Genomic DNA, 57,671 nt, shown 5'->3' with positions numbered 1-57,671 from the left:
TGTCTGCGTCTTCAACGTCCGGCATTAATAATTCACGTTTTATAAATGCCGATTATTCACCCACTGCTAACTTTGAGCTTTTTATGAAGGCGGCCCTTTATGCTAAAGATAAAAACATTCCTATTAAAGCAGGGAATGTACTCTCTGCAGATGAATTTTATGAGGACGATTTCGACTCTTATAAAAAATGGGCAGACTTTGGTGTGCTGTGTGTTGAAATGGAAGCAGCAGGACTCTATACCATTGCGGCTAAATTTGATGTTAAAGCATTAGCTATTTTAACCATTTCAGACTCACTAGTTACTAAGCAAAAGACGTCTTCAGAGGAACGCGAGAGTACCTTTAATCAAATGGTAGAGATTGCCTTAGCGACCTTGTAATAGTTTTTTTTCATTGTTTACATGACTAATATCATTTTATAATACTGAGATTCAGGATACTTTTAGTGTCAGTATTATAATTCGTTATTATTATGAAAAAAGTAGTCCTTTTGCTAATAGCATTAATATTAATTCCGCTTTTTAGCCTATCGCAAAACCTTGAAAAGCTAGATTATATTTCACCTGTTCATAATGGTTTAGTAGCCATTAAAAAAGATGGTCAATGGGCATTTATTGATACTCAAGGTGATTTAGTCGTTGACTTTAGAACAGATCTTGTGCTTACCACATTTGGAAAAATCAATTACCCCATATTTGAGAGTAACAGATGCTTGATTACCCAAAATAAAGACGGTATTCCGTATTATGGTTACATTGATAAAACAGGTAAAACAGTTATTGCCCCTCAATTCTTAAACGCCATGCCTTTTAATAATAATACTGCCATTGCATTAGAATTGGTAAAAGTAGATTTGGGAGAAAATGAAATACTAAATAAGAAGGTATACAGGTATAAGTACTTCGAGGTTACCATAGATCCAACAGGACAAATAAAAACCTATTTAACAGATGCTGTTTATATTGGATTAACACCTTCAAACCTTCTTAAAGCCCCGTAAATCACTTCAAAATTTATTTCAGAACGCTTAATTGGGACCATAGGGAAGGATAAAAAATGGAACCTCAAAAAACTAAAATAATAATAAATAGGTCATTACTAATTAAATACCTACCGACTAAGTATAAGCAAAATGAAAAATACCAAATTGAAAGTGGTTACCAAACAAGAAGCCGTTTCTTATGTTACCTCCGGAAGCAGAGTTTTTATTCAAGGGGCGGCCATGACCCCTAATACCTTAATAGATGCATTATGCGAACGTTATAACGCCTTGGAAAATGTTGAAATTATTCAATTGCACACCGAAGGGAAAGCCTTACATGCAGACTACCCTTATAATAAAGCATTTAAAGTCAATAGTTGTTTTGTAGGGCGTAATGTAAGAGGCGCCGTGAATTCTATGAATGGCGATTATATTCCCATATTTTTAAGTGAGGTCCATTTGCTTTTTAAAAGACAAATATTACCCATAGATGTCGCATTCATTCAAGTGTCACCCCAGGACCAACACGGTTTTTGCTCCTTGGGAACTTCGGTAGATGTTACACTGTCTGCTGTGGAGGCAGCTAAAATTGTAATCGCACAAATTAATCCTCAGGTACCAAAAACCCATGGTGATGGTATTATTCACATGAGTAACATTCATTATGCTATTGAAGTCAATAGCCCAATACATGCTACTGGATCTGGAGACTTATCGCCAATGGAAGAAGCTATTGGTCAATATGTCGCTTCCTTAGTAGAAGACGGAGCAACTCTTCAAATGGGTATTGGCAATATCCCTAACGCCGTATTAGCAAATTTGAATCATCACAAACGTTTAGGGATACATACTGAAATGTTTTCTGATGGCATTTTACCTTTAATAGAAAAGGGCATTATTACAGGAGAAGATAAAAAAGTAAAACAAGGTAAAATTGTGACTTGTTTTGCTATGGGATCACAAAAATTATATGATTTTGTAGACGATAATCCTATGGTGTATTTTAAGGAAGCCTCTTATACGAATGATACCAAGTTAATTAGAAAAAACCCGAAAGTCACGGCTATAAATAGTGCCATAGAAATTGATCTCACAGGGCAGGTTTGTGCCGATACTATTGGTAAGTACCAGTATTCCGGAGTAGGGGGGCAAATGGATTTTATACGCGGCGCCTCGCTTTCCGAAGGGGGAAAGCCATTATTGCTATGCCTTCTATAACAGCAAAAGGCTTCACTAAAATAGTGTCTTTTTTAAAGGAGGGGGCGGGTGTCACCACGACTAGAGCACATGTTCATTACGTTGTAACAGAAAATGGTATTGTAGATCTCTTTGGAAAAAATTTAAAACAGCGTGCTAAGGCGCTAATAGAAATTGCCCATCCTGATTATCAAGAAACTTTAGAAAAAGAAGCGTTTAAACGCTTTGAAAATTTGGTTTAAAACGAATGGTAATAAAAAAATGAAAGGAAACTTAACTATAGGTCGTGTTCTAGGAATTGAAATTAGTATTCATTGGACCTTTTTCTTTTTGTTATTGTGGATTGCTTTAGAGCAGATTCGCAACGAGGCATCCAATGAAGGGGTCGTGTTTAATTTGGCATTCGTAGGTATTGTTTTTTTTTGTGTGCTATTGCATGAGTTAGGTCACGCCAGTGTTGCTAAGCGTTTTGGGATACAAACTAAAAAAATAACATTGTACCCCATAGGAGGTGTAGCAAGCTTGGAGCGCATTCCGGAAGAACCAAAACAAGAATTTTTAGTAGCTATTGCGGGTCCATTGGTTAATTTAGTACTGGCCATGCTGCTTTATGTTGTTATACCCATAAGCAGTTTTACGAGTCAAAGCTTCAGTGAGCTTTTGATATCGCTTAATACTTTTACCTTTCAAAATTTACTACTCTACACTTTTGTCGCTAACCTAAGTTTGTTTTTGTTTAATCTCATACCTGCATTTCCAATGGATGGTGGACGCGTGTTCAGAGCTTTATTAGCCCTATTTGTGGATCGTGTTAAAGCCACACGCGTAGCTGTTGTTGTAGGGCAATTTATAGCTGTGCTGCTCTTACTTATAGGCTTACTTTATAATCCGGTGTTAATTTTTATTGCGCTGTTTATTTTTATAAGTGCCTATGGTGAACATAAATTCGTGAAGCACAATGCGCTCCTTAAAGATCATACGGTGAGAGAATCGATGCTTACAGATATTACAACGTTTACCCCTAATGATACCATTCAAGACGTTATTGACGTGTTATTAACCGGAAGTGAAACCAATTTTGTGATTGTCAATAGTGATCATTCGGTTGCTGGAATATTATATAGAGCAGATGTTATAAAACACTCAAAAAACAGATTAAAAAGCATTAGTGAAGTCATGACAAAAACACACCAACCTATTAGTGTTCATAGTGGTTTAAAAGAGGCTTACAGTCAGCTTGTTAAAGAGAAAAAGCCTTTTTTCGCTGTAACAGAGGATAACAAATTAGTAGGTGCTATTGATTTTTCGAACCTCAATGAATTTATTATTCTTGAGTCTAAGCTACACTATTAAAATAATGAACCCTTAAGATGAGAATTTCAGTTTTAATGTTTTTTTTTATCGTATCGATTTCCTGTTCTAAAAAACAAGATAAAATACGTCCTGAGTTAAGAGATATTACAGAATCGGTTTATTCTTCAGTGACTATTCAGCCTGATAGTTTGTATAACGTTTATGCGAATGTGGGTGGTATTTTAGATAAGAATTTGGTAACGGAAGGCGACCTGGTTACAAAGGGTGATCCTTTAATGCAAATTATTAATAGTACACCAGAGCTTAATACCCAAAATGCCGGATTATCATTAGAATTAGCCAAAGAAAATTATACAGGAAGTGCTACTATTTTAGCAAGTATTCAAGATGAAATTAATGCCGCATGGCTTAAACTTAAAAATGATTCCATCAATTTTTTCAGACAGAAAACCCTTTGGGAGCAAAGCATAGGATCAAAAGTCGAGTATGATACCAAATTGTTGAACTATAAATTAGCTCAAAATAATCTGAAGCTTTTAAAAGGGAGATACAACAATACCAAGCATGAATTAGAGACGACGGTAAAACAAGCAAATAATAACTACCAAACCGCTTTAATTAACACAAAGGATTTTACTGTAAAAAGCAAAATCAAAGGCAAAGTATATGCACTTTATAATGAACCAGGAGAGATTGTATCCACCATGCAATCTTTAGCTTTAATAGGAAGTGAATCGAATTTTGTAGTAGAACTTTTAGTCGATGAGGTGGATATTGTAAAAATCTCTAAAGATCAAAAGGTCATCATTACGTTAGATGCCTACAATGGTGATATTTTTACTGGAAGAATCTCAAAAATTTATCCTAAAAAGGACGAACGAAATCAGACTTTTAAATTAGAAGCTTTATTCGATGTGTCTCCTGAAATAGTCTATCCTGGATTATCCGGAGAAGCAAATATTATTATTTCAAAAAAGGAAAACGTATTAACCATCCCAAAAAGTTATGTGATACATTCCGATAAAGTTAAAACCGAAAACGGTTTAGTAACTATAACAAAAGGCTTAGAAAATTTAGAATATGTTGAAATTTTAAGTGGGATTACAGAAGCCACATACATTTATAAACCGAATAATGCTTAACTGGAAAATTATTTTGAACATTGCCAAAACGCATTTGCTGACGAAGTTTAAGCAAACGGCGATTGCTGCTTTAGGGGTTACTTTTGGTATTGGCGCTTACATTACTTTAGTCAGTTTTATGACTGGTTTAAATGCCATGTTAGACAACTTAATTTTAAATCAAACCCCTCATATTCATATTTATAATGAAATAGAACCCTCGAAAAAACAACCCGTTGATGTGTACGACGCTTTTAAAAATAGCTTTAATGTTGTACATTCTATCAAACCAAAACAAAGTCAGAAAAAAATACACAATGCCTTACCCATCATACATTTATTAAATGAGAATGCAGATGTAAAAGGTGCCATTCCACAAATTAAAACACAAATTTTTTATATAGCTGGCTCTATTGAATTAGGCGGTAATTTAACGGGAATCATTCCTGTAGAAGAAGCGAGGTTATTCAATTTTAAAGATTATATCGTGGAGGGTTCTGCAGAGACACTTCAAAATACAGACAACGGGATTTTATTAGGTGCGGGCGTCGCCAAAAAAATGTCTTTATCTCTTGGAGATCGGGTACAAATAAGCACTATAAAAGGTGATGTGTTTCCCTTAAAAATTGTTGGTATTTACCAAAGTGGTGTTGCCGATTTGGATGCCATTCAAAGTTTTGTAAACTTAAAAACAGTGCAACGTATTTTAGGAGAAACAGAAAACTATATAACAGATATTAATGTTAAACTTTATACTATTGATAAGGCCTTATCATTATCTAAAACAATAGAGAAACAATTTAATTTAAAAGCCATAGATATCAATACGGCAAATGCACAATTTGAAACGGGCACAACCATTAGAAATCTCATTACTTACGCTGTATCTATCACCTTGTTAATCGTTGCTGGTTTTGGTATTTACAATATTTTAAACATGCTTATTTATGAAAAAATGAATGATATTGCTATTTTAAAAGCGATTGGTTTTTCTCGGAAAAGATGTGCAATATATTTTCATGAGTCAAGCGATCATTATAGGTCTAGTTGGGGGGCTCTTAGGACTGCTCATTGGTTTGGTGTTTACCAATATAATTAACACTATCCCATTTAAAACAGAGGCACTACCCACTGTAAAAACGTATCCTATAAATTTTAATGGTTGGTTTTATATTATAGGAATTGTTTTTGCTATGGTTTCTACTTTTTTTGCGGGGTATCTACCTTCTAGGAAAGCTAAAAATATAGATCCTGTTAAAATAATTAGAGGTCAGTAATATGAATATAGTATTAGAAGCTAGAAACATAAATAAATACTTTAGAAAGCCTGTGCTTTTTCATGTTTTAAAAGATATTAATTTTAAGATTGATCAGGGGGAGTTCGTTTCAATTATGGGAAAATCGGGCTGTGGCAAATCAACACTTCTTTATATTTTATCTACCATGGATACAGAATATGAAGGGGAGTTGTTTCTCAATAATACTTTAATTACGGGTCAGACTAGGAATCAATTATCGTACATACGCAATAAGCATATCGGTTTTGTGTTTCAGTTTCACTATTTACTTTCAGAATTTTCTGTATTAGAAAATGTGATGTTACCGGCGAAAAAGTTAGCCGACAAATCCTTAAAAGAAATCGAGCAAGATGCCTTTCAAAAACTAAAAATATTAAACATCGCACATTTAGCACATAAACGCGCGTCTCAAATATCAGGAGGAGAAAAACAACGTGTGGCTATTGCTAGAGCCTTAATAAATAGTCCTTCTATTATCATGGGCGATGAACCCACAGGGAATTTAGATAGTCATAATTCAGACAATGTGTTTAATATTTTTAAAAAGTTAAGTGTAGAACAAAACTTAGCCTTGCTCATTGTTACTCATGACGAAGATTTTGCAAAACGTACAGATAGAATCATCACTATGGAAGATGGTCGTGTACTTCCCTAAAAAGGCTCTTGATTCAACTGATATTTATCATTTTAACAATCAGAGCAAGCGCCTATATTTATAAAAATATAAATATTATGAAAAAGAATATGGGAAAGGCAGATCGCGTGATTCGTTTTATAGTCGCTGTCATCGTCATTGTTTTGTTTGCAACAGAAGTGATCTCTCGGAACTTTAGGTATCTTATTATTGGTCTTTGCGGGCATATTTTTGCTTACCAGTGTTGTTAGTTTTTGTCCACTGTATGTGCCATTTGGTATTCGCACCTGCCCAACGAAAGCACGCTAATGGGCGTCGAGTTTTCTTGTCGTTTATTGAAGATTCTCATTATTTTTTAATACATTCATATACATAAAGTTGTGCTGATTTAAATACGTAGTCTCAGTATTTATTACTGACCTAATTCATGCGATTAAAAGTGGTTTTTGTAATAATTAGAAAGACATTTAGTAATAAAGACATGATAAATCAACCTTTAATTAAGAAATACAATGAAAAATTTACATGACACCCTTATTGAAATCACTAAGCTAACGACTCGTATAGAAACGAATTATCCTGAATTATACCTGTATTTAGATGAAACGCCAATGACTATTCCAGCAAATAATCATCCAGATATTGGTATTAAAGCGATGAAGGACTATTTAGAGACTTTAAAACAGCTGCTAAAACATCATATAGAAACGTATAAAAATAAAGGGTAATTTAGTTATGGGGGAGATTGCGACATCAAATAGACAAATAACACTATATTATAATTCTAATTCTGTACGCGCTAAGCAAACCTTGGCCTATGCTAGAGCTGAAGGCATTCCTGTCTTGCCTATAGATCTTTTAAAGCAAAAACTCACGGGAACACAAATTGCAGAGTTGGCCGAGCGTCTTAAAATTAAAATCGAAGATTTTGTAAATCAAGAACACCCCAGCTATAATAGTAAATTTGAACACCACCAATTGTCTAGCGATGATTGGATAAAAATGATACAACATAATCCGGACATTATGAAGCAACCTATTGCTTTAAGAGGGGATAAGACTATTCTTATAGAGACACCGACAGATATAATAAAAATATAAGATTAGGATTTAACAACAAACAATACAATGGCATTTATAGATTACTATAAGGTTTTAGGTATAACAAAAAAGGCGACGGATAAGGATATAAAAAAAGCATACCGAAAGTTAGCACGTAAATACCATCCGATTTAAATCCAAATGATAAAGAAGCTGAAAAGCAATTTAAAGCCATAAATGAGGCCAATGAGGTCTTGAGCAACCCGTGAAAACAGAAAAAAGTATGATGCCTATGGTGAGCATTGGCAAAATGCCGAAGCTTACGAACAGGCAAAACAGCAGCAGGAGTATCAAAGACGCGCACAAACAGCATCGGGTGGGGGGTATGAGCAAGATTTTTCAGATATTTTTGGAAGTATGTTTGGAGGCGGCTCCTCGAGAAATAGGAGTGTAAAGTATCGGGGTCACGACTTAAATGCTGAAATGCAGTTGGACCTAAAAGATGTTTATACTTCTCATAAACGCACCATTACTGTAAATGATAAAAATATTCGTATAACCATACCTGCAGGAGTAGAAAACGGCCAAATAATAAAAATTGCAGGACATGGTGGCAAAGGTTTTAATGGGGGACCCAATGGCGATTTATATATTCAGTTCTCAATTGTTAACCATTCAAAATTTAAACGCGATAAGGATAATCTATATACAACAGTTCATGTAGATTTATATACAGCCTTATTAGGGGGCGATATTATGGTAGACACTTTTACTGGAAGAGTTAAATTAACCATTAAACCGGAAACCCGAATGGAAGCAAGGTTAAACTCAAAGGGAAAGGGTTTCCGAAATATAAAAAGGAAGGACAGTTTGGTGATTTATTTATTACCTACGAAATAAAGATTCCAACCAAATTAACTTCAAAAGAAAAAGAGCTTATAAAAGAACTGCAAAAACTAAGGTAATGGAGACAGACGATTTAATATCAATACAGCAATTTTGTTTATATCATAATGTACCAAACACATTTATTGATAGTCTACATAATTATGAACTTATTGAAATCATTGATGCAAACAATGAACGCTATATTAAAATTACCCAGATTAATGATTTAGAAAGAATGATGCGCTTACACTTTGAACTCGATTTAAATTTCGAGAGCTTAGATGTTGTAGATAATCTTCTCAAACAAGTAGTCACATTACAAAATCAAATTAAAGATTTAAAAAACAGATTGCGTTTATATGAGGACGAGTAAAACAACTTAACAATGGAGACGATAAAACAATGGTTGAGTGAAAACCCAACGTTCTACAGTGTTATAAAATATCTATTCATAGTAGCACTTATCCTTTTAGGCATTCAATTTATTAGAAAGTTTCTTAAACATAATATAGAAAACACGGTCGTACGATATAAATCCCAAAAAGGAATTGAAATTATTGGCTATGTGGTGCTAATCATGCTTTCTTTTTTTATTTCTCGGGGGCTATTAAAGACTTTACACTTGCCATTGGATTATTTACCGCGGGAATTGCTTTTACGTTACAAGAATTAATATTAAGTGTTGTTGGATCGGTTTATATTTTTGTGGTGAAAGTATATAAGCCTGGTGATAGAATAGAAATCAACGGGATTAAAGGAGATGTCATTGATGTGGATAGCATTTATACCACAATGATGGAAATTGGCCAATGGGTGAGTAGCGATAATTATAGTGGTAGAATAGTAAAATTGAGTAATGCTTTTGTGTTTAAAGGGCCTATTTATAATTATTCGCAAGACTTTCCTTTCATCTGGGACGAATTTAATTTGCCTATCAAATATGAATCTGACGTCGAGATGGCCAAGACCATAGTTATTAAAATGGCTTCCAAAACACTTTCAGAATATACGGCAAATTCTAAAGCACAATGGAGTAATATTGTTAATAAATATTACATTGAAGACGCACAACTAGATCCCACTTTAGCCATTAAATTAACAGACAATTGGATTGAATTCAATTTGCGTTATATTGTTGATTATAAAAAAAGACGAATGACTAAAAATATTTTAAATGATAGTATAAGAAAAGGATTTAAAGCTACTAAGGGTAAAGTTATTTTAGCATCTTCTACTTTAGAACTCATAAAAATACCAGAATTAAAAATTGATTTAAAGCAAACTAAGATTTAAATATGTTCACTTTTAAAAACTTCAATATTGCCGATTGGTTTTCATTTTATAGAATATTTGCAGCCCCTTTTTTGTTGGTCTTGATTTGGCTGGATTGTCGTTTAATGTTTACATGGTTTTTATTAATTAGCTATGTCACAGATGCTATAGATGGCTTTTTAGCACGAAAATTAAAAATCACGAGCTCTCGAGGCTCACAATTAGATTCCTTTGGAGATCAAATTACCCTAGTCATTGGACTCATTGGGTTACTTTATTTTGAAACGGCGTTTATTACAACAAATCTCATTTTAATTGGTATCGTATTGACTCCCTATTTGTTTCAAATGATTATTGCGTATTTAAAATATGGTAAAGCTACTGCTTTTCACACCTATTTCGCAAAATTGTCTGCCGTGGTTCAAAGTGTATTTATTTTGTATTCCTTATTCTTTAGTCCCAATTATACGCTATTCTATATCATGATTGGTGTTGGTCTTATTGAAACCATTGAAGAAATAACACTTATTTTTATTTATGATCATTGGGTATCAGACGTGAAAGGGATCTATTGGGCCTTAAACGATAAAAGGAGGCTTAAAAAAAACTGTAAAAAAGAGCAGGATGCGTAGTTTTTCTATCTATACCATTTTACTGCTTTGCCTTGCAATCTTGGTTGTAGATGCAGCTGCTTATTATTGGTTAGGCTCCATTACTGCATTGGTATCTGCAACGTTACAACAAGTGATTAATATTTTATTTTGGATATTTTCTATCGGTTTAATGGCCGCAATTATAGTTTTAAAAATTAGGCTAGATGATATCGATCCAAAACGCAAGCAGATATTAATAAACTCATTATATGGATTAACAGTGTCTTCTTTCATCCCTAAGTTGCTTTTTATTATCGTTATTAGCATTCTATATTCGGTAAACTATGTTATTTCAGAAGAATCCTCGTTATTCATTGTGCCGCTTGTGGGTTTGTTTTCCGGATTCCTTCCGTTTTTTGTAATTTTATATGGGGTAGTCAGAACAGTATATCTTTTTGAAGTGTATCACATCAAAATAAAATTTAAAAACTTACCAAAAGCATTTCATGGATTACGAATTGTGCACATATCAGATAGTCACTTAGGCAGTTTTAATGCGCGTTACCATATTTTTGATAAAGCAATTACTAAAATAAATCAATTAAAGCCGAGACTACATATTTTTCACAGGCGATTTAGTAAATAACTATGCCTGGGAATTAAAAGGATGGAAAAAGACCTTTAATGGTTTATTTGCAGAAAAAGGGAAATATGCCGTTTTGGGAAATCACGATTATGGGGATTATAGCGAATGGAATACGGTCGAAGAAAAGAAAGCAAATTTTGAAACCATAAAAGCGTTTTACAAAGCCATTGGATTTAAATTGCTATTAAATGAGGCTGAAATTATTGAAAAATCAGGCGAATACTTGGCACTAATTGGTGTTGAGAATTGGGGAAGCCCACCCTTTAAGCAATATGGAGATCTTAAAAAAGCAATGGCTGAGGTGTCCCGGATCCCTTTTAAAATTCTATTATCTCATGATCCATCACATTGGAAAGAAGAAGTGATAAACACCACTAATATATCCCTTACGTTATCGGGTCATACCCATGGGATGCAGGCTGGTTTTGAATACAAAAAGCTACAATGGAGTCCCATAAAATACAAATACAAGGAATGGGCAGGTTTGTATAAAGAAAATAACCAATACTTATATGTTAATCGGGGGTTAGGTTGGCTTGGTTTTCCAGGTAGATTAGGGATGCGTCCAGAGATTACTTGTATTGAATTAAAAAGTACTGTTTAGGTCCTACCTAATGACATATATCATATTTTATTCTTTCATAAATATTTAATTTTAAACATATTAATTTTAAAATTAAAAATCATGAAAAAAATAATCATTGGTTTATTTGTTTTTGGTTTAACCAGCCAACTTTTTGCACAAGATCCCGTGGAGCAATTAGAAGAAGTCGTTCTAGTCAATACTAACTACAAATATCTACGTAGCACAGATGCAGACGATTTGCCTATAGAGGTGGACCAGCTTCAGATAAAAGCGGCTAATTTCGACATAAAAACATTGGATATTTATCAGGATGAATACGATTTATACGATGTATATTTTATTATTCCGGATGGAAGAATTACGGCAACTTACGACAATGATGGAAATATTCTAAGAACAGCTGAAAAATATAAGGATCTTGAGTTGCCTCAACCTGTTTTATTTTCTGTAGCTAAAAGATTTCCTAATTGGGCGATTACTAAAGATGTGTATTTGGTTAACTATAAAGAGTCTGAAAAATCAAAAAAAATGTATAAAATCACGTTACAGAATGGTGAAAAACGCATTAAGGTAAAGCTTGATGATAAGGGAAACTTTTTATAATCGTTACGGTTATAATTGGCATTGCAATAAATCAAGTTAAGATTTGAGATCATGAAAGGGTATAAAAAAACACTTCTTTGGATACTTTCTATTATCTTAATATTTCTTTTGTTTATTACATGGTATCAATATGAATTCTCAATGGATCCAGTGACTTCTTTTTATGTTAATTCAGGACACTTATCGACAAAGTTACTTATTGCCACTCAAGGAAGTGATTTCAAGAATGCTGTTACTGCTGAGATTATTGATCATTACAAACAAGATTCTGTATATATGGAAATCATTGATGTTTCAGAGTTAAATCATATCAATCCTGAAGACTATACGGCTTTAGTTATCATTCACACTTGGGAAAAGTGGAAGCCACCATTAGAGGTCAAGACATTTGTGGAGCGTACGAGCTCACAATTAGATAAAATAATTGTGTTAACAACTTCAGGATCTGGTGACTCTAAAATGAAGACAGTAGATGCCATTACAGGAGAATCTAGATTAGAAAATGTGACTTCTTACAGCAGTGAAATTATCACACGCTTAGAACCCATACTAAAAATCAGAGTAAAATAATTATGATAAAAAATTTAGTTAACAAAGAAAGTTTATTCATTCTGAATCATAACTATATAGGTCATTTAGGTTATATATACCATGACAGACCGTATGTTGTTCCCATTACGTATTATTTTGATGAAAAAGAGGGGGTTATTGTTGGATATTCAGGAGAAGGACATAAGATAAATGCCATGCGAAAACATAATTTTGTTTCTCTTGAGGTAGCAGAAATAAAATCTGTTAATCATTGGCAATCCGTACTGGTTGAGGGGGCCTATGAAGAGTTGGAAGGGAGCTTTGCAAAAGCAAAATTACATGAATTCTCCTTGGGCGTTAAAGATGTTATTCTAAATACAGAACAACGTGATGTAGACTATATTAATGAGTTTTCTGCAAAAATATATAAAGACGATGTACCTATTGTTTTTATTATACGAATAGCCGAAATAACGGGTAAAAAACGACGATTTTAGACGTGATGTTTTAAAACATATAAAAGTCAAACGTTCCTTTGCATAGTAGGCTTTTGGTTGCATCTAAATCAATATTTTCAATTCAAGGAATGGGTTTTTAAACAGAGGTTTAATAGAAAAAATGAAGACATGGGTCTAGCAAGTATATGGGTTTTAATAAGACATAGCCTTGGAATAACGAGAGAATGACTCTTTGCGCTCGTTTAGAATTGGAGAATAGCTCGACTCGTTAGTTTTTGTGTCTTTTTTCTTTGAAATCTACAATTAAATCTTATGGATAACGCATACCTTACCAATTATTCTCATGTATTAAAATAAATGAAGACACTCGTTTTGTTAAATAAAAGCATTAAATTCAAAATAAATTCAATGAAATATCTGTACCTCATAGTAATAGCAATACTACTTTTTAATTGTAGAAATGAAAATCCTGAAGAAGCTAGCGATGCTATTGAGGACAGCCAAGCACGTAAACCGTTAGTATCAGATAGCTTAAAAAACGACAGCCTAAAAATAACAGACCTCGATATTAAGCCATCCAATAAGTCGGTCTCTATAGAATTAAAGCAAAAAAAGTTAATAGAAAAAAAGGATGAAAGAGAAGAGCTTCAAAAACTGATTATTGATAAAAAGTATAAAATAGATAATAAAGACTATGCTATCGATTTCAAATATCCTCTCCTCAATGAATCATTTAAACCTACCCATAGAAATTTTAATGAATTTATTAAAGAGTATTATGTCAATATCTCTAAAACTGAGGCCGAAATACTAAAAAACAAGTTGCTTTGTGATAGTATTGAATCTCAAAATTTTAGAGAAGAGCGATTTATAGATTATAAAATTTATAATGTAAATGATCAGCTTGTTAGTTTGCTTTTTTATAAAGAGAACTTCTATTCCGGAGCGATGCATCCCAGTTATTCTTTTGACTGCTTTAACTTCGATTTAAACAGAGGTGTTTTTATGACCTATGAAGACTTCTTTATTTTAGGGTCTGAAGCCGAATTACTGACTATAATCAACGAAAAAATCAACAAAAAAATACAGAGTGGGGCGTTGTATTATGATTGTTGGGAGCTGTCTTCATCCGATTTTTTTGAACATAAAAACAACTTCGTGCTTAACGACACCTATGTAGAGTTTTATTTTGACGATTGTATCATTTGTCCATCTTACACGGGCACTTATTCTATAGATCTCCCCTTGGTAGACTTACTGTCTGTTTTAAAGAAATACGAATTCAATCCGTTAGTCTTTTAGTTGATAAATATCATGTTATTAGACTATTAGATGGCTTATTTTTAAATAGTAAATTTAAATAATCCATTATGAAAAACGTTTCTATGGAATGCGCTATACTTAAGAGGCTGACTCCATGGAAGTAACATGTGGGCCATTATACAAAATGATACACACATGAAACATTTAAAAACAATAGCATTTGTAATAATAGTAGCCTTCTTTTTTAATACGTTAACGGCACAAAATCGGTGGTCTGCAGAGTTTAGACCAGGCATATATTTTCCAACAAAATCGGTTGGAATGGTTAAACTGAAAACAGGATTTGGTTTCGAAGTGGCGTTATCGTACAAAGTTATGCAACATTTAAACACCTATGTGGGTTGGGGATTTAATACGTTCCAAACTGCTGATGATACCTTAAAGATCGAATTTGATTTAACTGGGTATACATTCGGGTTTCATTTTATACATCCTATTAGTAAAGATTCAAAACTGTCTTACCTTATGAGAGCCGGTGTTATCTATAGTCATATTAAAATTGAAAATATTAATGGTAATATAATTCAAGACACCAATCACGGAATAGGCTATGAGTTTGGTACCGGATTGGATTTTATTCTAGGAAGTAATGGTTGGAGTTTAAGACCACAGGTTGGTTATCGTGCGCTATCAAGAGATTTGGAGCTTTTAAATACGAAGACCAAGGTGGATCTTAATTATATTGTCTTTGCTTTGGGTGTTTCAAAACAATTTTAAAGAATGTACCGAACCGCTGACACATGTTATCATTTACCTCTTAAAACGAAAAACCATAATATTAAGAACGTATGTTTGTTAAAAAAATTAATCTTTCTCATACTCCTCGTTTGATTTTAAACCACTCTTCTTAGATTCAATACACCAAGGCTTGCAGGGCGTATAAACTAAAGGTTAGATTTCTTCATTGTACAAGCATCATAAAAACATATATAAAACAGCAATATGTTAAAAGTAATATGTATTTTCGGTTTTATATTACGTTTACCCATAACCTAGATAACTACCGCAGTTATTCCTTAACCTAACAAACCTACCATGAATAGAAGACATTTTATTACATCCGGCACGCTCTGTGCGGGTGCATTATCCTTAGTTCCTAACACTGCTTTTTCTAGTACTTCAGCAATTTCAATATACAGTGTTGGCCAAGGATTTAACGCGCTATCCAATCAAATTCGCCCTATTTCATTAGGGGCATTATCAAACATTCTACAGGCAGCACATAAAGAATTGTCTAGAATATTAGATATAAAAGGCTATAATTACGACGGCTCTGAAGTGGTTAAATTTAGTAATAACTGTTTTGCTGTTCCTTTAAGTAAAGATCCTTTACTAGGTTTTAAATCTAAAACACTTGCTTTGCTTATCGAACATAATGGAGACTATAAACATTATATACTTAATGAGAAAACCACTAAAGTATTCAGTTCATTAGTCGAAAACTATACCTTGAATTCTAGTACTAATGGTTTAAACTTAGATGCGGTAGACTTTATTACACCAATAGAAGTCATCAAGGAGTCTATTGGTAGAACCCATTTGTTCGTCTATAAAAATAAGTCGGGGAATACCATTACATTAAGAAGTTCTAATAAACATCAAGTCATTTTGGTCAATTAGTACTTTTCGGTTTAAAACTGAGATGGATTTACGACTCGAAACTATCAAGTCATTTTTAAAGAAATTATAGTGCCATTTATTAATCGGGTTTCTATAATTTATTCACGCTTTTTAAGCGCCTTTTTCTCTTGTCTTTCTAGTTTCTTAAAATAACCTCGGGTTAAAAAATTGTGTTTTAAGGCTTCCATGTTTTGATTAAATTTATCGGTGCCTTCAGTGATGTTTTTTATAGTAGTTTTTAAATCACGGACCAAAATGGTATCATTTACAATGTAATTTAAAGTCCCTTTATTAGAATCTAAATCAGTTACAATAGTATTAATATGACTAACAACGGTTTCAATTTCGGTACTTGAGGTTTCTAAATGAGTTACAATAGTCTTTAATTTTTCACCAGTAAGCGTGTCATGTAATAAGACACCTAGTAGAGATTCATCATTGGTTTGTATAAATTTGAGAATATTATTTATTTCGTTAATAGTTGTTGAAGTGCTATAGCTTGCCTGTTTTAAATTTTTAATAGAAAATCTTAGATCATTTGCCATAATAGTATCATTTAACAATACGCCTAAGGTGCCTTTTCCTTCGGCTAAAGCATCGGTAATTTTAAGTAGCTTCGCAGTTAAAATAGCCGTGTTTTCTCCAGTAACGCTCAGGGTACTTAAAATGTCATCTGCTCCAATTTTACTATAAGTTTTTATAATATCTCCATTATTTATGGCTTTTGCGCCACCTTTTCCTGGTACTATATTTATAATCATATTACCAACTAAACCATCAGAGCCAATAGTAGCAATCGCATCTTTTTTTATGTGATTCACTATCTTTTCTTCAATCACCATGTCTACTTTTATAGTAGAATCATTAACCATAGTAATCCCCTTTACCGTTCCTATATTTATTCCGAATAGCGTACGTTGTTTCCTTTCAATAATCCATTTACATTTTGAAAATAGGCACTAATACGAAATGTTTTTTTAAACATATTTTCTTTTTGCCCTATAAAATAAACACTCACCACGAATAGGATTGTGCCGATAGTGACAAAGAGGCCTAAATTAAATTTTTGTGCGTTTGTAGTTTTCATGGTGTTCGTGTTAGTGTTTAAAAAAAGCTTTGACTTTTGGATCTTTTGAGGAGGATAATTCTGAAAACGTACCAACCGCGTAATTAATACCATCTATAAGTAGTATCATGCGTTCTGAAATCACGCGTGCACAATCTACATCGTGTGTAATTATAAGAGAAGAGGTGCCATATTTTTTTTGGATGTCTTGCATTAATAGAATAATTTCCTTTGCTGTAATGGGATCTAAACCACTAGTAGGTTCGTCGTACAAAATAATTTTAGGTTGCAATATAAGTGTACGAGCTAAGGCTATACGCCGTTTCATACCTCCGAGACAATTCTGAAGGCATTAAGTCTATGGCGTGAGCTAAGCCCACATTTTCTAATGCTTCAATGACACGAGCAGCGGTGTCTTTTTCAATGCCCATTTTTTTTGCATGGTGTCGCAATGGGAATTCTAAATTCTCTCTTACCGTCATAGAATCATACAAAGCGCTGCCCTGAAATAAAAACCCAATATCTGCACGGAGGATGTCTAAAGCTGCTTGGTCTAATTTGGTGATGTCCTTATGCATTACAGAAATGGTACCGCTATCGGGTTCCATTAAACCGACAAGGCATTTAATCATTACCGATTTTCCGAACCCGATTTTCCCATAATAACCAAACTTTCACCTTGATATAGTTTCATATTGAAACCATAAAGGACATTATTAGTTCCAAAACTTTTATATAAATCTTTAATTTCTAAAACAATGTCACGGGTTACTATAGTGTCATCTAAACTGGGTATGTTTTTATTTAGTGTCATAAATCATAAAAAATATCAGTTAGAAAAACGGCTATAAAGTCAATAATAAAGAGGAGTAACGAAGTAAAAACAACAGCAGAATTTGCAGCTTTACCAACACCCGCCGTTCCTTTTTCACAATAATAGCCTTTAAAGCATCCCACGAGACCAATGGCAAGACCAAAAAAGAAGGTTTTAATAGTTGCAGGTAGGAGGTCCCCAAATTCTAAAGACTCAAAAACTTGATTAAAATACAAGTAAAATGAGGTATTGCCTTTTACATTTTCAACGAGATATGAACCATATAAGGCAACAGCATCCCCAATAATAACTAATAAGGGAAGCATTAAAGTAATGGCGAGAACTCGAGTAACTACGAGATATTTAAAAGGATTTGTACCTGAAACCTCCATGGCATCTATTTGTTCTGTGACACGCATGGACCCCAGTTCGGCACCAATACCTGAGCCAATTTTTCCTGCACAGACTAAAGCGGTAATTATGGGGCCTACTTCCCTAACAATTGAAATACCTACCATAGAAGGCATCCAGGAAACGGCTCCAAATCCCATTAATGTAGGTCTCGTTTGTAGAGTTAGAACCAAACCTATTATAAATCCTGTAATACTAACCAATAAGAGCGATTGATTGCCCATATTATAGGCTTGTCTCACGAGTTCTTTGAGCTCGAAGGGCCGTTTGTATGCTTCCTTAAAAAACCGCCATGTAAAATAGGAGAGAGCACCTATCTCTACAAAAAAAACCTTTAGTTTAATGGCGATGTTGTTTGTATTCAGCATAATAGCGACGTAAATAGTCAAATGTATAGTAATAGAATGGTGTTTTAAATGATAATAATCATATCGCAAGGCTGATGAATATCATTTTTATTTGCCCTATCTCAGCTTACTTTTAGACTTTAATATTAAATTCAAAGTATAATGAAAATAGGTTTAGCGCTTTCTCGGAGGAGGCATAAGAGGCGCCGCACATATAGGAGCGATCAAAGCATTAGAAGAGCATAACATTACAATTACAAATATTTCAGGAACCAGTGCCGGAGCTGTTGTAGGTGCCTTATACGCCTATGGGTATTCCTGGGAAGAGATGCTTGTTTTTTTTAAGAAAATTCAACTCTTTAATATTAAAAACTATGCATTGAATAAGCCTGGTTTTATAGATTCTGAAAAATACCACTCCTTTTTTAAAAGCTATTTTCCAGAAGATAATTTTAATGCGCTAAAAAAAAAGTTAGTTATTACAACCACTAATATCCTAGAAGGCCAGTCAGAAATCTTTGAAAGTGGAGAACTTATAAAACCCATTCTAGCATCAGCAGCGTTCCCTGGTGTTTTTTCGCCAATACATTTAAATAACAAAATGTATGTAGATGGCGGTGTTTTAAATAATTTCCCTGTGGATTTACTCGTTGAAACGTGTGATAAAATCATTGGTATTTATGTGAATCATTTTGACATTCTAAAAGTAAACCATTTCAAGCATTTTCATAATATTATAGACAGAGCAATGAATATAAGAATCGTTAGGGATGATATGAGAAAATTTTCTGATTGTGATTTAGTCATTGCACCTGCAGCACTAAGTCAGTATGGTCTTTTTGATAAAAAAAATACGGATGTTATTTTTAAAATAGGTTATGATAGTATGATTCATGTTTTAGAAACTATCGATTCAAAATCTAAAAAAGAGTTACTGGTTCAGTAGAATTCATATCTATCATTTCAGCAGCCCTTTTTATTGTCCTATTTTAAATACCTAAAGGACTTTCAAATGAGATATCATTGATGTCATTTGGGTAAAACAGGAGAAAGATACTGGAAGCTTCTATTAAATGGAAGAAGCGACCATTACAAAAAAAAATAAAATGAAATACAATCCCTAAATAGTAGAGGAGAAAGGAAATCAGTTGCTTTTAAAAGGGATATATACTAAGTATTATACTGTTTTAAGTGGTTGTTGCCTCGTTACTGGTTTGGGTTAATTCATTTTCCGTGTCTTTATTCTCATTCCAGCAGTCTATATTATAGATCATAATTTCTGCTATATTGGTTAGTGCCTCCTCGGTTAAAAAAGCATGATGGCCAGCAATAAGTACGTTAGGCATCGCATTTAGTTTAATAATGTATTCATCCTTAAGAATTTCATTAGAATGATCCTTGAAAAAGAGGTAATGCTCGTTTTCATATACGTCGATGCCTAAGGCACCAATGGTCTCATTTTCTAAACCTTTTATAATATCTTCAGTGTTAATAACCGCACCTCTCGCTGTGTTAATGATGGTGACTCCTTTTTTCATTTTTTCAATTAAAGCTTCATTTATTAAATAGTGTGTATCACCATTTAAAGGGACATGAATAGAAATGATATCTGCTTGTTCACAAAGAGTTTTCATAGATACGTAGGTCAAGCCGTATGTGTCTTCTAGTTCTTTATTTTTTTTTATATCGACCCCTAACAAATTACAGCCAAAACCATGCATGATTTTTGCCATTATAGAACCTATTCTTCCAGTACCAATGATACCAACAGTTTTATTATTTAAATCGTAACCAATGAGATGATTTAAATCAAAGTTGAAGTGTTCTGCACGTCGGTTTGATTCCATTAGTTTCCTGTTTAACGCCAAAAGTAAACTCACGGCATGTTCAGCGATGGCAAAAGGGGAATAGTTTGGTGCGTTTGCCACTTTGATATTTAAACGTTTTGCAGTTATTAAGTTTACATTATCGTAACCGGCAGATCGTAAAGCAATATATTTTATGCCAAAATCTTTCAATTTATCTAACGTTATAATCGTGGCCTCATCGCGAGAAAAAATTGAAACGGCGTCATAGCCCACAGCTTTAATGGCTGTTTTGGAGTTTAGAGCTTCACTAACAAAAGTTAATTGGTGTTTTTTATTATTCGCCCTTTCCAAATAAGGCATCTCAAAATCTTTAGCGCTATATATAATGACTTTCATATTTCTAATTGTTATAAAGTAAAGCTATGTAAATGCTTAAAATGGAACTATGATATATGTCAGTTAAAGGAGGTCCCTTTAGTAAGGATTTTCTAATACTCAAAAAAGATAGGAAACATTGTCTATAAAACGACAGGCGGGTATTCATTCGAAGTGGGCTTAAGTGTCACACTCAATGATTAACATTAAAAAGGATAAAACAGGAAGCCGTTCAGTTATAATACATGCTAAGTAAGTATTTTAAACCGGTTAATGGATTGTTTTTTTCAATACTAATTCCCATACAAAATTGTATATTGCATGTAATAATTAATTATGACATTAAATAAAATTATATTGCTTAGAGCCTTGTTTAATTGCATTTCATGCGTTTTTAGTGCAGTCTTGTTTGCGCAAGAATTACCCCCTATAAATGTTTTTACACCACAACAGTATGGTGCAGAAAATCAAAATTGGGCAATTTCTCAATCCAATGACAATTATATTTATGTAGCTAATAACTTAGGGTTGTTAGAATACAACGGTGCCAGTTGGAAGCTTTATAACTCGCCCAATGAAACAATTCTTAGATCGGTTAAGGTTATTGATGACAAGATTTATACCGGCTGTTATATGGAGTTTGGATTTTGGAAAAAAGATGTTTATGGGATATTAAAATACCATTCACTTTCTAATCTGCTTAAAACACCACTCGTTGAAGATGAACAATTTTGGCAAATTATTAGTGTAGAAAATTGGATACTTTTTAGATCGTTAAATAGAATTTACATTTATGACACCGTTAGTAAAACATTTGAAATCATTGAATCGGAAACAACAATTACTAAAATGTATCAAGTAGATGGAACGATTTATTTTCAATCTATTAATAAAGGTATTTATAAAATTCAAAATGGTAAAGCCATCCCATTCCTAGAGAATAGTATTTCAAAAAACGAGTCCATAATTAATATTTTTAAAGAAGAAGAAGGTGCGTTTCTCTTTTTAACACAAGAAAATGGTTTTTATACTATAAAGAACCGAGAGATGAAACCATGGAATAAAATAACAAACGCCTATTTGTCAAACTATACCGTTTATAGTGGAATTCAATTAAAAGATAACACCTATGCGATAGGTACCATTTCAAACGGATTAATTGAAGTGGATACCAAAGGTGAAATTATTCAAGAAATAAATCAAACCAACGGCCTGTTAAATAATACGGTGCTGGCTCTTTTTGAAGATAATGATCTCAACATTTGGTTAGCCCTTGATAATGGAATTGCTAGTATTAATATTAAATCTCCCATTACAATTTTTAATGACGAAAAGGGTACTTTAGGAACCATTTATACTTCTGCCATATATAAAGACAAACTATATTTAGGAACAAACCAAGGCTTATTTTATAAAACTATAGATTCTAAAGAAGCCTTTAAATTTGTTGAAGGTACCAAAGGACAAGTTTGGTGCTTAGTGGAATTAAAAGAACGTCTATTCTGCGGCCATAATTCCGGTACATTTTTAATTAAAAACGGCGTCGCAGAAAAAATTGCAGACATTCAAGGTACTTGGTCTATTAAACCCATACAAGGTCAGGAAAATCTATTGTTGCAAGGCAATTACAATGGCCTTAATATATTAGAACGACAAGAGGATACTTGGGCCTTTAAAAATAAAATTGAAGGTTTTGATATTTCCTCTCGTTTCTTTGAGCTTATAAATGCGAATGAAATCATTATGAGTCATGAATACAAAGGCGTCTTTAACGTTAAATTAGATGCGTCATATACTCAAGCGATACACGTGACCAAAGACACGGTTATGAAAGAATTGCATTCCAGTTTGTTTAAATATAATGACGCCATATACTATGCCTTTAATAAAGGTGTCTTTAAATATAATTTTAAAAATAAAAACTTCGAAAAGGATTCGATATTTAGTCAAGTTTACGATGAAGAAAATTTTGTTTCAGGTAAAATAATAGTAGATAAGCAAACTGGAAATTTGTGGAGCTTTACCAAGAATAACATTAGTTATATTACCCCGGGAAAACTAAGTAAAACTCCTATAATTAAAAGAATACCAATCTCTAATGCCTTTAGAAAGGGCGTTCCAAGCTATGAGAATGTTTTAAATTTAAGTAACAAAAATTACTTGTTTGGTACTTCTTCAGGATATATTATTATAGATATTAATGCTATTAAAGAGAAATCATATCAAATTAATATAAATACCATTGGTTCTAATGCGGTCGATGGAAAATTAAATAAGCTAAATAAAGCTGAAATTGCAGATTTGGAGTATGCACAAAACAATATTCTCTTTGAATACAGTGTGCCTGAATTTGATAAATTTCAAAATGTAGAATTTCAACACCAGCTTGTTGGTATTTACAATCAATGGAGTGATTGGACTTCTAATGCTAGTGTGTTATACAAAAACTTACCTTCTGGTACTTATCGCTTTAATGTAAGAGGAAGAATTGGAGGTAATATCACTTCAAATATAGCTACTTATGAATTTGAAATACAAAAGCCTTGGTATTTATCGAATACCATGGTAGCCATTTATATTATAGTAGGCGTTCTATTGCTCTTGTTTACACATAATCTATACAATAGCTATTTTCGAAAACAGAGAGAAGTTTTATTAAAAAAAACAAAACAAGAATTAGAACACAGAGAATTAGAAAACGCACAGCAATTAATGCAGTTTAAAAATGAAAAATTGCAGCGCGATATAGAAAATAAAAACAGGGAACTTGCTATCTCTACAATGAGTTTAATCAAAAAGAATGAATTTCTTAATGATATAAAAAAGGAATTAAATCATGCAAAAACGGATGCGAATTTGAATCCGGTAATCAAGATTATCGATAAAAATATTAACAATACAGACGATTGGAAATTGTTTCAAGAAGCTTTTAATAATGCGGATAAGGATTTTCTAAAGAAAGTAAAATCTAAGCATCCTAAATTAACTCCAAATGATTTAAGACTATGTGCCTATCTCAGGCTAAACTTGTCTTCTAAAGAAATTGCTCCACTTTTAAATATTTCTCCTAGAAGTGTAGAAGTCAAACGATATCGATTGCGAAAAAAAATGGATTTACCTCATGAGACGGGGTTAACTAGCTACATCTTAGAGTTGTAACACCGCAACAATTTGTGTTTTTAACTATACATTACCACTACATTTTAACATTTTTAATAGTTTTAAGTCATTATTTGGGCGCAGTTCAATGGCTTTTTATGTCATAAAAATCAACATATTACTGATAATTTGGCGCGAAAAACAGTATTTTTTTGAGATGTATGTTTTTTGTAGCGTGATTTTATGATAATTTATCATAATTCTGAGTTAATTTTGAGAATAAGCTAATTCGCGCACTATGAAAATTAAATTTACAGCATTATTAATTGTCGCATTTTGTATTTCTACTTACGCCCAAAATGTCAATGTTTACGGTATTGTTATAGACGAAACGAACAACATGCCTATAGTAGGTGTAAACGTTGTGGTAAAAGATATGAATAAAGGAGATGTTACCGATTTTGATGGTAATTTTTCTATCGATAATGTTCCTGTTGGAGCCACATTACAATTGAGTTATATCGGTTATGCCTCTCTAGAACTAGTTGTTAATAGTGGGGAACTACTTCGAATATTAATGAGAGAAGATGCCTCTAAACTTGACGAAGTCGTTTTAGTAGGGTATGGAACTCAAAAGAAAAAAGAGATTACTGGAGCCGTATCGGTAGTAAATTCTGAAACTATCGAAAATCTTAAACCAACGCGAATAGAGCAAGCTTTGCAAGGGCAGGTCGCCGGTGTGAATATTACATCTCAATCGGGTTCTCCTGGCAGCGCTTCAAATATTAGAATTCGTGGTATTTCGACCAATGGAGATAATAGACCGTTAATATTAGTAGATGGTAATGTTATAGAAGATCTAAGTGTTGTAAATCCAGGAGACATTGCAAACATTACCGTGTTAAAAGATGCTACTGCTGGTATTTACGGTGTAAGAGCAGCGAATGGCGTGATTTTGATTACTACAAAAACAGGACGAAAGTCTATGCCTATGCAATTCGACTATGATGCTTTTGTAGGTTTTCAACAAACCACAAGAAAAATACCGTTGTTAAATGCTACAGAATATGCTTTACTAAGAAATGAAGCAGCTGCAGCAAACGGACAAACTTTGCCGTTTCCAAATGCAGGCGGATTGGGTCGTGGTACAGATTGGCAGAGTGAGGTATTTGAAACGGCTCCCATTTTTAATAATAATATAAATGTTAGGGGAGGGACAGAAAAATCAACCTATTCCTTTGGTTCATCACTTTTAACTCAAGACGGAATTGTGGGGGGGAGTAAAGCCAATTTTACACGGTATACCACACGCGTAAATTTTGGTACAGAAATAATTGAGAACTTAAATTTAAAAGCCAATCTCATATATACAGGAACCACAAGAAAATCTTTACCTGAAAATGGTTTGGGTTCTGTTTTATTTAATGGTTTAAATTTTGCACCTACAAGTTCAGTGAGAGATGAAAATGGTGAATTTACTTCTTCTGTTAATTATCCTATTGAAGTGGTAAACCCATTAAAACAAATAGAAAACACATTCAACAGAACTAAAGTTGATAAATTAAGTGGGGTTTTTGGACTGAACTATAATTTTGATAATGGTTTTTCTGCTGAAGCAAACCACCAATGGAATTATTCAGAGGTGAGAAGTAAAGATTTCAGGCCTGTGGTTGAATATGGTAACGGTTCGGTATTCGATAATTCTAATAATATACAATATACTGAAGGGATTCAGTTTTTTCGAGACTATACGTTTGACGCCTTTATTAATTACGAGAAATCTTTTAATGATGTTCATAATTTAAAAGTGACACTTGGAACTTCCGTTTACAAAACTACTGGAGATTATTATTTATCTGTAGGTAATGGTTTGCCGTGAAAACACAACTTTTGCACAAGCAGACATAAACGACGCCGAAACTATTACAGATCCTTATTTAGCGATAAGCAATCGCTTTTTTGATTCTAGGTTGCTCTCATATTTTGGGCGGTTACAATATAATTATAAAGGGAGATATCTGTTTTCAGCGGTAGTAAGAAGAGATGGCTCTTCAAAATTTGGCCCAGAGAATAAGTTTGGTATATTTCCTTCGGATCTGTTGGTTGGGTGATTTCTGATGAAGCATTTTTAGAAGATAGTAGTATAGTAAACTTTTTAAAATTAAGAAGTTCATTCGGTATTTTAGGGAATGATAGAATAGATGAATTTAAGTTCGTTTCTACTATTAATGGTGAAGGTGTATATGTTTTTGATGACGAGATAGTCGTAGGTTCAGCAACCGGACCAATTGCAAACCCTGAAATACAGTGGGAAGAACAAAGAACTTTTGATATTGGATTAGAAACGCGGTTGTTAAACAATAAAATTAATTTAACTGTTGATTATTTTAATCGAACGACAGAAAATTTACTTCTTAATGTTGAAGCGTCCCGAATTTTAGGGAATGCTGCACCAGGAGCTGGACCACCAACGGTGAATGCTGGAACTGTGAGGAATAAAGGATTAGAATTTCAGATAGGATATATTGAAAATATCACGGATGATTTAAAATTTAATGTAAGCTACAACTTCACCACATTAGATAACGAAGTTCTTGAAGTCAACAATGGTATTGGTTACGAAGTAGGAGGTGTGTTTGGCATTGGTCAAGCAAATCGACCCTCAAGAATGGAAGTGGGACAACCTATAGGTGTGTTCTATGGCTTACAAACTAATGGGGTATTTCAATCGCAAGCCGAAGTCGATGCTCATCCTTCACAACTCGCATTGGGAGCAAATGCACAGCCTGGTGATTTACGATTTGTAGATGTAAATAAGGATGGTGTTTTAAACGAAGAAGACCGAACGTTCATTGGAAGCCCAATTCCCGAGGTGACTATGGGGCTAAATCTAGCGGTAGATTATAAGAATTTTGATTTCCAAACCTATTTCTTCGCTTCTATAGGTAATGACATTGTGAGAAACTATGATAGAAATGATCGTATTACCAATAAAACCATCTATGCTTTAGAACGTTGGACTGGTCCAGGGTCTACCAACACAAATCCTAGAGTAACTACAGGAGCGACTGCTAATGGTGTGTTTTCAGATTATTTTGTAGAGGATGGTTCTTTTTTGAGAGCTCAAAACATGCAACTCGGGTACACCTTTAATGAAGAGAAATTAAATAATATCGGTTTAAGGAATATAAGGCTTTATCTTTCTGTTAGTAATGTATTTACGTTAACAGAGTATAGAGGTTTTGACCCAACATCATCTAACGGTGCACCTATTGGAGGAGGTATCGATCCAGGATTTTATCCAAATCCAAGAACATTTTTATTAGGAACCAACGTAAAATTTTAAGCTAAGAACAATATGAAAAATTTAAAATATACTTACCTATTAATTTTAGCTGTTTTAGTTACTATGTCATGTAGTGATGATTTTGTAGATGTAAAACCTCTAAATGAAAATTCAGAAGATTATTTTAATTCAGAAGCAGAGTATCAAGAGGCACTCATTGGCGCATACGATTTGTTGCAGTCAACCTATCTTAATGTTATGCTTGGTGAAATCGCTTCAGATAATACCAAAGCTGGAGGAGAAAGCGCTAATGACGTGCCAGGGATTCAGCAGATTGATGATATGATTCATACGCCTAGTAATGCACAACTACGTGACATATGGGGGTGGATGTTCGCAGGTGTTAGTCGTGCCAATTATATTTTAGAATTTAAAGATAAAATAAATTTTGATGACAAAGAAAATGTGTTGGCACAAGCCCGATTTCTTCGTGCGTATTACTATTTTGAATTAGTAAAATGGTTTGGTGACGTTCCATTGGTAGTAGACAAGCGCATACTTTTTGGTGAACAATTCGATGTAGATAGAACGCCTAAAGCATTAGTGTATGCCCAAATGGAAATAGACTTATTATCTGCCATAGACAATTTGCCTGCCGTACAAACAGAGACCGGAAGGGTCACCAAAGGTGCGGCTCAGGCGCTTTTAGGTAAAGTATACCTCTATCAAGATAAATTTATTGAAGCGGCTTCCGTATTAGGAACACTAATAGAAACTGGGCCTTACGATTTGGTTACCGATTATGATACCCTCTTTGAAAACGACAATGAAAACAACATTGAATCTGTTTTCGAAGTACAATATATTGATACCGAAGGCGCTGGTTTTGGATGTTTACAATGTAGTGAAGGGAATGTGGCTGTTGGCTTTAATGGGGTGAGAAATTATTCGGTCCACTTTTTGAATCCGGTTTTAGTTTTAATATCCCAACACAAGAAGTTTATGATGCTTTTGAAACAGATGATTTAAGAAGAGACGTTGCCATTTTAGATATAGAAGCTTGGGCAGCAACTACAGGAGCAACTTATGGAACAGGTTATGAACACACTGGTTATTTTAATAGAAAATATATTCCGCGTCAAGGCGATCTAAATACTGGTGACGCCAATTTAACAAATCCTAATAATTATAGAGCTATTCGTTTTGCAGATGTATTATTAATGGCTGCAGAAGCGAATAATAGAGGTAATATTAGCGATGCGCAAGCACTCATCTATTTAAATCGAGTGAGAGCCCGTGCATTTGGTAATATGGACAATAATGTATCCGTAACAGGCGCTGCGTTAACTACGGCTATTTATCATGAGCGTCGGGTAGAATTAGTTGGTGAAGGACATCATTTTTTCGATCTAGTAAGAACTGGCAGAGCATTGGGAGAGATTGATGGATTTACTCTAAAAAATGAATTATTTCCGATTCCATCTATAGAAATAGCATTAACAGGCAATCGTTGGGACCAAAATCCAGGATATTAAAAATTAAAAAAAGAAAAATGAAAACATTAAAACACCTTTTTTGTTTCTTTTTAATTACAGCAACGTATTTTGCTTGTAATCAAGACGATGACAATACTGATTTTATAAATGAATTTCCAGCACCTACTAATGTATCTGCATTAGTAACAGTGACTCAGGATAATACGGGATTGGTTACGATAACACCTCTTGGTGAAGGCGCAAATACTTTTGTCGTAAACTATGGCGATGGTTCAGAAAATACTTCTGAAATTTTACGCGCTGGATATAACACGCAGCATACGTATGCCGAAGGCGTGTATTTAATAGCTATTACGGCTATTGGAATAAACGGCAAAACGACTACGGTTACTCAAGAAATTGTTGTGTCTTTTCAGGCACCTCAAAATTTAATGGTAACTATTGAGAATGATAGTAATGTCTCTAAACAAGTTAATGTTACAGGGTCTGCAGAGTTCGCTTTATCTTATGAGGTAGATTTTGGAGAACTTGGGTCTACACCTATAATGGGAAATATTAATGATACCGTTTCTTACACATACCAAGAGCCAGGTACGTATACCATTACTGTTACTGCATTTAGTGCAGCGGTAGAGACCACATCTTATAGTGAAGCGTTTTTAGTTACAGAAATTTTAGCGCCTCTAAATGCAGCGCCTGAACCTCCAGCTAGAGTAGATGCAGATGTGGTTTCCGTGTTTAGTGATGCATACACAAATGTAACTTTAGATGAGTTACCTACCGTTTGGTCTTCCTCAGGTTTTGAAGCTACTACTGTAGGGACTGATAATATTTGGAAACTTACAACTTTAGATTTTCTAGGAATTGTTACTAACTATGCTAACGGTATTGATGTTTCTGCTATGGAGACATTACATATAGATTATTGGGTACCATCTGGTACAACAAATGAATTACTGGTAAAAATAGTAAATACTGTTGATGGAGGAGAAGATATTGAATCTTTAGGAACTACGGTGGGCGGTTCTTGGCAGAGTATAGATATTGATATGACGGCTTTCGATGATGGAAATCTAGCTAATAAAGAAAAAATAACGCAAATAATTATAGATTCAGACGGTGTTTCTGATGTGGTATATATAGATAATTTTTATTTTTATCGAGCAGCTTCGGTACAGACCCAACCAATCCTACCTGTAGGCTTTGAATCCCCAACATTCGATTATGGTATTTTTAGTTTTGGCGGCGCTAATTTCGAACCTATTCCAGCTTCTGTAATAATTAACCCTGTGCCATCAGGCATTAATACCACAGAAAACGTTTTTGAATTAGTGAAACCTTCCGGTGCACAAGTGTGGGCTGGTGCAGGAATAAACCTTGCGGGAGGTACAGATTTTTCTGAAGGAACAACAATATTAGTAGATGTATATTCCCCTACTGCAGGAACGCCTATATTATATAAAATGGAAGACTCTTCTTCACCACTAGATGGTAATGGAAATCCTACGGTGTTCTTAGAAGTTCAAGCAACAACAACAGTAGCAAATCAATGGGAAACACTAGCTTTTGACTTGACAACGTTTGCAGGTTTTAGCACTTCTAATGCATACGATAGAGCTATATTCTTTGCCAATTTTGGTAACAGTGGTACAGGGGCAACCTATTATTTTGATAATATTAGAATTAATGGTGCAACACCACCTTCGCCGTCTATACCAATTAATTTTGAATCTACATTATTCAATTATGGGACGTTTAGTTTTGGTGGTGCAAATGTGGCAATAGTTACAAATCCAAATATGTCAGGAATCAATACCTCCGGTAAAGTATTTGAAATTGTGAAGACTAGTGGAGCTCAAGTTTGGGCTGGTGCTGGTATGGGTTTGGCCGGTGCCACTAATTTTGCAAATGGTACCACACTCAATATCGATGTATGGTCTCCAACAGCAGGAACACCAATACTATTAAAAATGGAAGCTTCAACGTCGCCACCGAGATGGAAATGGAAACCCAAGTGTATTTGTAGAAGTGTTTGTAGACACAACCGTATCAAACCAGTGGGAAACCTTAAGTTTTGATTTGACGACCTTTTCAGGATTTAATCCTAACAACTCTTACGACACATTGATCTTGTTCCCTGATTTTGGTAATGATGGCATCGCTGACGTGACCTATTATTTCGATAATATTTTATTGACTAATTAAAATAATCAACATGAAAAATTTAAAATATATAGTATTGATGTTATGCTCAATATTTGTAATCGCGAGCTGTCAAGAGGACGATATTACTTTTGGAGAGATTACAGCACCTTCAAATATTCAGATTACAGTAGATGTTTTAGGAGCAGATACTAATAACCCGAATGGGGATGGTAGCGGCATCGTGAAATTTATGGCGTCAGCAGATAATGCTCTGTCATATCAATTTGTCTATAATAATGTGGTGTCTTCTGCTCCTTCAGGTTTAAAAACCTATAGCTTTTCAAATTTAGGTCTAAATACATATACCGTATCTGTGATTGCCGTTGGTACTGGTGGTGCTTCTACAACAGAGATTATCGAGGTCGAAGTATTGTCTTTGTACGAACCGCCAGCAGAGTTAATTACCCTACTAACAGGCAATAGTTCTAGAACTTTTAGAATTAGAAGTGAGGTAGCAAGTCATTTTGGCTTAGGTCCAATAGATGGGCCTCTTAATGATTTTTATCCAGCGCCGCCTAATGCTAAGGAAGGTGTGGGTATGTATGATGACCGTTACACTTTTAATATAGATGGAACCTTTACACATAATGTAGATGGTACAAATGATGACCCTGTGAATGATCCAACAGGAACCGTTTTTGGGCGTGAAGGACTCATAGACGAATTAAATGGTACTGGAGCAGGTACTGTTAATGGAGCAGATATAGAGAATTATCCGTACCAAGACTATTCTGAACAATGGACGCTTACTGCGCCAGGGGGTACTGAAACTATAAATTTAACAGGCATTGGTTTTATAGGGTATTATATAGGGGGTGATCATACTTATGAAATTGAAATGCGCACTACTAATGAGATGGTCTTGAGATCAACAGATGGTAATGGTGAATTCGATTGGGGCTTTATCTTAATCGCTGTAGACTAATTGTTATTTAATACTAAATAAATGAATTTTAAAATAAGGGTACTCATATCTGTTATTGTATCTGTGTCATTCGCTGTGCTTTTGAGTTGCTCGAATACTACTGAAAACAATGAGCAATCACTTAATAATGGAAGTAACTCATTATCAAATTTATCACTTGCCATAAATGTTTCTCGGTCAAGATAGTAACAATATCTATGGAGATGGTTCAGGTGTTGTCAATTTTCTTGCACAGGCGACTAATGCCGTTTCCTATGGATTTGTAATTGACGGCGGTAATGAAGTTCAAAGTACAGATGGCGCATATCAACATATTTTTTCGGCTCAAGAAGGCATTGATAACCATGATGTGACCGTTATAGCTTATTCAAGTACAAATAGCGCTATAGATAAGTCAGATAGTTTTGCAGTGTCCTATTATATAGGAACTCCACCAATTTGGGCGGATGAATTTTTTATAGATGGAGCACCTAACAGCGAAAACTGGACGTATGATCTCGGTGCCGGTGGTTGGGGAAATAATGAAGCTCAAACATATACAAATAACACATCAAACGTGAGAGTAGAAGGTGGGGTACTAAAAATTATTGCCAAAGCCAGCGGTTCACGGTTATACCTCCTCAAGATTAAAATCTATTGACCTTGCAGAATTTAAGTATGGACGAGTAGATGTTAGAGCAAAATTACCAGCATCTCCTGGTACTTGGCCTGCCATATGGATGTTGGGAGCTAATTTTCCTTCGGTAGGTTGGCCTAATTGTGGAGAGATTGACATCATGGAGCAAACTGGCTGGGATAAAAACAAAATTTTAGGGACCTGTCATTGGCTCAATACTTCTAACTCTAGTTATGCAAGTTATGGACTGGACACCTCAATTTTAAATGCCTCCACGCAATTTCACGTCTATTCTTTAGAATGGAGTGCTGAAAGAATAAAAATTTTGCTTGATGGCGTTCTATTTTTTGTGATGAATAGTGATGCATCCGCAATTGCCAACACCCCTTTTCAAAGCGATTTTTTCTTAATTCTCAATGTGGCATTGGGAGGAAGTCTTGGAGGAGAGATACCGTCTAATTTTTCTGAAGACCGCATGGAAATAGATTATATAAGAATATTTCAATAATGAAGAAAACAACTAAACTTTTATCTTTTTCCTTGCTAATTCTTCTCTTTACATGTAAAGAAAACAAGCAGGAGTTAATAGCCCAAAGCACAAAAGATACGGTCTATACTATAGAAATTGAAGACAAGATCGATTTACTGTTGTCCAAGATGACTCTAGAAGAAAAAATAGGTCAAATGAACCAATATAATGGTTTTTGGGATCTTACAGGACCTGAGCCTAAGGCGGGTGATGCAGCAAAAAAGTACGAACACCTAAGAAAGGGGTATGTGGGTTCCATGCTTAATGTACGTGGCGTTAAAGATGTACGTGCCGTTCAAAAAATAGCAGTCGAGGAGTCGAGATTAGGGATTCCACTTATTATAGGTTTCGATGTCATTCATGGCTATAAAACGTTAAGTCCTATTCCATTGGCTGAATCTGCCAGTTGGGATTTGGAGGCCATAAAAAGGTCAGCACAAATGGCGGCTGAAGAAGCTTCTGCAGCGGGTATTAATTGGACATTTGCACCTATGGTTGATGTCTCTAGAGATGCACGATGGGGACGCGTTATGGAAGGTGCAGGAGAGGATACTTTTTTGGGTTCCAAAATTGCTATAGCACGAGTGAAAGGCTTTCAAGGAGACGACCTTGCAAATCACAGTTCCATTGTGGCCTGCGCTAAGCACTTTGCGGCTTATGGATTCGCTGAAGCGGGGAGAGATTATAATACTGCCGATGTAGGAACTTCTACCTTATATAATGTTATTTTACCACCTTTTAAGGCTGCTAAAGATGCTGGTGTTAGAACTTTTATGAATTCGTTTAACGAACTCAATGGTGTTCCAGCCACTGGAGATCGCTTTTTACAACGCGATATTTTAAAAGGGAACTGGGGTTTTGATGGTTTTATAGTTTCAGATTGGGGATCAATAACCGAAATGATTGCCCATGGCTATGCTAAAGACGGAAGTCATGCTGCAGCGTTAGCGGTTAATGCGGGCTCTGATATGGATATGGAATCTTATCTCTATGTTGAGGAATTAGCGCAATTGGTTAAAGAAGGCAAAGTGGAAGAAGCACTTATAGAGGATGCCGCACGACGTATATTGCGCGTTAAATATGAGCTAGGATTGTTTGATGATCCTTACAAATACTGTAATGAAGCTCGTGAAAACGAAGTAATAGGGAGCAAAAAAATTCATGACGCTTCTCTAGACATGGCTAAGAAGTCTATTGTGCTGCTTAAAAATGAAAATAACGTCTTGCCACTCAAAAAAACGGGTCAAAAAATAGCTTTAATTGGAGCGCTAGCTTCAGATAAAACAAGTCCACTAGGGAGTTGGAGAATTGCTGCTGATGATAGTACAGCCGTTTCTGTTTTAGAAGGCTTAAAACAATATAATGGGAATACCATTACCTATGCTAAAGGTGCCGATGTGTCTCTTGGAAAATCTGAATTTGCGATCGAAGTAAAAATTAACACAACCGATAAAAGCGGCTTTAATGAAGCGATACAAGTAGCGCAAAGTGCCGATGTCGTTATTATGGTTTTGGGTGAACACGGATTTCAAAGTGGGGAAGGTCGAAGTAGAACAGAACTCGGTTTACCAGGAGTGCAACAAGAATTATTGGAAGCCGTATATAAGGCGAATAAAAATATTGTTTTGGTTTTAAATAACGGCAGGCCACTAACTATTACTTGGGCCGATGATCATATTCCAGCCATAGTAGAAGCATGGCAACTGGGAACGGAAAGTGGTCATGCCATTGCGCAGGTATTATATGGAGATTATAATCCAAGTGGAAAATTACCGGTGACATTTCCTAGAAATGTTGGACAATTACCGTTGTATTACAATTATAAAAGTACGGGTAGACCATCGCTTCCAGGCAAAGATGTTGTGTTTTGGTCGCATTATCAAGATCAAAAAAATGGTCCATTATATCCATTTGGTCACGGCTTAAGTTACACGACATTCAAATATGAAAATATTGTTGTTAATAATACTTATAATGCTAGCGGAAAAGTAAATGTTAGTGTAACATTAACAAATACAGGGAAGGTAAAAGGCAAAGAAGTCGTGCAATTATATATTCATGATCTCTATGCAAGTGTAACGCGTCCTGTAAAAGAACTAAAAGGTTTTGAATTGGTTGCTTTAAATCCTGGTGACTCTAAAACGATTACGTTTACCCTAACTAAGGATGAACTAGGATTTTTCAACAACCAAGGTGAATTTGCACTAGAACCAGGAGCGTTTAAAGTGTTCGTAGGAGGAAGTTCTTACACAAGTTTAGAATCAGGATTTGAAATACAACCTTAAGAAACTAAACTTTAATTGATGAGAGATAAAACGAGTATCGTATTTTTATAGAGGTCACGCACTGCATGCCAACGTACGTTTTGTTTTGAGAAAATATCTAATAAGTGTAGGTGTATATACCATTAAATAATTAATCGAACGTCGCCTAATTCTTCTATTTTGTAGGGAAACTTATGTCCAGGAGACGCTATAAACATAAAATGGGTCGGGATGTGCCATCGTTTAGATAATTCCTGGATTTTTTCAGGTCCAAAAACACCTGGTTCTTCAATAAATTCTACATTTATTAATGGATAAGCACGATCGAGTGTTTCAATATCTTTTTTAAGAGTGCTGGCAATCGTTTGGCCTGCGTCTAAAACGGTTACTATTTTAACGTTTTTAGTCGATTCATTTTTAGAAATATATAACAACACTTTGTTTAAAATAGAAACATCATCATGATTAGTAAAATAAACATATTGTTGCTTATTAATGGTATTCAGCTCCTTTTTTATTATTTTATTCAGTCGGATAAAAAGGGCGTTTTTATCTCGGAAAAATATAATCTAGAATTTTTAACACGATCTTAAAAACCGAAGTGCGATAAAGCATAAAAAACACAACCGCCAGCGTAGGAATAAGATATTCCATAAAAATCGCTAAGTACTGTGGGTTTAAAATAATATTACCTACTATGGCAGCTGCAACGGCAAACACACCTATAAATAAGCCAAACCAGCTCGATCTTTCTCGGTCTTGGTAATCGAGAACGATTTACTTTTAAGAGTAGATTTCCTAAACCAAATAGAATCATAACCGATAAGAACGCAATGGTATAAACCCCAGCTAATTTTGCCAATTCACCTTTAGTAATCAATAAAATGGAAACACATAGCACGAAAAACAGGATGTATATTAAATAATTACTTCCTTTTTTTGTTTTTTTAAGTAGAAGATCTGGTAAAATGCGATCTAAAGCCATACGTTTCATTAAGCCACCAACACCTACAAAGGACGTTAGTACGGCACCACTTAACACTAAGGCAGCATCTATTCCGATGAGTAAGGATAGCCAATTTCCACTTGCCGTTTTCCCCATAAGAGATAACAGCGCATCTTGATTGTCAACAACAGTAGGTATGGGTATGATGCACAAAGCCAAAAAAGCAATCAACGGATTAAAAACCGTAACCACGATCCACATATTTCGTAGTGTTTTGGGGAACACCCCTTTTTCTTGTTCTTCAACATAATTAGCCGAACTCTCAAAGCCGCTAATACCTAGCATAGCAGCAGAGAAGCCCAAAAATAATGCGGTCACAATGCCTCCTTTCACGGGTGTGCTGAAATTTGAAAATAATGTTTCAGTGCCATGATCGAATAAAAAAAACAAACAAAAGCCACACAATAATGTGAGTGAGACTAAATGAAACAAAAAAATGGCAATGGCCACTTTCGAGGATTCACCAATACCCGAATTACTAATCCCATAAAAACAATTAATAATGCAATAGTGACTGGAATGATGGGAATGAAAGACCAAATGCTGTGCGCATATTTAACAGCTTCACTTGCAGAAATTACTGCGGTAGCCATATAGGATAATACGGTAAGTGTCGCTGCCAAAGAAGCTGTAGACTTCTTGGTGGTATTCAATAACGCATTATATGCGCCACCATTAAGTGGGAGGGCACCCACGACTTCACCATAAATTTTTCTAAAAAAAAATAAGACTAAGGCAACAATTAATAAAGAAATCCAAGCATATTGACCTGCATAAACAATGGCTAAAGCCGAAACATAAAGACAAGAGGAACTAATATCATTACCACAAATGGCAGTCGCTTCCAGTTGATTGAGTTTTTTAGTCATAACTAATATTTGAGTTTAAAGATAATACCTCTAACATGATCTCTTCTTCCATATTAAATAGAATTACCAATGTATTATTAGTGTTCATCTTAAAAATGAAAAGGTTAAGATATTGATATTTTAACCTTTTCTTTCAAAACCACACGATAAAACGGGTTACGATTTTATTGTTTTATGCCAATTCCGGAGGCCTGTTTTCTGTTTTGGATTCTACCAAAGCAGACACGTTTTCAGAAAGTAACACCTCTATTTTTTGTTTCCAAGCCACGGCCAGATCCATCTCACCATTAGGCTGGGAGCTATCATCAAAATCATAAAGTTTAAACTGCTCAACAGTGTTGCCCTTGGTATAAGTAAACACTAATGCAACACTTTGAACGATTTCATTATTTTGTTTTCCATTTTTTATATGCTTTTTCTCTTTCTGAACCTCGCAGGCTTTTACCTCATTGAGTTTTACCTTTTGAAAAAGCACTTCTTCTTGGTTTTTTTTGTAAAAATAAATGTGTTTAGTAGTCCTATCAAATCCTAAAGCAAACGGATAACTAACCACATAATCTGTTAGGTGTCCATTATCTTTCTTAATAAGGGCTTCTAATCCCATTTTAAGGAGTATTTCCTTTTTTTTTGTGCTTCCATACACCAGTATAAATGGTAATGCACATAGGGTTATTAATAGGGTTGAAATAACAATCATTCCTGTTTCCATGATATTTAATTTTTTTAATAAAATTTATAGTGAATTTGCAGCGCTTTTCTTTTAAAAAAAACACCTGCTTTTAATCCTAAAATGAATCACTATGAATTACCAAAAGGAATGGAAAGGGAAAACAATTTCTTTTATAAACGATCTATAAGTAAAATCGCGGTTATAGTTGTGAAACTTACAACTTTGATCTCGTGTAAGTAGCTTGTTTTTGTTAAGGAGTCCATCTCTTTTTTCAGTGTTGTCATCGAAAGATAATGGGAAGGTGTCAGGTGGAGCGAGATTAACTAGAGATTCGGTTTCTGTATCAAGATAAAGAAACAATCCCGCATGCGATAAGGTCTCGGATAGCATCATCTTGTTTTATGGAATAATCACTAGGTATTTCTGAAAACGCTAGATTGTCACCACTTACCGGTGCACAAAAAAGCAGCGAAAGGATAAGAAATCCAAAGAGATTTTTAAGTGTTTTCATAACTAATACGAACCCAGTTTTAAGCTATCAAAGTAAATACTAAAAGCATGAAAGACTCTTTATTTTAAGTTAAAATTTTTTAAAATAGTGTCTTATTTATTTAAGCATAACCTAGTCGTGAATCTTAAAACAAGTATTTATCACTGGCGATGGTCTTATTTACGAGCATCTCTTCTAAAAAGCCCAATAATATTAAAGACCAATGCACAAAATACCACCCATATAAAACCAGCTATAAACCCACCAATAATATCAGAAGGGAAATGTACACCAAGATAAATTCTGCTAATACCAATACTTAAAATTAGGATTGCCAAAATGGTTATAATAGCAAATTTCAAAAAGCTATTGATTTTAAAGTGATAGAAAAGGTAAATTAAAAAGCCATAAACAGCCATCGCTGTCATGGCATGACCACTGGGGTAACTCAAGGTTTCTACAGTGACCAAATGTTCTAGTTCGGCCTGGATCTATTTATGATTTCTTTTAAAATGATGTTAGAGCTCAATGCCATAACCAATACTAAACTTAATTGCGCCACAAACTTCCAGCTTTTCAAGATGAAATAGAAGGCAAGAGAGCATATTATTAATACTATTAAATAGCCATACACATCGCCTACATTGGTGACAAATACAAAGTAATTAGTCAGGGGTGTAGATCTAAAGGAGATGATATATTGGTAGATTGAGCTGTCGAATTGCGACAACAGGTCCGTTTTTAAATTTTCGGTGAGCTTAATAAAGAGTTTTATGCCACCAATAACAATAATAAGGGCTATCGCAGATGTTATGAGATAAGGTAGCCCTACGTCATATTTATCATAGAAACGGGATAACAACTGTCGGCACTTATTGATTATGATTTTTAGTTCTTTTTGCATCGTCTAAATATCCTTTTTTTTGAGTTCAAAACATAACTGAATTTGACAGAAAAACAAATCTTTTGTGAGTTAAATTTTTCACTTTAATTTTTCTTTAGAATTATACACTACGTTTATTGTATTAAATTTATAAAGATGAAATATTCATCAAAGATATTCTAATATTATAAGAATGTTGATTGGGATGGTGCATTTAAAAGTGTACGACAAAGACATTGATAAATGAATCTCTGACTCTTTTGGCTGATGATGAAACGAGTAATATCCACTTGAATTTCTCTTTTGTTAATCAAGCGGATTCTACAAGAGCACCCAGTAATGATCCAGGTAGAAATTTTTCAGCATTTGTTCTGTAAGCCTTTTAAAGCATTTTTCTAAAACTAAAAAGCCTTTTTGATATTTTCAAAAAGGCTTTTTAGTTTTAATAGTTACTCTATACTTTAATTTTGATAGGCAGATAGCATCCATACCAGTTTTTCTTGTTGTACAATGTAGTCACTCATCAAGGCTACTGTACCTTCATCATTGGCCTCTGAAGCCGTAGATAAAATGATTCTTTCTTTACTTAATAAGGTCTTTAAAGCTTCTAAAACACTATCTATAGCAACTTCACCAACAGTTACATTTTCTGCTGGTTTAATAGTAGAAGTCTCCATATATTTTTCAAAAGAATGAAGTGGTGTTGCGCTTAATGTAAGTACACGCTCGGCAATCTCATCGACCTTAATCAAAGCGTCATTATAGAGTTCTTCAAATTTGAGATGTAATTCAAAGAATTTTTTTCCTTTTATATTCCAATGAAATCCTCTTAGATTCATATAGAACAATTGATAATTTGAAAGCAGATCGTTTAATTGCGCTGCAGTGGTTTGCGATGCTTTAGCATCTAAACCAATGTTGTTTATCGTTTTCATCATGTTTTATTTAAAATCATTAATAGCCTCGCTCAAATCATAGACAGTGGCACCTCTTAATTGCTTTTCTAAAATGCTACTTCCAGCCGCACTTCTATAACCCCCTGCACAATGTACGACGATAGGTTTATTTGACGAAATCTTGCTGGCACTTTCTCTCAACTCATTCAAAGGATGTGATTTTGCGGATTTAAAAAACTTTTCTTCTTCCACTTCGCCAGTGTTTCTAATATCAATTATGGTATAGTTCTCAGGATGAGATTTAAAGTCTTTCAAGTCTAATGCTTTCGTTTTAACGAGATGGTCATTATTGAGGGTAATAACGGCTTTGAGTTGCTTCTCATAACCAATTTTTGCAACCCTGTTAAGCATATAGTCTTTAGAGGTTTCTTTATCAATTACTAAAGTAAAGATCTCTTACTGGTTCTATAATGGCACCTAACCAAGTTTCGAATTTTGCATTCTCTGAAACGGCTTGTATATTTATGCTTCCTGCTAAATGGCCTTTTTTAAATAAAGCCTCATCTCGCATATCGACAATTAAGCCTGTAGCGGTTGATTCCTTTTTAAAGGGAACCTTATTTAGGGCAGGTTCTAAGTTTTCGGCTCCTGTTTTATTGATGTCTACATCAAATCCAAAATAAGAAGGTATAAATGGTTGGCCATCAAGTATGGTATTCATAAATTCTTCTTTAGACTGTTTTTTAAAGGCCCAATTACTCACACGCTCATTACCTAGAGTACTACTGGCAGCATCACTCAAGTTCTTGCCACACAAGGAGCCCGCACCGTGTGCTGGATAAACCACAGCCGCGTCAGGTAAGTCCTGAAATTTAGTCGTTACCGTCTCATACATCATTTCGGCAAGTGCTTCACGTTTTGCTTTCATATTACCGGCTTTTTCACGTAAATCAGGACGACCAACGTCTCCTATAAATAAAGTATCTCCCGTGAACAAGGCTGTATCGCTGTCTTGGGTGGTAACTATTGTGATACTGTCCGGGGAATGGCCTGGTGTATTAATAGCTTTTAGGGTACTATCTCCCACTTTAATACTGTCACCATCGTCAAAGGGTTTATGTGGATAGTCTGCACCCAGTTTTTCACTATTGTAAATCGTTGCACCAGTTTCTTTATGAATCTGTAAGTGTGAACTTACAAAATCGGCGTGCGGATGGGTCTCGATGACTGCGATTATTTTTGCGTTGTTTGCCTTTGCGAAAGCATAATAGTCCTTTGGATCACGTTACGGGTCTATGATGGCCATCTCGCCGTCACTAACGATGGCATAAGAGTAATGCGATAAAGGCTTATATTCAAATTGTTTTATTTTCATTGATTTATTTTAAAGATTAATAACGGTTCTAATAATAAATTCCTGTCACTCATACCATAGTTTTTAATTATTCCTTTTGTTTTATTGTATAAATTTAAGTTATAATTTTGATTCTTGATGTAACCTGGGTTACATTAGGGGGTAAATGTTTTTTTCACATATCAAAATGACACTAAAAAGCACATACACCTTTAAGTGTTAAAAGTCATGTCAAAATTATCTGAAACAAAAGTTTTAGTAAGTGTTTTTAGTGAAGAAGAGGATTATCCTTCAAAATTATAAAGTAATAAATTTTAAACATTTTGTAATGATTTTAAGTATTCATTTGGTGTAATACCTTCTAGGTTTTTAAAAACTCTAAAAAATGTAGCTTTGGAATTAAAACCACATTCAAGGGCAATTCCTGATAGTGTATAGTCTTTATATTTTGGGCTGCTCATTTTATCCTTAAAATAATTTACCCTATAGCTATTGATAAAACCATTAAAGTTTTTATGACCACCAATTTTTATGCTGTTACTTACAATCTGAGGGGTGAATTCAATCTGCCTGGCAAATGCTTCGATTGATAAATTACGGTTTAAGAATGCTTTGTCAGTTTCAATCTTATCTACGATAATTTGAAATACTTCTATTTCTTGTTGGTTATCTTTTATTTTTTCGAGAGGATTGGTTATAAAATATTCTTTAATCCAAACGGCTTCGGTCGCACCATAGAAAGATACAATCAAACAAAATGGATAAAAAATTGAATAATGAATTAACTGAGCTGTTTCCATAGAGTTCCCAAAGCCGTTAAGCATTGCGAAAAGCCCATATATTACCATGGAAATAAAAAACAAAATAAAATATCCGTTCACGGTGTAGTAAAATAATCGAAAACGAAATTTGTAAATAATGCCGTGATATTGCCTCTTATTCTTAACTAATAGATAGCCTTTGTAAAGGTAAAATACTAATAAAGAGATGGAGGAAAGCAGATAAATTAAAGCGCCAACTCCTCTTAGTTCATTGTTAATCAATAGCTCATTAATAAGTTTTAATACCAAAATAATAAAAGGAAGTGACAAATGACTGATGAAATATTTGGTACTGAGATCAACGTTAAAAAGAGACATTAGGTAAATATACAAAACTGGACCATAGTAAATAATTGAAAAAAACAAACCTGAAATTTCAAAATATAGAAGAGGTAAGTGATCGGGATTAAAAATATCATAAATGATACCATGTAGCACAATTAATAAGAAATATGCTAATATCCTATTATGTATTTTTGATTTTATCAGATTCAGTAAAATCACAATTAGCATTAAAAATGCCAGGCTGTATTCGATTATCAGTATAATTAGTTGAATTTTCAAAAGTATTGGTGAAAGTAAATTATTAGATGCAATTTTAAAGTTAAATATAAGTATTCTTTAGGTTTTACAATTGTTCAACTTAAAGATCCGTCTTTAATTATAATTATTAAATCTACTAATAGTAGCTTTTATTGAGGAAGGTCTATATTTTATTGTCTCAAATTCCTTTTTTGATACCTAATAGATCATACTTAATAAATTTTAATGCTAACCACACTGTATATTTATTCAAAACATTTAAACACAATGATATTAAAAAGGATATTTGCCTATTGTATAGATTACTTTGTTATAATTATTTATGCTGCTTTATTGTTCTTGTTAACATATACAATACATAAAATTTTAGACCAACCTTTAACGCAATTAGATCCAATTACGGGAAATGTAATTAGTTTTTTTACACTAACACTACCTGTGTTCTTATACTTCTTTTTTTATGAAAGCAGTTCTAAAAAAGGAACTATAGGAAAACAGTGGGTAAAAATAAAAGTTGAAAACAATTCAAAGAGGAACATTTTTATCCGTGTATTTTTTAAAATTTTTCCTTGGGAAATGGCTCATTTCGGAATTCACTGGGCCTTATTTTATTCTAATCAAGGGGTAGAAATACCATTATGGAATTGGATAGTCAACATAGTCCCTCAAATAATAGTAATAATATATTTTATAACTATTGTTTTGAGCAAAGGTAAATCTAGTATCTACGATAGAATTGCCAACACCAGAATAGAATCTTTTCAATGATTTTGAAGTATAACGGCAACAAGTGCTTAATACTATAAATAAAATAGAGAGACCTGAACTTATGAAGCTGGTAATGTTTGTAATCGTGATGACTATGGACACTATAATTACGCTTTTGTAATCCATATTTCTTGAAACTAAAATTGTGATAATTGAATGAAAAAGCAAAAGTTTATAAAATATGGTTTAATGATTGTACGAATAATAATCATAGTTATTTTTTTGTTGGCTGGTTCGGGAAATTTCAAACAGATTCTACTATGGCATTAAATTTCGAAAATTGGAACTTAGACATTAATATAATGTATGTTGTAGGCTCTTTTGAAGTTTTAGGGACTCTTTTTCTTCTCTTTCCTAAAACAATGCTACATGGATGTTATATGGCTAATTGCTGTAATGGTAGGAGTACTGGTTATACATATTTTAAACTTCAAGGAATTAGATTTTCCTCTCTTAAATATTGTCTTGATAATAATACTATTACTATTTGCAAATATTAAAAGATTAATCAATCCAAATACTAAATTATAATTCTATAAACATCAAATATGAAAACGAACAAATTAATTATTATTTCTTTAATAATACTAACATCTTGTGGTGTCGCCAAATCAGATTTTGATTGGTTAGTTGGTTCATGGGAACGTAAAAATGGTAAACCAGGAACACAAACTATCGAAAGTTGGAAAAAAGTAGATGGCAAAACATACAAATGTATTTCAGTAGTACTAAAAGATAAAGATACTGTGTATTCAGAACATTGCACTATCAAAAAAGAAGGAAACGATTACTATTACATTGCAGAAGTACCACAAAACAGAAATCCGACAAAATTCAAAATTATAAAATTTAATAGTGAAGGATTCAAAGCGGTAAATCCTGAACACGATTTTCCAAAGGAAATAAATTATCAAATTTCCGGAAATACGATTATTGCTTCTATATCCGGAGGAGATAAGAAAATTGATTACAACTTTGAAAAGCAATAGTAGTGAAAATTACAGAACTAGTAATTGGGTGCTTTAATATGGATGCAATGTTAGCATTTTATGAAAATGTTTTTGACATAAATTTTAAAAATATCGAAATTAAACAAATGAAAATTCATGAAAGTTATATTGATGCTATTAAAATCACACTTTGTCCGGCAAGTATGGCAGGAATCACAGCAAGAGATAATAGGCATCAATTAACATTTGCAGTTGATGATATTAGGAGTTGTATTAAGAAGGTTGAAGCATTTGGCGGAATATTTATGAATTTAACAGAAGAGACAAATAAATCCATTGAAATTGCTATTAGAGACGTAGACGGTAATTCAATTGTTTTAAAGCAGACTGTGTAACATGCTAAATTTATGATTATCTATAAGATATAAACAAAAGTAAACCAATGAATAAAATATCCGTAATATCCATGTTCATACTATTGTCAAATTATCTATGTGTTGCGCAGTATTTGACCAATAAGGAAGTCGATTACTTGAAAGATAAAGTAGTCGTTTTAGATTCCAATTCTACCTACAAAGACATTAAGTGGCAACCAGTAATCAATAAATTAAAGGATAAAAGAATTCTTTTACTTGGTGAATTTAATCACGGTTCAAAAGAAGTATTTGAACTACGAAACGATTTGATTAAATCACTTCATGAGGATTACAACTATAATGTGATTTTGTTTGAGTCTGGTATTGGAGAAGTAGCCGCAATGGATTCTAACAACGAAAACTTAAATCCGCGACCAACTAACTCAAGGTTTGTTTGGAGGTTGGAGAACCAACGAATTTAAACAGTTAATGAAGTTTGTGAAAAGGAATAACATAAATGTTGCTGGGTTTGACATTCAGAGAACAGGAAATAATTTTAATCAGTTATTTACTACCAAAGAAGTCAGTAAAGAAGATTCTTTAGAACTTTTAAATTTCGAAGTAAAATTTTCGGAAGCAAAACAAATATTATCCAATCGAAGAAGTCACTATGACTCCATTAAAACTTCTATTCAAAATTTAATTTTTGATTATGAACAATTAAAAATGCGTTTCGATGCTGACTACAATGAAACCAAATCCAATAAACTAATTAATAGGACGCTCTGCAACAGAATACACTTTCTAAAGTATATGTTAGATTGGCAAAAAACGAAAGATTGGAATGCACGTTGGAAAGCTCGGGATAGTGCTATGGCAGATAATGTATCATGGTTAATTACTAATTTTTTTCCAAATGAAAAAGTAATTATAATAGCTCATAATTTTCATATAGCCAAGTATAATAAAAAGGAAGAGGTTATGGGGGAATTCTTAAAGTCGACTTATGGAGATGATATTTACAGTTTAGGTGTATTTGCATCAATAGGAAGTTATAGCAATAATTCGGAAAAACAGAACGTTTATCAGTGCCGAGACCTTACAAGATTAGACATCAAGCATATCATAAATTCCTTGGCAGGTAATGTCAATTTTTTAGATATTCCAAAAAGCAAAACAAAACTTAATACATGGCTATTTAATGATATCATTGTGAATGATACATTTATAAACTTGAGTGGTGATAATGAAATGATTCTTTCTAAACATTTTGACGGCCTCTTATTACTCGATACTATATCTGTTCCAAATAAAATTTAGATAATCGTTAAACTTAAAACAACATGTCCTTCAGAAAACCATTATATCTAACTATTATATTAAGTATTGCGCTCATTCTCAACAGTTGTCAAAAAAATAAAACTTTTGTAAATCGGATTTTGAAAACACTTGCCAAACAGAAAAATCAGGTTTTTGTGATTGGGAAATCAATTATAAATTTTCCAGCAATATCATACCTTTCAAAGAAGTCAAATCAGGAAACACACTATTGATGATTGATAACGGAGATGGTGTTGGCTTTGTAGAACAATCCTATACCTTATCAAAACCAATTAATGAAGTTGTTTTCACACTATCAGCAGATATAAAATCAAAAAATCTTATTGGCAAAGGTGCCGGACTAAATATTACAGTCTATGATAGTATTGAAAATATATTACAAAGCGTGGATATGGGATATGGCGGCTTTAACAGTGTTACTGGTACTTCACAATGGAAAACTAAGAGTATTAAAACAATTCTTACATCAAAGGCAAAAATTATAAAAATCGGACTTATTTCTTATGGTCAAGGAACTGCATATTTTGATAATGTCGAAGTGAGTTTTGATGAAATTACAGACAGAAGACCAAGTGCTTTAGCTAAAGATTATATTGATAAAGCGGGAGATTCTATTATGATGCATTCATTATTAAAAAATAGTATAAATATTGAACCTATTAAAGAAAAAGCTTACAACATTGCGGGTGATGCCAAAACCGGTGCAGAAACTTATTTAGCTATTGAGTACATGCTCAATGCTATAGAAGATAAGCATGCTTTTTTTATGCCTGCTGACGCCAGAGAAAATTGGGAAGGTAATACAGAAGACAATAATGTTGACTACAATAGTATTAAATATAGTAAATCGGAAATTAAGGAAGGTCTTGGTTACATCAGTGTTCCAGGATTTCATGGAAATAATCATGATTTAAGAGTCGCATTTGCAGATACCATTCAAAAGCAAATTCAAACACTTTATGCTAAAAAAATAAAAGGTTTTATTGTCGATTTACGATTAAATGATGGTGGTAATATGTCTCCAATGCTAGCAGGATTAGCGCCTTTGTTTTCTACAGACACTCTTGGGTTTCTTATTGATGTCAATAATAAACGAGAATATTGGGGAAATGGAAATAGTTTTAAACGCACACAGAAAGAAGATTATACTGCTTCAACAATTCAGACAGTACTAAATAAAGAGCTTCCTATTGCTGTTTTGTATGGTAGCTCTACAGGTAGCTCTGGAGAAATTATTATTATTTCATTTATTGGAAATGCAAAGACAAAAAGTTTTGGGCAACCTAGCTATGGACTTACAACTGGTAACGGTGAATACAGATTGCCTGATGGTTCATACCTGTTTTTTTCTTCAACTTATATGGCAGATAGAAAGGGAACTATTTATAAATCCAGAATTATTCCTGATGAAGTGATAGAAGATAAAAACTCAGCTTTAGATGAGGTTTTGAAGGCTGCTATAACATGGTTAAAAACACAATAATATATGACTATTCAAGAATTTTTAGACAAGCAAACCAGAGAATGTAGAATACTATTCCAAACATTAAATAAGCTTATTTTGGATTATGATAAATTGGTAACCGTAGAAGTAGGTTCTATTATGAGTGTTAAAGAAGCTTTTGTTTACAAGCAGGATGATGTATTTAAGTACGGTTTAACAGCGACTAAAAATTATTTTTCTTACCATTCGATGGTAATGTATGCCTTTCCTGAGGTTTTAGACACGTTTAAAAGACAATCGAAAGGTATTGTCTTCCAAAAAGGGTGTTTTAATTTCAATACTTTAGAGTCTATTAATATATCAAGTTTCAGGTTGTTTTTAGAGGCATCTTCTCAAAGAGACTTTAGTCCGGTAATCAAACATTATAAGCAAAAAAAGAAATGAAAATCTTAAGACTAATACTTGGAATTATTACCACAATGTTGGTTCTAACTTTTATAGTGGAAGGAACTGAATTTTTAATCGTTAAAATAGTAAGTGGTCAATCTATGGAATACCTTTCGAATAATCAATCAGAATACTTTAAAATACGAAATCAAACATGGTTTTTAGTTTTAAAACTGGTGTACACCTTTTTTGGGGCATATCCGGCTGGCTGGCTAGGTTATAAAATAACAAAACACCTGCAAACAGCATTCTTTATAACTATTATTATGCTGCAAACATTGGTGTTTTTATATGCAATGTTCTTTTCTGAATTTAAAAGCACACTAAAAATTTACTATTGGTTTTTATTATTAATAGTTGTTTTATGTGGTATTTTTTTCAGTAAGAATTACTTTAAAAATAAAATAGCATAAATTCAAAAAACGAGATGTCGGTGTTTACTGGATATTTGTCAAACAGTAATAGTTTAAAAAAAATTATTTTAATTTATATATTAAACCTTTCTATATGGCTCATTTTTATTTTAATTAAGTTTTTTGAAACAAAACCACTAGAAGTAATACTAACGGTACTCACAACGGTTCAAGGACTTGCTTTAATTCATGTTTCATTCCTTTTGGTTGCGTTTTTGTTTTTCTACATTACAAAGCATTATGAAATCTATAGAGTGGGAGGCATGAGACAGCTCTTCAACATATTCTTTAAAATCACAATACTACCTTTATTCCTAATCACAGCGGTTTTATACGCGATAAATAAATTTAACAACAACGAAAATTTTAACGTCATAAACTCTACCGCATATAATTACAGCCCTATTTCCAAGAATTGCTATGAGCAAGATTTTAAAATAAGAGGAGCTAGTATATTTGGTTTAAATAGCAATACTGAATATAAAATGTCTACTATTATTTTAAATAATGTAGAATGGGTGGCTTTGCATCCTTTTGTTTATCAGGACAACGAAGATGATATCAAGATAAGATCTAAAAAAGAATATTGGTCAAAAAGAGATTCAGCTTATGTAAAGACTATTAATCAACTGCATTCAAAAGATATTCATGTCATGTTAAAACCTCATTTATGGGTATCGAATGGTTGGAGAAACAATATAAATTTTAAAGATTCAAAAAAATGGAATAGTTGGTTTGAATCCTATTCAAAGATAATTTTGTTCTACGCAAAATTTGCCCAGGACACTAATGTTGAGTTATTTTGTATTGGAACTGAACTAGATAAAACACTTACGGACCATAGTCAACACTGGTTAGAATTAATAAAAGAGATAAAAAAGATTTACAATGGCCAACTAACTTATGCAATGAATTGGGATACAGAATATTTTAATCCTGAGTTTTGGAGCGCGTTAGAATATATTGGAATTCAAGCCTATTATCCATTGACAACTAATGAAGAACCTGAGCTTTCTCAAATCAAAAATGGATGGCAGAAACACATAACCATATTAAAAAGGGCCAGTAAACAAATTAACAAACCTATTCTTTTTACTGAAATTGGTTATCGGGATGATAGTTATGCAACGATAAAACCATGGGAATGGTCTAATACTATCAAACGCTTTTTTAGAAAAAAATCAAACAAGACACAATACTTTGCATTTAAAGCCTTTTTTGAGGAAGTTTGGGGTGAATCCTGGTTTTCAGGATTGTTTATTTGGCAATGGAATAAATCATCAGATTTTTCTATAATTGATAGACCTGCTCAAAATTTAGTTATGAATGAATTTTCAAAACTTGTAAGAGATAATTTAAACTGTAACTAAACCCTTAAACAACTTTATTTTAGGTGAAAAAAATCAAATTTTGAGTGGTGCTATTAATTGATGAATACGCGAATAAAACAAGATACTAATAACTGTCCACAACAAAGAACTGGGTTAAAATGAACAAATCTCTTTCAATTTAAAAAGGCTCATCCTACCTAACACCTTGCAATGCAACTTTCCATTGTCCATCCTGTTTAAGAATCTTAAATGTTTCAGTTTTCTCTAAATAGACGGTTGTAAACTTTACGCAGGCAATATCGCCATTAACAGTTTCTTCCAAAACTTTAAAATTATAAGTTTGCGTTTTAGGATCTCCAGTAGCAACTATTCCTAGTATGGACATATAGGATGCATAACTATCTGCGGTCATTTGCTTCTTTAATGTAGCGTTGTTATTTTGGTGAAAACTTTCGATTACAATTTTAGCCGTATGGGTATGCGATACTTGCGACTTGCTGCAGACCATAAAGACAAGCATCTAGCTCCTTTTATTTAATATTATATGGTTTTGTTTGATATAGATGAAAATAAAAAAGGCCCTTGAACATGATGTTTATGTGCTTTTAGTAAGATTTGGTGATCTCTAAGCGGAGAAAGAGGGATTATTCGTTGATACTCGTGATTCCAATTAGGAATTCCATGACAAGCATAGAGACCTAACCCCGCTTCGCGTGTTTGATTTTATATTTCCTCTATTTCACAGAAACAAGTTTCGTTCATTTTAGAAAATAAAAAACCCACAACTTTCGTTGTAGGTTTCCTTTTGTGGAGAAAGAGGGATTATTTTATGATCCCTAAATAGGAACCCATTACAAGCATAGATCCCAACACCCCGCTGAAAAGCGCGTGGCTGGTTTTTCATTTCCAAAAATCCTATGAAGCGAGCTTCAGAACTTTTTAAAAATAAAAAACCCACAACTTTCGTTGTGGGTTTCCTTTTGCGGAGAAAGAGGAACTATCCATATTTTCAATTTTCTATATTTTGTAAGGGTTTGCAGCCCCATGTGATTTAATACGCACCGAATTACGCACCTAGTTTTTAATAACCTGCTTATGAGTTAATTTATGGATATAATTTTGGTTTTGAGTATAGAGTTTTCATCACTGATAGTACAATATAGTTATAGTTGACATTACTTTTAAATACTTGCATTGATAGTATATCCATCACAAAAAAATAAAACATAATCATATAACAATCTGAAATTTAGTTTTTTACGTCTCAAGATCTAACTTAAAAAATATAATTTAGGAAATACCCTACCTTTTTAAGATTTTAAATTGAAAAAAAGAAGTATGTTTGCCGCTTGAAAATTAACATTATTTTATGTTAATTTTTTTGATTTAGATTTAAGCAATGTTGTTCGCATTAATAGAACTTAAGTACTGATTATCGAAAAGCTTCTTATGAGTTCTTAGAATCACAATTAAGAAACATTATAATTATTCGAACTAAATAATATTATATATATGGTAAAGAAATTACTATACTTTTTTTTGATATTTTTTGTAACCTGCCATTCATTTGCTCAGAATAATAGTAGGGTTGATTCTGATGGGGATGGAGTAATGGACAGAAAAGATTTGGATGATGATAATGATGGTATTCTAGATACCATTGAAAATAATAAAAGAAAGGAAAATTTAACGCGCTGGAAAAATCGAATCAATGTAAAGTCATCATTCAATAATATCATTTTCAGGTCCGGCGGTAGTGACTGGTGTAACACTATTAATTCTATTCCGTTTTCAAAATTGGATTTCAATAATAGCTATAAAGTGACATTTAATGTACGCGGGTCAAACGATGCCATAATTGGATTTGGAATCGAAGAAAATGGTATTAGTTATGAAGATGTGGACTATGGTTTCTTATTTAAAAACAACACCTTCAAAATTTTTTCAAACGGAGTTGAAAAAACAGAAATACACTATTTTAAAAAGAAAGATCTTTTTAAAATAGTGTATAACAACCGAAAACTAAAATTTTTTCAGAACAAAATTTTAATAAAGAGCTTTGATGTAGGTCCGGATTTAGACTTCTATTTAGATACTTCTTTTCGCGGTTTCAAAGGGGGACGACATGGAAAGAGACATCATTCTGGTTATTATAATAATAGAGGGAATAGAATATCAATTTTCTCTAATTTCACAATTAGTTCAGTAGCAAATTTAGATACGGATAATGATGGTATTATAAATAGTCTAGATTTAGATAGTGATGGTGATAATTGTAATGACGTTATTGAGGCGGGATATTCCGATGAGGATAAAGACGGTGTATTGGGTACTGGCCTTCCTATTGTAGATAGTAGAGGGAGAGTTACTGGAAAAGGTGGTTATACTTCGATAGAGAATGATTATTTGAACCCATTGATTAAGGTTTGTCCTGATGAAAACGAATATGGAATCTATATAAACACAACTAATCTTCCGGATACAATTTATGATATTATAACTAGTGACTTAACTCTTTCAAACCTCATAAGTGGAAAACAAAATAGTGAATCTTTTATTGCTTTAGGAGTGGATGATGGCATTGATAAAACAGTATTTATAAAAGTAAACCCGTCAGAAAAAGCGTCAGAACTTAATTTAAGATTTGTTGTTAATGGAGGGGAAGTATCAAATATTGAAGTATTAAGTAATGGCGTTTGGTTAGTTCTTTCTGATGACTTTTATTTTTTAGAAAATAGTAAAATTAGTTTCATGAATGAAGGTTCTACGGCTATTCCTCAATTCACAATAAATCTAATTAATGGCGTTCAGTACGATTCATCAGTACCACTAACAGTTAGTGTTAACGAAAATATTGATTTGTTAGGAGCTACGTTAGAAATTATTTCACCAACGAACGTCAATCTTGTTGTTCAGCCAAGTTCAACAATAAATGGTTTTGTTGTTGATAATATGCTAACTGAGTTTGGGTCTTATAATTTTGTATTGAGAATTCAAGGAAAATTATTTAAGGGTCACTTTTTGGTTAAGGAGCCAGGTTAGGTTTATCATTAAGTTCAATTCATAATTATTCATAAAAATTTAGTTAAGTGAAAATAAGTAATAATGTGCACTATTTGGTTTACGCTATTTTATTTTTTTTGATAGGGTATCTTTTTTTAATACAAAGAACTTCGAAGAAAATAGCATTAGTAAATACACAAACCGTTTTGGAAAAGTATCAGGGATTTATTGAAGCTCAAGACTTGTATGAGATTGAGATTAATAAAATGAGCGATTCTTTTGATAGGCAAAAAGCCTTATATGAATCTAAATCTAATGAACTAAAAATTCTTTCAACGAAATTATCTAAGAAAGCTATTGAAATTAAGACAGAAGAATTGGAAATGTTGAAAGCAAAAACCATGCAGCTAGGAAAGTCTATTGAAAACAAGGCTGTTAAACAAGAAGAACTATTATTAAAAGGTATTTATAATAAGGTAAATGATTTTATTGAACGATATGCAAAAAGACATGGCATCGACATGATTACAGGAGTTACCTCTTCAGGCAATGTCTTGTATGCTTCAGAGGCAATAGACATTACAGATATGATAATTATAGGCTTAAACAAAGAATATGTTGAAGGTATTGAAAAATAGTATTATTGTTTTTTTGTTCCTTTTTGTCAGTTGTACTTCATCCGTAAACAGTGAAAAAGAGCTATTGAAATGGTTAAGTGAATCTAAAAATGGCTTTGTGAAGGTTTCTGCCGCAAATGGTTTTGTTTTATCTATAAAATATTTGCCACCCGAGTATTTAGCATTGAATGAACTGAGCAAGGATGATAATAATGGCGATAAAACTTATAATGATTACTTAGAATTATTTAATAAGTCAAGGACATTTTTGTTGACAATAAATCATGAAGAAGAAAGTGTAGATGCTTCAAAGTATGGAGTGTTTAACCTCGCGGAATATAGTCAAAGAATAAAAGACTTAAGTTTTAATATTAAAGATGTGATATTCCTTAAAACGAGTTCAGGGCATAAATACAATCCCGTATTAACGACTATGGAAAACATGTATGAAATACGCAATAAGAAATCTATTTATATGGTTTTTTCTGATGACCAAGGAGAAATATTAAATTCTGAAAAACTTGATATTGTTTTTCAAGATATTTTTTTAGATACAGGAATTTCTCATTTTGTATTTGATAAAAAAAAAATAGACCAACTTCCAAATTTAAATTTTTTAAATAAGTAAACTTATGATTACTATAAGTAAAAAACATATTAAGGTAACCGTTTACATATTATTATTTGATATGTTGATAGGGATTTTTACACCTTCAATTAATGGATTATATGCACTGACTTCGGTCCGAGCTCTCCGGAGTTTTCCAGTTTCGAACCCGTTGCAACTACTAATTTGGTAGATCCATTTACAGGCAATTTCACCTATAATTTGCCTGTTGTTCAAATTCCTGGACCAGATGGTGGTGGGTACGCTATGTCATTATCATATCACAGTGGTGGCTCCTCAGAAGAAGAGTCTTCTTGGGTAGGTCATGGATGGACACTAAATCCCGGAGCCATTAATACCAGTGTAAGAGGTAATCCAGATAGTTATGATAATACACTCATAGATGTATATAATAAAACACGTCCTAATTGGACCATGTCCGGTCTTAAAAAAACCAATATAGAAGTGTTTAGTGCATCGGAAGATGGAGGTAGCAGCGGAGGTACTAGCGCAGGAGCTGAAGATAGTGATGCTGAGAGTGGAGCGGTCTATAACAAAAGTGTTTTTGGGCTGAATTTTAGTAAATATGTACGCTATAATAATTATCAAGGAATCTCAAAAACATCCTCTATCGGATTGTCTAAATCGCGGTGCTAGTTTATCTATGAACCGATCAGAAACGGGGGTTACGTTTAGTGCTAGCATTAATCCATTTACCCTATTTAAAAAACAGAAACCAGATAATTCTAGACATAGATGGCCGAAAAAGACTAAAAAAGAAGACCCTGATAATAAAGAAAAGACTAAGAATCAGGATGAAGACAAGAAAATAGTTGTTAAAACAGGTGTTAATGGAGGAGGGTATGGTAATTTCAATGCTGCTTCTTTATTTGGATTGCAAACGTTTACAGATGTAGGACAATCGGTTTCTTTAACGAAGATGAAAGGAATGAATGTGAATTTAAGTTATGGTTTACAGATCAATCCTGCTTTTATTCCCGTTGCAGTAGAACGGGGATATATAGGAACTTTTAGTGTAAATAATTCTATTCCTTATGAAACAATAGAAGCAACAGGTTATTTAGGAAGTTCTAATGCAGGTAGAGCCGATCATTTTACAGAAAAAGCACAACCATTTGATAAAAGAGATTTCTTTATTGGTATTCCATACAGTAGTCCGGATAATCATTCCTTATCCGGAGAAGGTTTGTCCGGGGGCTTTAGAGCCTATGCCGATGGACCAAGAGCATTTTCTAATGAACAAGGAAGTAGTAAAATAAGGACATATGGAGTTGGTGTAGAAGGGATGATTGGTACAAATGTAGGGGTTGGAGTGAATCTCTCTTTTGGTAGTAATACTTCAAAAATGGAGGCGAGGTCTGATATTGGAGGCAAAACTCATGATAATATAAACTATAGATTCTATGGGGATTTAGGAGGTAAAGTTTCTTTTGCCAATAATAAAATCGCCAACGTAGAATTAAATGCAAATCCAGATTTCCCAGGAATTAAACAAGTTCAAAAGAATGTAAACGATGTAAACGCCTTTAAAGAAGATAACACTGATGTGTCTATGAATTCATCTTCGTTTATAGAAAAAATGGACGATGGAGGTTTTGGTATTAACAGTGAAGCTGGGACTAAATATGAGTATACAGAACCCATAAAGGTGAGAAATGTTTCGTCCTTAGCGTTCGGTATTAATGAAAATGATGATATAGAGAATAATTATCTAGCCTACACAAAAACCTATTTGTCAAATGAATATATTGTAAATACCTGTGATCAAAATACAGTTTCCGGAGAAATAAAAAAGGTGCCGTACGAGAATACTTCGCTTTTAGAGTTAATTACTACCCCAGATTATATTGATTTAGGTCAAGAGGGACCAGATGATGACGATTTTGGAGGGTGGACAGCTTTTGAATATCATAAAAGATATGGAGAAGATAGTGACATGGCTAGATGGTATCGATGGAGAATACCTTACAATGGATTGCTATACAGTAAAAATTCCATATCCGATGTTAAAGATGATACTGGATATGTAAATACAGGAGAAAAAGAAGTCAACTACCTAAAAAAGGTTGAAACAAAAACGCATGTAGCGTATTTTGTAACAAATAAATCTGATGCTGCTAGATTTGGAGTTTCAGGAGATATAGCACAATTTCTTAATGGTTCACTTAAAGACAGATACGATGGTTTAGGAGCACCTGAACTTACTTCTGTTGAAGACCCTTCGTCAGACCCACTTAATAAGAGTCTTAAAGGAGTAGATCAATTAGAATATTTAGAAAAGATTGTGTTGTTCTCTAAAGCACGTCCGGAAATTCCGCTTCAAGTAACCAATTTTCAATACGATTATTCTCTAGTTCAAAATTTACCAAACAATATTAATGGTAATTTCCCAGGAAATAAAACTTCCAATGAAAGTGGAAAGCTAACACTAAAGAAAGTTTGGTCAGAGTTTGAAGGAGTAGTAGATGCTAGAATTAGCTCTTATAAATTTGGATATCAATATACAAATAATCATCAAAACACTACAAGTTATTCATTAGCAGCACAAAACCCTGATTATGGCCCTCATCTTTTGGATCCTTGGGGGTTTAATCAATTTGATGGTATGGGGAGTGAGAATAGCGCTACCAATAGACACCTTAATTTAATAACCTGGCCGTATCAAGGAGATATTCCGAACAGGAATTCGATCCTGCTGCTTGGCAATTAAAACAGATTGTATTACCATCTCGGAGGTGAGATTCTAGTGGAATATGAAAGTAAAGATTATTTATATGTACAAGATCGAGATGCCATGGCAATGGTTCGATTATCGAGTGCTTCTAATACATACACAGATCCTACCTATACATTGGATTTATCTGATGTTGGGGGATATTCTGATGGACTTTGCGAAAAAGTAAATGAATATTTCTTAGAAGGAAGACCGGATTCCGACAATTTGGATGAAGTAAGAAAGCGAATTTATTTTAAGCTATTGTATGCATTAGAAAACAATATACCGGGGTTAGATGGATGTAAATCGGAATATATTTCAGGTTATGCAAAAGTAAAAAATATTGTATGTGATGGTAACTCTATTCAAATTACCTTAAAAGGATTAACTAATCCTTTAGAACCTAATTACGTAGGGGAAGGATTTACAGAGAACGCACAAGAAGATGACAATTATCGACTAACGCCTAGACAAGCGTGTTATGATTATTATGTGACCCAACGATGGGGCAAATATACAGCTGGATGTGAAGGAGAGTTTGAAAGAAAATATGAAGATGCCATTGAAAATGATTTGACTGCATGTGGCGATATAGGAAGTACAAGTCTTGATAAAGCATTAGATGCTTTAGAATATGCGCAAGACGGTATGAATGCACTAGGAGATGGAACCGTAGACACCAATTTTCCTCGGAAAGAAAATGTATGTATGCGTTTAGAGCCAAGTTTGTCATATATCAAAATCCCCCTAAATAAAGCAAAAAGAGGAGGTGGAGTA

Annotated in this window: 57 protein-coding genes and 8 pseudogenes (2 of these 65 running past the window's edge); 50 read left to right on the top strand and 15 right to left on the bottom strand. The window is 33.5% G+C overall.

Annotated features, from left to right (window positions below):
• The 23 genes and pseudogenes from deoD to N7U66_RS03665 all read left to right on the top strand — a co-directional run.
• On the top strand, positions 1–380 hold the 3' portion of the coding sequence (gene deoD, locus N7U66_RS03775) for a purine-nucleoside phosphorylase (RefSeq protein WP_267677387.1). It extends 319 nt beyond the left edge of the window; 380 of the gene's 699 nt are visible here — the last part of the coding sequence; its start codon lies off the left edge, out of view; the stop codon is at positions 378–380.
• Positions 381–472: 92 nt separating this feature from the next.
• Positions 473–1,000, top strand: a complete 528-nt coding sequence (locus N7U66_RS03770; protein WP_267677386.1) for a WG repeat-containing protein — start codon at positions 473–475, stop codon at positions 998–1,000.
• Between the two features lie 132 nt (positions 1,001–1,132).
• Positions 1,133–2,421: pseudogene (locus N7U66_RS03765) on the top strand (acetyl-CoA hydrolase/transferase family protein).
• 19 nt (positions 2,422–2,440) lie between these two features.
• Positions 2,441–3,532, top strand: coding sequence for a site-2 protease family protein (locus tag N7U66_RS03760; RefSeq protein ID WP_267677385.1), 1,092 nt, complete (start codon positions 2,441–2,443; stop codon positions 3,530–3,532).
• A gap of 17 nt (positions 3,533–3,549) precedes the next feature.
• Positions 3,550–4,635 carry an efflux RND transporter periplasmic adaptor subunit gene (locus N7U66_RS03755; protein WP_267677384.1) on the top strand — a complete coding sequence of 362 codons (1,086 nt, stop codon included), beginning with the start codon at positions 3,550–3,552 and terminating at the stop codon, positions 4,633–4,635.
• Positions 4,628–5,891: pseudogene (locus tag N7U66_RS03750) on the top strand (ABC transporter permease). The gene N7U66_RS03755 and the pseudogene N7U66_RS03750 overlap by 8 nt, the downstream one beginning before the upstream one ends.
• A 1-nt stretch (position 5,892) precedes the next feature.
• Positions 5,893–6,567: an ABC transporter ATP-binding protein gene (locus N7U66_RS03745; protein WP_267677383.1), complete on the top strand. Its 675-nt coding sequence runs from the start codon at positions 5,893–5,895 to the stop codon at positions 6,565–6,567.
• 77 nt (positions 6,568–6,644) lie between these two features.
• Positions 6,645–6,855, top strand: a pseudogene (locus N7U66_RS03740) (YgaP family membrane protein).
• 203 nt (positions 6,856–7,058) lie between these two features.
• Positions 7,059–7,274, top strand: a complete 216-nt coding sequence (locus N7U66_RS03735) for a hypothetical protein (RefSeq protein ID WP_267677382.1) — start codon at positions 7,059–7,061, stop codon at positions 7,272–7,274.
• Positions 7,275–7,281: 7 nt separating this feature from the next.
• Positions 7,282–7,647, top strand: coding sequence for an arsenate reductase family protein (locus N7U66_RS03730; RefSeq protein WP_267677381.1), 366 nt, complete (start codon positions 7,282–7,284; stop codon positions 7,645–7,647).
• Between the two features lie 27 nt (positions 7,648–7,674).
• A pseudogene (locus N7U66_RS03725) lies at positions 7,675–8,552 on the top strand (DnaJ C-terminal domain-containing protein).
• The gene (locus N7U66_RS03720; protein ID WP_267677380.1) at positions 8,552–8,848 is read left to right on the top strand and encodes a chaperone modulator CbpM; all 297 of its coding nucleotides are present in this window, start codon (positions 8,552–8,554) and stop codon (positions 8,846–8,848) included. Before N7U66_RS03725 ends, N7U66_RS03720 begins: the two are co-directional and overlap by 1 nt.
• Positions 8,849–8,860: 12 nt before the next feature.
• The gene (locus tag N7U66_RS03715; protein ID WP_267677379.1) at positions 8,861–9,148 is read left to right on the top strand and encodes a hypothetical protein; all 288 of its coding nucleotides are present in this window, start codon (positions 8,861–8,863) and stop codon (positions 9,146–9,148) included.
• A gap of 35 nt (positions 9,149–9,183) precedes the next feature.
• The gene (locus tag N7U66_RS03710; RefSeq protein ID WP_390886620.1) at positions 9,184–9,768 is read left to right on the top strand and encodes a hypothetical protein; all 585 of its coding nucleotides are present in this window, start codon (positions 9,184–9,186) and stop codon (positions 9,766–9,768) included.
• A 2-nt stretch (positions 9,769–9,770) separates the two neighbouring features.
• Positions 9,771–10,379, top strand: coding sequence for a CDP-alcohol phosphatidyltransferase family protein (locus N7U66_RS03705; RefSeq protein WP_267677378.1), 609 nt, complete (start codon positions 9,771–9,773; stop codon positions 10,377–10,379).
• Positions 10,372–10,986, top strand: a complete 615-nt coding sequence (locus N7U66_RS03700; protein ID WP_267677377.1) for a hypothetical protein — start codon at positions 10,372–10,374, stop codon at positions 10,984–10,986. The genes N7U66_RS03705 and N7U66_RS03700 overlap by 8 nt, the downstream gene beginning before the upstream one ends.
• Positions 10,958–11,590 (top strand): metallophosphoesterase, encoded by a 633-nt coding sequence (locus N7U66_RS03695; RefSeq protein ID WP_267678602.1) that lies wholly within the window; start codon positions 10,958–10,960, stop codon positions 11,588–11,590. The genes N7U66_RS03700 and N7U66_RS03695 overlap by 29 nt, the downstream gene beginning before the upstream one ends.
• 81 nt (positions 11,591–11,671) lie before the next feature.
• A complete protein-coding gene (locus N7U66_RS03690) occupies positions 11,672–12,175 on the top strand; it encodes a nicotinate-nucleotide adenylyltransferase (RefSeq protein ID WP_267677376.1) in 504 nt (167 codons plus the stop codon).
• Positions 12,176–12,226: 51 nt separating this feature from the next.
• On the top strand, positions 12,227–12,745 hold the full coding sequence (locus N7U66_RS03685; RefSeq protein WP_267677375.1) for a hypothetical protein: 519 nt from the start codon (positions 12,227–12,229) through the stop codon (positions 12,743–12,745).
• A gap of 2 nt (positions 12,746–12,747) precedes the next feature.
• Entirely contained in the window at positions 12,748–13,203 is a 456-nt protein-coding gene (locus N7U66_RS03680) for a pyridoxamine 5'-phosphate oxidase family protein (RefSeq protein ID WP_267677374.1), read from the top strand.
• 369 nt (positions 13,204–13,572) lie between these two features.
• Positions 13,573–14,466: a DUF3298 and DUF4163 domain-containing protein gene (locus N7U66_RS03675; RefSeq protein WP_267677373.1), complete on the top strand. Its 894-nt coding sequence runs from the start codon at positions 13,573–13,575 to the stop codon at positions 14,464–14,466.
• Positions 14,467–14,622: 156 nt separating this feature from the next.
• Positions 14,623–15,204, top strand: coding sequence for an outer membrane beta-barrel protein (locus N7U66_RS03670; protein ID WP_267677372.1), 582 nt, complete (start codon positions 14,623–14,625; stop codon positions 15,202–15,204).
• 318 nt (positions 15,205–15,522) lie between these two features.
• Positions 15,523–16,107 carry a hypothetical protein gene (locus N7U66_RS03665; RefSeq protein ID WP_267677371.1) on the top strand — a complete coding sequence of 195 codons (585 nt, stop codon included), beginning with the start codon at positions 15,523–15,525 and terminating at the stop codon, positions 16,105–16,107.
• A 98-nt stretch (positions 16,108–16,205) separates the two neighbouring features.
• Here N7U66_RS03665 and N7U66_RS03660 read toward each other — a convergent pair whose 3' ends face one another.
• From N7U66_RS03660 to N7U66_RS03650, 4 genes and pseudogenes are all read right to left on the bottom strand, one after another.
• Entirely contained in the window at positions 16,206–16,979 is a 774-nt protein-coding gene (locus N7U66_RS03660) for an MlaD family protein (RefSeq protein ID WP_313791401.1), read from the bottom strand.
• Between the two features lie 26 nt (positions 16,980–17,005).
• Positions 17,006–17,194 (bottom strand): MlaD family protein, encoded by a 189-nt coding sequence (locus tag N7U66_RS21335; RefSeq protein WP_313791400.1) that lies wholly within the window; start codon positions 17,192–17,194, stop codon positions 17,006–17,008.
• A gap of 10 nt (positions 17,195–17,204) precedes the next feature.
• A pseudogene (locus N7U66_RS03655) lies at positions 17,205–17,987 on the bottom strand (ABC transporter ATP-binding protein).
• Complete coding sequence (locus N7U66_RS03650; protein WP_267678601.1) at positions 17,984–18,766, bottom strand: MlaE family ABC transporter permease; 783 nt, start codon at positions 18,764–18,766, stop codon at positions 17,984–17,986. Before N7U66_RS03650 ends, N7U66_RS03655 begins: the two are co-directional and overlap by 4 nt.
• A gap of 175 nt (positions 18,767–18,941) precedes the next feature.
• Here N7U66_RS03650 and N7U66_RS03645 point away from each other — a divergent pair, with 175 nt between their 5' ends.
• Entirely contained in the window at positions 18,942–19,691 is a 750-nt protein-coding gene (locus N7U66_RS03645; protein WP_313791554.1) for a patatin-like phospholipase family protein, read from the top strand.
• Positions 19,692–19,932: 241 nt separating this feature from the next.
• Here the strand turns inward: N7U66_RS03645 and N7U66_RS03640 are convergent, their stop codons facing one another.
• The gene (locus N7U66_RS03640; protein ID WP_267677370.1) at positions 19,933–20,949 is read right to left on the bottom strand and encodes a 2-hydroxyacid dehydrogenase; all 1,017 of its coding nucleotides are present in this window, start codon (positions 20,947–20,949) and stop codon (positions 19,933–19,935) included.
• A 315-nt stretch (positions 20,950–21,264) separates the two neighbouring features.
• On the opposite strand from N7U66_RS03640, the gene N7U66_RS03635 reads away from it, so the two are divergent.
• The 8 genes and pseudogenes from N7U66_RS03635 to N7U66_RS03610 all read left to right on the top strand — a co-directional run bounded on the left by N7U66_RS03635 (position 21,265) and on the right by N7U66_RS03610 (position 31,939).
• The gene (locus tag N7U66_RS03635; protein ID WP_267677369.1) at positions 21,265–24,087 is read left to right on the top strand and encodes a triple tyrosine motif-containing protein; all 2,823 of its coding nucleotides are present in this window, start codon (positions 21,265–21,267) and stop codon (positions 24,085–24,087) included.
• A 238-nt stretch (positions 24,088–24,325) separates the two neighbouring features.
• Positions 24,326–25,906: a SusC/RagA family TonB-linked outer membrane protein gene (locus N7U66_RS21330; RefSeq protein WP_313791399.1), complete on the top strand. Its 1,581-nt coding sequence runs from the start codon at positions 24,326–24,328 to the stop codon at positions 25,904–25,906.
• Complete coding sequence (locus N7U66_RS21325) at positions 25,893–26,138, top strand: hypothetical protein (RefSeq protein WP_313791398.1); 246 nt, start codon at positions 25,893–25,895, stop codon at positions 26,136–26,138. Before N7U66_RS21330 ends, N7U66_RS21325 begins: the two co-directional genes overlap by 14 nt.
• Complete coding sequence (locus tag N7U66_RS21320) at positions 26,135–27,373, top strand: SusC/RagA family TonB-linked outer membrane protein (protein ID WP_313791397.1); 1,239 nt, start codon at positions 26,135–26,137, stop codon at positions 27,371–27,373. Before N7U66_RS21325 ends, N7U66_RS21320 begins: the two co-directional genes overlap by 4 nt.
• Before the next feature lie 12 nt (positions 27,374–27,385).
• Positions 27,386–28,848 (top strand): annotated as a pseudogene (locus N7U66_RS03625) (RagB/SusD family nutrient uptake outer membrane protein).
• A gap of 17 nt (positions 28,849–28,865) precedes the next feature.
• A complete protein-coding gene (locus N7U66_RS03620) occupies positions 28,866–30,887 on the top strand; it encodes a PKD domain-containing protein (protein ID WP_267677368.1) in 2,022 nt (673 codons plus the stop codon).
• A gap of 1 nt (position 30,888) precedes the next feature.
• On the top strand, positions 30,889–31,014 hold the full coding sequence (locus N7U66_RS03615) for a hypothetical protein (RefSeq protein WP_267677367.1): 126 nt from the start codon (positions 30,889–30,891) through the stop codon (positions 31,012–31,014).
• A 10-nt stretch (positions 31,015–31,024) separates the two neighbouring features.
• Positions 31,025–31,939, top strand: a complete 915-nt coding sequence (locus tag N7U66_RS03610) for a glucan endo-1,3-beta-D-glucosidase (RefSeq protein ID WP_267677366.1) — start codon at positions 31,025–31,027, stop codon at positions 31,937–31,939.
• Here N7U66_RS03610 and N7U66_RS03605 read toward each other — a convergent pair.
• Positions 31,936–32,103, bottom strand: a complete 168-nt coding sequence (locus tag N7U66_RS03605) for a hypothetical protein (RefSeq protein ID WP_267677365.1) — start codon at positions 32,101–32,103, stop codon at positions 31,936–31,938. The genes N7U66_RS03610 and N7U66_RS03605 overlap by 4 nt on opposite strands.
• A 2-nt stretch (positions 32,104–32,105) precedes the next feature.
• Between N7U66_RS03605 and N7U66_RS03600 the strand changes: the two genes are divergently transcribed.
• The 3 genes from N7U66_RS03600 to bglX are packed head-to-tail and all read left to right on the top strand — an operon-like array spanning position 32,106 to position 35,369.
• Positions 32,106–32,579 (top strand): glycoside hydrolase family 16 protein, encoded by a 474-nt coding sequence (locus tag N7U66_RS03600; RefSeq protein ID WP_267677364.1) that lies wholly within the window; start codon positions 32,106–32,108, stop codon positions 32,577–32,579.
• Positions 32,527–33,063, top strand: coding sequence for a glycoside hydrolase family 16 protein (locus N7U66_RS03595; protein WP_267677363.1), 537 nt, complete (start codon positions 32,527–32,529; stop codon positions 33,061–33,063). The genes N7U66_RS03600 and N7U66_RS03595 overlap by 53 nt, the downstream gene beginning before the upstream one ends.
• Positions 33,063–35,369, top strand: a complete 2,307-nt coding sequence (gene bglX / locus N7U66_RS03590; protein ID WP_267677362.1) for a beta-glucosidase BglX — start codon at positions 33,063–33,065, stop codon at positions 35,367–35,369. Before N7U66_RS03595 ends, bglX begins: the two co-directional genes overlap by 1 nt.
• Positions 35,370–35,491: 122 nt before the next feature.
• Here the strand turns inward: bglX and N7U66_RS03585 are convergent, their stop codons facing one another.
• The 8 genes and pseudogenes from N7U66_RS03585 to N7U66_RS03550 form a co-directional block, all read right to left on the bottom strand.
• Complete coding sequence (locus N7U66_RS03585) at positions 35,492–35,785, bottom strand: hypothetical protein (RefSeq protein WP_267677361.1); 294 nt, start codon at positions 35,783–35,785, stop codon at positions 35,492–35,494.
• 251 nt (positions 35,786–36,036) lie between these two features.
• A pseudogene (locus N7U66_RS03580) lies at positions 36,037–37,223 on the bottom strand (APC family permease).
• A gap of 172 nt (positions 37,224–37,395) precedes the next feature.
• Positions 37,396–37,932: a hypothetical protein gene (locus N7U66_RS03575; RefSeq protein ID WP_267677360.1), complete on the bottom strand. Its 537-nt coding sequence runs from the start codon at positions 37,930–37,932 to the stop codon at positions 37,396–37,398.
• A gap of 304 nt (positions 37,933–38,236) precedes the next feature.
• Positions 38,237–38,404: a hypothetical protein gene (locus N7U66_RS03570; RefSeq protein WP_267677358.1), complete on the bottom strand. Its 168-nt coding sequence runs from the start codon at positions 38,402–38,404 to the stop codon at positions 38,237–38,239.
• Between the two features lie 155 nt (positions 38,405–38,559).
• Complete coding sequence (locus N7U66_RS21315) at positions 38,560–38,835, bottom strand: phosphatase PAP2 family protein (protein WP_313791396.1); 276 nt, start codon at positions 38,833–38,835, stop codon at positions 38,560–38,562.
• Positions 38,836–39,727: 892 nt separating this feature from the next.
• Positions 39,728–40,201 (bottom strand): Dps family protein, encoded by a 474-nt coding sequence (locus tag N7U66_RS03560; RefSeq protein WP_267678600.1) that lies wholly within the window; start codon positions 40,199–40,201, stop codon positions 39,728–39,730.
• A gap of 6 nt (positions 40,202–40,207) precedes the next feature.
• A pseudogene (locus N7U66_RS03555) lies at positions 40,208–41,537 on the bottom strand (MBL fold metallo-hydrolase).
• 293 nt (positions 41,538–41,830) lie between these two features.
• Complete coding sequence (locus N7U66_RS03550; protein WP_267677357.1) at positions 41,831–42,901, bottom strand: helix-turn-helix domain-containing protein; 1,071 nt, start codon at positions 42,899–42,901, stop codon at positions 41,831–41,833.
• Positions 42,902–43,147: 246 nt separating this feature from the next.
• Between N7U66_RS03550 and N7U66_RS03545 the strand changes: the two genes are divergently transcribed.
• The 9 genes from N7U66_RS03545 to N7U66_RS03505 all read left to right on the top strand — a co-directional run bounded on the left by N7U66_RS03545 (position 43,148) and on the right by N7U66_RS03505 (position 49,969).
• Positions 43,148–43,648, top strand: a complete 501-nt coding sequence (locus N7U66_RS03545; protein WP_267677356.1) for an RDD family protein — start codon at positions 43,148–43,150, stop codon at positions 43,646–43,648.
• Between the two features lie 548 nt (positions 43,649–44,196).
• Positions 44,197–44,637, top strand: coding sequence for a DUF6265 family protein (locus tag N7U66_RS03540; protein WP_267677355.1), 441 nt, complete (start codon positions 44,197–44,199; stop codon positions 44,635–44,637).
• A 2-nt stretch (positions 44,638–44,639) separates the two neighbouring features.
• Complete coding sequence (locus tag N7U66_RS03535) at positions 44,640–44,993, top strand: VOC family protein (RefSeq protein ID WP_267677354.1); 354 nt, start codon at positions 44,640–44,642, stop codon at positions 44,991–44,993.
• Between the two features lie 47 nt (positions 44,994–45,040).
• Positions 45,041–45,436, top strand: a complete 396-nt coding sequence (locus N7U66_RS03530) for a hypothetical protein (RefSeq protein WP_267677353.1) — start codon at positions 45,041–45,043, stop codon at positions 45,434–45,436.
• Between the two features lie 16 nt (positions 45,437–45,452).
• The gene (locus N7U66_RS03525) at positions 45,453–46,274 is read left to right on the top strand and encodes an erythromycin esterase family protein (protein ID WP_267677352.1); all 822 of its coding nucleotides are present in this window, start codon (positions 45,453–45,455) and stop codon (positions 46,272–46,274) included.
• Between the two features lie 232 nt (positions 46,275–46,506).
• A complete protein-coding gene (locus tag N7U66_RS03520) occupies positions 46,507–47,778 on the top strand; it encodes a S41 family peptidase (RefSeq protein WP_267677351.1) in 1,272 nt (423 codons plus the stop codon).
• 3 nt (positions 47,779–47,781) lie between these two features.
• Positions 47,782–48,183: a hypothetical protein gene (locus tag N7U66_RS03515; RefSeq protein WP_267677350.1), complete on the top strand. Its 402-nt coding sequence runs from the start codon at positions 47,782–47,784 to the stop codon at positions 48,181–48,183.
• Entirely contained in the window at positions 48,180–48,599 is a 420-nt protein-coding gene (locus N7U66_RS03510; protein WP_267677349.1) for a hypothetical protein, read from the top strand. The genes N7U66_RS03515 and N7U66_RS03510 overlap by 4 nt, the downstream gene beginning before the upstream one ends.
• Before the next feature lie 20 nt (positions 48,600–48,619).
• Positions 48,620–49,969, top strand: a complete 1,350-nt coding sequence (locus N7U66_RS03505; RefSeq protein ID WP_267677348.1) for a glycoside hydrolase family 113 — start codon at positions 48,620–48,622, stop codon at positions 49,967–49,969.
• 154 nt (positions 49,970–50,123) lie between these two features.
• On the opposite strand, the gene N7U66_RS03500 is transcribed toward N7U66_RS03505, so the two are convergent.
• Positions 50,124–50,438, bottom strand: a complete 315-nt coding sequence (locus tag N7U66_RS03500) for a nuclear transport factor 2 family protein (RefSeq protein ID WP_267677347.1) — start codon at positions 50,436–50,438, stop codon at positions 50,124–50,126.
• Between the two features lie 1,031 nt (positions 50,439–51,469).
• Between N7U66_RS03500 and N7U66_RS03495 the strand changes: the two genes are divergently transcribed.
• The 6 genes from N7U66_RS03495 to N7U66_RS03470 all read left to right on the top strand — a co-directional run.
• Positions 51,470–52,972: a hypothetical protein gene (locus tag N7U66_RS03495; RefSeq protein WP_267677346.1), complete on the top strand. Its 1,503-nt coding sequence runs from the start codon at positions 51,470–51,472 to the stop codon at positions 52,970–52,972.
• A gap of 47 nt (positions 52,973–53,019) precedes the next feature.
• A complete protein-coding gene (locus N7U66_RS03490; RefSeq protein WP_313791395.1) occupies positions 53,020–53,571 on the top strand; it encodes an OmpH family outer membrane protein in 552 nt (183 codons plus the stop codon).
• 64 nt (positions 53,572–53,635) lie between these two features.
• Entirely contained in the window at positions 53,636–54,178 is a 543-nt protein-coding gene (locus N7U66_RS03485; RefSeq protein WP_267677345.1) for a hypothetical protein, read from the top strand.
• Between the two features lie 165 nt (positions 54,179–54,343).
• Positions 54,344–54,814 carry a DUF6531 domain-containing protein gene (locus N7U66_RS03480; protein ID WP_267677344.1) on the top strand — a complete coding sequence of 157 codons (471 nt, stop codon included), beginning with the start codon at positions 54,344–54,346 and terminating at the stop codon, positions 54,812–54,814.
• Between the two features lie 7 nt (positions 54,815–54,821).
• Positions 54,822–56,888, top strand: a complete 2,067-nt coding sequence (locus N7U66_RS03475; RefSeq protein ID WP_267677343.1) for a hypothetical protein — start codon at positions 54,822–54,824, stop codon at positions 56,886–56,888.
• A 6-nt stretch (positions 56,889–56,894) separates the two neighbouring features.
• A protein-coding gene (locus N7U66_RS03470; protein ID WP_267677342.1) for a hypothetical protein crosses the window boundary here: on the top strand, positions 56,895–57,671 show its 5' portion. The gene runs 465 nt beyond the window's last position; 777 of the gene's 1,242 nt are visible here — the first part of the coding sequence; the start codon lies at positions 56,895–56,897; the stop codon falls past the right edge of the window.

It is taken from the genome of Lacinutrix neustonica, from assembly GCF_026625145.1.
GTDB lineage: Bacteria > Bacteroidota > Bacteroidia > Flavobacteriales > Flavobacteriaceae > Lacinutrix > Lacinutrix neustonica.
This window is presented reverse-complemented; position numbering and strand designations above follow the sequence as displayed.

What these genes read in the sequence shown, in the direction of transcription:
- N7U66_RS03715 (WP_267677379.1), top strand. Translation starts at nt 8,861, where the DNA reads ATGGAGACGATAAAACAATGGTTGAGTGAAAACCCAACGTTCTACAGT.
- N7U66_RS03545 (WP_267677356.1), top strand. Translation starts at nt 43,148, where the DNA reads ATGATATTAAAAAGGATATTTGCCTATTGTATAGATTACTTTGTTATA.
- N7U66_RS03640 (WP_267677370.1), bottom strand. Translation starts at nt 20,949, where the DNA reads ATGAAAGTCATTATATATAGCGCTAAAGATTTTGAGATGCCTTATTTG.
- N7U66_RS03770 (WP_267677386.1), top strand. Translation starts at nt 473, where the DNA reads ATGAAAAAAGTAGTCCTTTTGCTAATAGCATTAATATTAATTCCGCTT.
- N7U66_RS03735 (WP_267677382.1), top strand. Translation starts at nt 7,059, where the DNA reads ATGAAAAATTTACATGACACCCTTATTGAAATCACTAAGCTAACGACT.
- N7U66_RS03620 (WP_267677368.1), top strand. Translation starts at nt 28,866, where the DNA reads ATGAAAACATTAAAACACCTTTTTTGTTTCTTTTTAATTACAGCAACG.
- N7U66_RS03560 (WP_267678600.1), bottom strand. Translation starts at nt 40,201, where the DNA reads ATGAAAACGATAAACAACATTGGTTTAGATGCTAAAGCATCGCAAACC.
- N7U66_RS21325 (WP_313791398.1), top strand. Translation starts at nt 25,893, where the DNA reads ATGGTTTGCCGTGAAAACACAACTTTTGCACAAGCAGACATAAACGAC.
- N7U66_RS03600 (WP_267677364.1), top strand. Translation starts at nt 32,106, where the DNA reads ATGTTTCTCGGTCAAGATAGTAACAATATCTATGGAGATGGTTCAGGT.
- N7U66_RS03755 (WP_267677384.1), top strand. Translation starts at nt 3,550, where the DNA reads ATGAGAATTTCAGTTTTAATGTTTTTTTTTATCGTATCGATTTCCTGT.
- N7U66_RS03720 (WP_267677380.1), top strand. Translation starts at nt 8,552, where the DNA reads ATGGAGACAGACGATTTAATATCAATACAGCAATTTTGTTTATATCAT.
- N7U66_RS03680 (WP_267677374.1), top strand. Translation starts at nt 12,748, where the DNA reads ATGATAAAAAATTTAGTTAACAAAGAAAGTTTATTCATTCTGAATCAT.
- N7U66_RS03705 (WP_267677378.1), top strand. Translation starts at nt 9,771, where the DNA reads ATGTTCACTTTTAAAAACTTCAATATTGCCGATTGGTTTTCATTTTAT.
- N7U66_RS03520 (WP_267677351.1), top strand. Translation starts at nt 46,507, where the DNA reads ATGATTGATAACGGAGATGGTGTTGGCTTTGTAGAACAATCCTATACC.
- N7U66_RS03515 (WP_267677350.1), top strand. Translation starts at nt 47,782, where the DNA reads ATGACTATTCAAGAATTTTTAGACAAGCAAACCAGAGAATGTAGAATA.
- N7U66_RS03510 (WP_267677349.1), top strand. Translation starts at nt 48,180, where the DNA reads ATGAAAATCTTAAGACTAATACTTGGAATTATTACCACAATGTTGGTT.
- N7U66_RS03730 (WP_267677381.1), top strand. Translation starts at nt 7,282, where the DNA reads ATGGGGGAGATTGCGACATCAAATAGACAAATAACACTATATTATAAT.
- N7U66_RS03660 (WP_313791401.1), bottom strand. Translation starts at nt 16,979, where the DNA reads ATGGTTAATGATTCTACTATAAAAGTAGACATGGTGATTGAAGAAAAG.
- N7U66_RS03690 (WP_267677376.1), top strand. Translation starts at nt 11,672, where the DNA reads ATGAAAAAAATAATCATTGGTTTATTTGTTTTTGGTTTAACCAGCCAA.
- N7U66_RS03570 (WP_267677358.1), bottom strand. Translation starts at nt 38,404, where the DNA reads ATGAAAACACTTAAAAATCTCTTTGGATTTCTTATCCTTTCGCTGCTT.
- N7U66_RS03700 (WP_267677377.1), top strand. Translation starts at nt 10,372, where the DNA reads ATGCGTAGTTTTTCTATCTATACCATTTTACTGCTTTGCCTTGCAATC.
- N7U66_RS03685 (WP_267677375.1), top strand. Translation starts at nt 12,227, where the DNA reads ATGAAAGGGTATAAAAAAACACTTCTTTGGATACTTTCTATTATCTTA.
- N7U66_RS03665 (WP_267677371.1), top strand. Translation starts at nt 15,523, where the DNA reads ATGAATAGAAGACATTTTATTACATCCGGCACGCTCTGTGCGGGTGCA.
- N7U66_RS03605 (WP_267677365.1), bottom strand. Translation starts at nt 32,103, where the DNA reads ATGGCAAGTGATAAATTTGATAATGAGTTACTTCCATTATTAAGTGAT.
- N7U66_RS03670 (WP_267677372.1), top strand. Translation starts at nt 14,623, where the DNA reads ATGAAACATTTAAAAACAATAGCATTTGTAATAATAGTAGCCTTCTTT.
- N7U66_RS03500 (WP_267677347.1), bottom strand. Translation starts at nt 50,438, where the DNA reads ATGGTCTGCAGCAAGTCGCAAGTATCGCATACCCATACGGCTAAAATT.
- N7U66_RS03745 (WP_267677383.1), top strand. Translation starts at nt 5,893, where the DNA reads ATGAATATAGTATTAGAAGCTAGAAACATAAATAAATACTTTAGAAAG.
- N7U66_RS21335 (WP_313791400.1), bottom strand. Translation starts at nt 17,194, where the DNA reads ATGAAAACTACAAACGCACAAAAATTTAATTTAGGCCTCTTTGTCACT.
- N7U66_RS03650 (WP_267678601.1), bottom strand. Translation starts at nt 18,766, where the DNA reads ATGCTGAATACAAACAACATCGCCATTAAACTAAAGGTTTTTTTTGTA.
- N7U66_RS03675 (WP_267677373.1), top strand. Translation starts at nt 13,573, where the DNA reads ATGAAATATCTGTACCTCATAGTAATAGCAATACTACTTTTTAATTGT.
- N7U66_RS03760 (WP_267677385.1), top strand. Translation starts at nt 2,441, where the DNA reads ATGAAAGGAAACTTAACTATAGGTCGTGTTCTAGGAATTGAAATTAGT.
- N7U66_RS21330 (WP_313791399.1), top strand. Translation starts at nt 24,326, where the DNA reads ATGAAAATTAAATTTACAGCATTATTAATTGTCGCATTTTGTATTTCT.
- N7U66_RS03530 (WP_267677353.1), top strand. Translation starts at nt 45,041, where the DNA reads ATGAATAAAATATCCGTAATATCCATGTTCATACTATTGTCAAATTAT.
- N7U66_RS03635 (WP_267677369.1), top strand. Translation starts at nt 21,265, where the DNA reads ATGACATTAAATAAAATTATATTGCTTAGAGCCTTGTTTAATTGCATT.
- N7U66_RS03610 (WP_267677366.1), top strand. Translation starts at nt 31,025, where the DNA reads ATGAAAAATTTAAAATATATAGTATTGATGTTATGCTCAATATTTGTA.
- bglX (WP_267677362.1), top strand. Translation starts at nt 33,063, where the DNA reads ATGAAGAAAACAACTAAACTTTTATCTTTTTCCTTGCTAATTCTTCTC.
- N7U66_RS03575 (WP_267677360.1), bottom strand. Translation starts at nt 37,932, where the DNA reads ATGGAAACAGGAATGATTGTTATTTCAACCCTATTAATAACCCTATGT.
- N7U66_RS03540 (WP_267677355.1), top strand. Translation starts at nt 44,197, where the DNA reads ATGAAAACGAACAAATTAATTATTATTTCTTTAATAATACTAACATCT.
- N7U66_RS03475 (WP_267677343.1), top strand. Translation starts at nt 54,822, where the DNA reads ATGAACCGATCAGAAACGGGGGTTACGTTTAGTGCTAGCATTAATCCA.